Source organism: Paenibacillus sp. FSL E2-0178 (genome assembly GCF_038593005.1).
Taxonomy (GTDB): Bacteria; Bacillota; Bacilli; order Paenibacillales; family Paenibacillaceae; genus Paenibacillus_AQ; species Paenibacillus_AQ phytohabitans.
In genome coordinates this window covers 2998526-3056196 of sequence record NZ_CP151953.1, presented here as the reverse complement: position 1 = coordinate 3056196, position 57671 = coordinate 2998526, and the positions used below count along the sequence as shown (strand labels likewise).

The 57671-nt window shown below is 51.1% G+C and carries 48 protein-coding genes and 1 tRNA gene (1 of these 49 cut by a window edge); 36 read left to right on the top strand and 13 right to left on the bottom strand.

Annotation, left to right across the window (positions count from 1 at the left end):
• The first annotated feature begins 59 nt into the window (after window positions 1-59).
• The 4 genes from MHI42_RS13250 to MHI42_RS13235 all read left to right on the top strand — a co-directional run bounded on the left by MHI42_RS13250 (window position 60) and on the right by MHI42_RS13235 (window position 4146).
• Window positions 60-1598: an ABC transporter ATP-binding protein gene (locus tag MHI42_RS13250; RefSeq protein WP_171717613.1), complete on the top strand. Its 1539-nt coding sequence runs from the start codon at window positions 60-62 to the stop codon at window positions 1596-1598.
• Window positions 1591-2667, top strand: coding sequence for an ABC transporter permease (locus MHI42_RS13245; RefSeq protein WP_039301514.1), 1077 nt, complete (start codon window positions 1591-1593; stop codon window positions 2665-2667). Before MHI42_RS13250 ends, MHI42_RS13245 begins: the two co-directional genes overlap by 8 nt.
• Complete coding sequence (locus MHI42_RS13240) at window positions 2668-3618, top strand: ABC transporter permease (protein WP_171717612.1); 951 nt, start codon at window positions 2668-2670, stop codon at window positions 3616-3618.
• A gap of 174 nt (window positions 3619-3792) precedes the next feature.
• Window positions 3793-4146, top strand: a complete 354-nt coding sequence (locus MHI42_RS13235; protein ID WP_342424089.1) for a hypothetical protein — start codon at window positions 3793-3795, stop codon at window positions 4144-4146.
• A gap of 22 nt (window positions 4147-4168) precedes the next feature.
• On the opposite strand, the gene MHI42_RS13230 is transcribed toward MHI42_RS13235, so the two are convergent.
• Complete coding sequence (locus MHI42_RS13230) at window positions 4169-4615, bottom strand: GNAT family N-acetyltransferase (RefSeq protein ID WP_039301506.1); 447 nt, start codon at window positions 4613-4615, stop codon at window positions 4169-4171.
• 621 nt (window positions 4616-5236) lie between these two features.
• Here MHI42_RS13230 and ilvB point away from each other — a divergent pair.
• From ilvB to MHI42_RS13205, 5 genes are all read left to right on the top strand, one after another.
• Window positions 5237-6988, top strand: coding sequence for a biosynthetic-type acetolactate synthase large subunit (gene ilvB, locus MHI42_RS13225; RefSeq protein ID WP_342424088.1), 1752 nt, complete (start codon window positions 5237-5239; stop codon window positions 6986-6988).
• A gap of 5 nt (window positions 6989-6993) precedes the next feature.
• Window positions 6994-7473: an acetolactate synthase small subunit gene (gene ilvN / locus MHI42_RS13220; RefSeq protein WP_039301592.1), complete on the top strand. Its 480-nt coding sequence runs from the start codon at window positions 6994-6996 to the stop codon at window positions 7471-7473.
• A 182-nt stretch (window positions 7474-7655) separates the two neighbouring features.
• Window positions 7656-8648, top strand: a complete 993-nt coding sequence (gene ilvC, locus MHI42_RS13215) for a ketol-acid reductoisomerase (RefSeq protein ID WP_039301500.1) — start codon at window positions 7656-7658, stop codon at window positions 8646-8648.
• 105 nt (window positions 8649-8753) lie between these two features.
• On the top strand, window positions 8754-10295 hold the full coding sequence (locus MHI42_RS13210) for a 2-isopropylmalate synthase (RefSeq protein WP_039301498.1): 1542 nt from the start codon (window positions 8754-8756) through the stop codon (window positions 10293-10295).
• A gap of 483 nt (window positions 10296-10778) precedes the next feature.
• The gene (locus MHI42_RS13205) at window positions 10779-17864 is read left to right on the top strand and encodes a SpaA isopeptide-forming pilin-related protein (RefSeq protein ID WP_342424087.1); all 7086 of its coding nucleotides are present in this window, start codon (window positions 10779-10781) and stop codon (window positions 17862-17864) included.
• A 108-nt stretch (window positions 17865-17972) separates the two neighbouring features.
• Here MHI42_RS13205 and MHI42_RS13200 read toward each other — a convergent pair whose 3' ends face one another.
• Window positions 17973-19118, bottom strand: coding sequence for a response regulator (locus tag MHI42_RS13200; protein ID WP_342424086.1), 1146 nt, complete (start codon window positions 19116-19118; stop codon window positions 17973-17975).
• A gap of 273 nt (window positions 19119-19391) precedes the next feature.
• On the opposite strand from MHI42_RS13200, the gene MHI42_RS13195 reads away from it, so the two are divergent.
• The 4 genes from MHI42_RS13195 to MHI42_RS13180 all read left to right on the top strand — a co-directional run bounded on the left by MHI42_RS13195 (window position 19392) and on the right by MHI42_RS13180 (window position 22129).
• On the top strand, window positions 19392-19934 hold the full coding sequence (locus tag MHI42_RS13195; protein ID WP_042134488.1) for an RNA polymerase sigma factor: 543 nt from the start codon (window positions 19392-19394) through the stop codon (window positions 19932-19934).
• A complete protein-coding gene (locus MHI42_RS13190; protein ID WP_042134489.1) occupies window positions 19931-20395 on the top strand; it encodes a zf-HC2 domain-containing protein in 465 nt (154 codons plus the stop codon). The genes MHI42_RS13195 and MHI42_RS13190 overlap by 4 nt, the downstream gene beginning before the upstream one ends.
• A 128-nt stretch (window positions 20396-20523) precedes the next feature.
• Window positions 20524-21021 carry a hypothetical protein gene (locus tag MHI42_RS13185; RefSeq protein WP_039301491.1) on the top strand — a complete coding sequence of 166 codons (498 nt, stop codon included), beginning with the start codon at window positions 20524-20526 and terminating at the stop codon, window positions 21019-21021.
• Window positions 21022-21040: 19 nt separating this feature from the next.
• Window positions 21041-22129: a DUF4097 family beta strand repeat-containing protein gene (locus MHI42_RS13180; protein WP_342424085.1), complete on the top strand. Its 1089-nt coding sequence runs from the start codon at window positions 21041-21043 to the stop codon at window positions 22127-22129.
• Between the two features lie 104 nt (window positions 22130-22233).
• Here the strand turns inward: MHI42_RS13180 and MHI42_RS13175 are convergent, their stop codons facing one another.
• On the bottom strand, window positions 22234-23214 hold the full coding sequence (locus tag MHI42_RS13175) for an aldo/keto reductase (RefSeq protein WP_076248689.1): 981 nt from the start codon (window positions 23212-23214) through the stop codon (window positions 22234-22236).
• Window positions 23215-23469: 255 nt separating this feature from the next.
• On the opposite strand from MHI42_RS13175, the gene leuB reads away from it, so the two are divergent.
• The 5 genes from leuB (at window position 23470) to MHI42_RS13150 (ending at window position 29091) form a co-directional block, all read left to right on the top strand.
• Window positions 23470-24552, top strand: coding sequence for a 3-isopropylmalate dehydrogenase (gene leuB / locus MHI42_RS13170; protein ID WP_039301483.1), 1083 nt, complete (start codon window positions 23470-23472; stop codon window positions 24550-24552).
• 237 nt (window positions 24553-24789) lie between these two features.
• Window positions 24790-25329: a peroxiredoxin gene (locus MHI42_RS13165; RefSeq protein WP_039301479.1), complete on the top strand. Its 540-nt coding sequence runs from the start codon at window positions 24790-24792 to the stop codon at window positions 25327-25329.
• A 228-nt stretch (window positions 25330-25557) separates the two neighbouring features.
• Window positions 25558-25965: a hypothetical protein gene (locus tag MHI42_RS13160; protein WP_039301477.1), complete on the top strand. Its 408-nt coding sequence runs from the start codon at window positions 25558-25560 to the stop codon at window positions 25963-25965.
• A 332-nt stretch (window positions 25966-26297) separates the two neighbouring features.
• Window positions 26298-27401, top strand: a complete 1104-nt coding sequence (locus MHI42_RS13155) for an ATP-binding protein (RefSeq protein WP_042134493.1) — start codon at window positions 26298-26300, stop codon at window positions 27399-27401.
• A 145-nt stretch (window positions 27402-27546) separates the two neighbouring features.
• Window positions 27547-29091, top strand: a complete 1545-nt coding sequence (locus tag MHI42_RS13150) for a leucyl aminopeptidase (protein WP_342424084.1) — start codon at window positions 27547-27549, stop codon at window positions 29089-29091.
• A 112-nt stretch (window positions 29092-29203) separates the two neighbouring features.
• Here the strand turns inward: MHI42_RS13150 and MHI42_RS13145 are convergent, their stop codons facing one another.
• The 4 genes from MHI42_RS13145 to MHI42_RS13130 all read right to left on the bottom strand — a co-directional run bounded on the left by MHI42_RS13145 (window position 29204) and on the right by MHI42_RS13130 (window position 31921).
• Window positions 29204-29335, bottom strand: coding sequence for a hypothetical protein (locus tag MHI42_RS13145; RefSeq protein ID WP_256704057.1), 132 nt, complete (start codon window positions 29333-29335; stop codon window positions 29204-29206).
• Window positions 29336-29443: 108 nt separating this feature from the next.
• Entirely contained in the window at window positions 29444-29626 is a 183-nt protein-coding gene (locus MHI42_RS13140; protein ID WP_039301473.1) for a FeoB-associated Cys-rich membrane protein, read from the bottom strand.
• A gap of 43 nt (window positions 29627-29669) precedes the next feature.
• Entirely contained in the window at window positions 29670-31682 is a 2013-nt protein-coding gene (feoB, locus tag MHI42_RS13135) for a ferrous iron transport protein B (protein WP_171717403.1), read from the bottom strand.
• A complete protein-coding gene (locus MHI42_RS13130) occupies window positions 31679-31921 on the bottom strand; it encodes a FeoA family protein (protein ID WP_042134498.1) in 243 nt (80 codons plus the stop codon). The genes feoB and MHI42_RS13130 overlap by 4 nt, the downstream gene beginning before the upstream one ends.
• Window positions 31922-32141: 220 nt before the next feature.
• Here MHI42_RS13130 and MHI42_RS13125 point away from each other — a divergent pair, with 220 nt between their 5' ends.
• From MHI42_RS13125 to MHI42_RS13115, 3 genes are all read left to right on the top strand, one after another.
• On the top strand, window positions 32142-33131 hold the full coding sequence (locus MHI42_RS13125) for an aldolase catalytic domain-containing protein (protein ID WP_216626570.1): 990 nt from the start codon (window positions 32142-32144) through the stop codon (window positions 33129-33131).
• A gap of 189 nt (window positions 33132-33320) precedes the next feature.
• Window positions 33321-35444 carry an EAL domain-containing protein gene (locus MHI42_RS13120; RefSeq protein WP_342424083.1) on the top strand — a complete coding sequence of 708 codons (2124 nt, stop codon included), beginning with the start codon at window positions 33321-33323 and terminating at the stop codon, window positions 35442-35444.
• A gap of 77 nt (window positions 35445-35521) precedes the next feature.
• Window positions 35522-35595 (top strand) — tRNA-Gly (locus tag MHI42_RS13115).
• Between the two features lie 196 nt (window positions 35596-35791).
• Here the strand turns inward: MHI42_RS13115 and MHI42_RS13110 are convergent.
• A complete protein-coding gene (locus MHI42_RS13110; RefSeq protein ID WP_342424082.1) occupies window positions 35792-37147 on the bottom strand; it encodes a dipeptidase in 1356 nt (451 codons plus the stop codon).
• A gap of 158 nt (window positions 37148-37305) precedes the next feature.
• Window positions 37306-37986, bottom strand: a complete 681-nt coding sequence (locus MHI42_RS13105) for an SDR family NAD(P)-dependent oxidoreductase (protein WP_171717400.1) — start codon at window positions 37984-37986, stop codon at window positions 37306-37308.
• Window positions 37987-38100: 114 nt separating this feature from the next.
• Here MHI42_RS13105 and MHI42_RS13100 point away from each other — a divergent pair, with 114 nt between their 5' ends.
• The 4 genes from MHI42_RS13100 to MHI42_RS13085 all read left to right on the top strand — a co-directional run bounded on the left by MHI42_RS13100 (window position 38101) and on the right by MHI42_RS13085 (window position 40633).
• Window positions 38101-38580 (top strand): helix-turn-helix domain-containing protein, encoded by a 480-nt coding sequence (locus tag MHI42_RS13100; protein ID WP_216626569.1) that lies wholly within the window; start codon window positions 38101-38103, stop codon window positions 38578-38580.
• Between the two features lie 44 nt (window positions 38581-38624).
• The gene (locus tag MHI42_RS13095) at window positions 38625-39575 is read left to right on the top strand and encodes an RNA methyltransferase (protein WP_342424737.1); all 951 of its coding nucleotides are present in this window, start codon (window positions 38625-38627) and stop codon (window positions 39573-39575) included.
• Between the two features lie 84 nt (window positions 39576-39659).
• Window positions 39660-40277, top strand: coding sequence for an NUDIX hydrolase (locus MHI42_RS13090; protein ID WP_342424081.1), 618 nt, complete (start codon window positions 39660-39662; stop codon window positions 40275-40277).
• Window positions 40278-40477: 200 nt separating this feature from the next.
• Window positions 40478-40633 carry a hypothetical protein gene (locus MHI42_RS13085; RefSeq protein WP_156122990.1) on the top strand — a complete coding sequence of 52 codons (156 nt, stop codon included), beginning with the start codon at window positions 40478-40480 and terminating at the stop codon, window positions 40631-40633.
• Window positions 40634-40731: 98 nt separating this feature from the next.
• Here MHI42_RS13085 and MHI42_RS13080 read toward each other — a convergent pair whose 3' ends face one another.
• Window positions 40732-41214, bottom strand: coding sequence for an ASCH domain-containing protein (locus MHI42_RS13080; RefSeq protein ID WP_342424080.1), 483 nt, complete (start codon window positions 41212-41214; stop codon window positions 40732-40734).
• Between the two features lie 61 nt (window positions 41215-41275).
• Entirely contained in the window at window positions 41276-43207 is a 1932-nt protein-coding gene (abc-f, locus tag MHI42_RS13075; RefSeq protein ID WP_342424079.1) for an ABC-F type ribosomal protection protein, read from the bottom strand.
• 427 nt (window positions 43208-43634) lie between these two features.
• Here abc-f and MHI42_RS13070 point away from each other — a divergent pair, with 427 nt between their 5' ends.
• Window positions 43635-44012, top strand: coding sequence for a PH domain-containing protein (locus tag MHI42_RS13070; RefSeq protein ID WP_039301572.1), 378 nt, complete (start codon window positions 43635-43637; stop codon window positions 44010-44012).
• A 46-nt stretch (window positions 44013-44058) separates the two neighbouring features.
• Here MHI42_RS13070 and MHI42_RS13065 read toward each other — a convergent pair whose 3' ends face one another.
• Entirely contained in the window at window positions 44059-44598 is a 540-nt protein-coding gene (locus MHI42_RS13065) for a chromate transporter (protein ID WP_342424078.1), read from the bottom strand.
• Window positions 44598-45176: a chromate transporter gene (locus tag MHI42_RS13060; RefSeq protein WP_039301445.1), complete on the bottom strand. Its 579-nt coding sequence runs from the start codon at window positions 45174-45176 to the stop codon at window positions 44598-44600. Before MHI42_RS13060 ends, MHI42_RS13065 begins: the two co-directional genes overlap by 1 nt.
• Before the next feature lie 281 nt (window positions 45177-45457).
• Between MHI42_RS13060 and ggt the strand changes: the two genes are divergently transcribed.
• The 10 genes from ggt to uraH all read left to right on the top strand — a co-directional run.
• Window positions 45458-47002 (top strand): gamma-glutamyltransferase, encoded by a 1545-nt coding sequence (gene ggt / locus MHI42_RS13055; RefSeq protein WP_342424736.1) that lies wholly within the window; start codon window positions 45458-45460, stop codon window positions 47000-47002.
• Between the two features lie 66 nt (window positions 47003-47068).
• Entirely contained in the window at window positions 47069-48409 is a 1341-nt protein-coding gene (locus tag MHI42_RS13050; RefSeq protein WP_342424077.1) for an amidase family protein, read from the top strand.
• Between the two features lie 695 nt (window positions 48410-49104).
• A complete protein-coding gene (locus MHI42_RS13045) occupies window positions 49105-50679 on the top strand; it encodes a PucR family transcriptional regulator (protein ID WP_171717394.1) in 1575 nt (524 codons plus the stop codon).
• A 43-nt stretch (window positions 50680-50722) separates the two neighbouring features.
• A complete protein-coding gene (locus MHI42_RS13040) occupies window positions 50723-51343 on the top strand; it encodes an NTP transferase domain-containing protein (protein WP_342424076.1) in 621 nt (206 codons plus the stop codon).
• 218 nt (window positions 51344-51561) lie between these two features.
• On the top strand, window positions 51562-52737 hold the full coding sequence (locus tag MHI42_RS13035) for a BMP family ABC transporter substrate-binding protein (protein ID WP_171717392.1): 1176 nt from the start codon (window positions 51562-51564) through the stop codon (window positions 52735-52737).
• Between the two features lie 107 nt (window positions 52738-52844).
• On the top strand, window positions 52845-54377 hold the full coding sequence (locus MHI42_RS13030) for an ABC transporter ATP-binding protein (RefSeq protein WP_042134514.1): 1533 nt from the start codon (window positions 52845-52847) through the stop codon (window positions 54375-54377).
• On the top strand, window positions 54374-55489 hold the full coding sequence (locus MHI42_RS13025) for an ABC transporter permease (RefSeq protein WP_152679797.1): 1116 nt from the start codon (window positions 54374-54376) through the stop codon (window positions 55487-55489). Before MHI42_RS13030 ends, MHI42_RS13025 begins: the two co-directional genes overlap by 4 nt.
• Window positions 55490-55519: 30 nt before the next feature.
• On the top strand, window positions 55520-56449 hold the full coding sequence (locus tag MHI42_RS13020; RefSeq protein WP_039301426.1) for an ABC transporter permease: 930 nt from the start codon (window positions 55520-55522) through the stop codon (window positions 56447-56449).
• 229 nt (window positions 56450-56678) lie between these two features.
• Window positions 56679-57227 (top strand): 2-oxo-4-hydroxy-4-carboxy-5-ureidoimidazoline decarboxylase, encoded by a 549-nt coding sequence (uraD, locus tag MHI42_RS13015; protein ID WP_342424075.1) that lies wholly within the window; start codon window positions 56679-56681, stop codon window positions 57225-57227.
• Window positions 57228-57468: 241 nt separating this feature from the next.
• Window positions 57469-57671, top strand: partial view of a hydroxyisourate hydrolase gene (gene uraH, locus MHI42_RS13010; RefSeq protein WP_342424074.1) — the 5' portion only. The gene runs 175 nt beyond the window's last position; only the first 203 of its 378 coding nucleotides appear in the window; its start codon is at window positions 57469-57471; its stop codon lies off the right edge, out of view.

Below are 57671 nucleotides of genomic sequence, written 5' to 3'. Positions count from 1 at the left end.
AGGGCGGTACAGCCGTGTCTATAAGGCAGTATTATATATTCTGTGATGAGGGTGATACCATGAGTGCTGCGGCTCCTGTCGTAGAGTTGAAGCAAATCACAAAACGCTTTCCCGGTATTGTCGCGAATGACGCTATCAGTCTGACGCTGGAAAAAGGCGAGATACATGCACTGCTTGGTGAGAATGGGGCAGGCAAATCAACCTTGATGAATATCGTATTCGGACTGTACCAGCCCGATGAAGGCAGCATCGAAATCGACGGGAAACCGGTTATTATCGATAACCCCAATAAGGCTATTGAGCTTGGCATTGGTATGGTTCACCAACATTTCAAGCTAGTAGAGCCTTTTACGGTAACCGAGAACATTGTTCTTGGCATGGAACCGAAAAAAGGTCTTAAAATCGACTATAAATCCGCTGCGGAGCAGGTTCGTAAGCTATCGGAGCAGTACGGTCTTCAAGTCAATCCAAATGCCAAAATTCATGACATTTCGGTAGGCATGCAGCAACGGGTAGAAATTATGAAAACCCTGTACCGCGGAGCGGATATACTTATATTCGACGAGCCTACCGCTGTACTTACGCCCCAGGAAATTACTGAACTGATGGCGATTATGAAGCGGCTCGTTGCCGAAGGCAAGTCCATCATACTTATTACCCATAAGCTGAAAGAAATTATGCAGATTTCCGACCGCGTAACCATTATCCGGCGGGGCAAGGTAATTGATACCGTTAAGACCTCCGGAACGAATCCGAACGAGCTGGCCGAAAAAATGGTCGGACGCGGTGTTACCTTTAAAGTAGACAAGCAGCCTGCACATATTGGTGAAGGCATCCTGAAGCTGTCTGATGTCAGAAGTAAAAGCAAGGATGGGGTCCCTGTGCTGAACGGCCTCAGCTTTGAAGTGAAAGCGGGCGAGATTCTGGGGATTGCAGGAGTCGACGGCAACGGACAAAGCGAGCTTATTCAGGCGATTACCGGTTTGCGCAAGATCGATTCCGGTTCAATTACCGTTTCGGGCAAGGAAATTGCCAACCTCTCTCCGCGTAAAGTGTCTGAAATGAATGTCTCCCATATCCCGGAAGACCGGCACAAGCATGGGCTGGTACTTGATTTCACTGTAAGTGAGAATATGGTGCTGGAAACGTATTATAAGAGCCCGTACAATCAGAACGGATTCTTAAATAAGGATGTTATCAACCAGCATGCAGAGGATCTGGTGAAGCAATTCGATGTGCGTACGCCTTCAATTGAGAACAAAGCCCGGTCATTATCCGGCGGTAATCAACAGAAAGCGATTATTGCGCGGGAAATAGACAAAAATCCGACGCTCCTGATTGCAGCACAGCCTACACGCGGCCTTGATGTCGGAGCGATTGAATTTGTTCAGAAGCAGCTGATTGCCCAGCGTGACCAGGGCAAAGCCGTATTGCTGATCTCTTTTGAACTGGACGAAATTATGAATGTATCTGACAGAATTGCCGTTATCTACGAAGGGCAGATTGTTGGAGAAGTATTCCCGCAGGATACGAATGACCAGGAACTGGGTCTGATGATGGCGGGCAGCTTGAAGCGGGGAGGCCACGCGGATGTCTAGAATCAAAAAAATATTCGCTACAGACACCTACATTATTCCGCTTATTGCGATTCTGTTGGGTTTCCTGGTCGGCGCTATCGTTATGCTGATTGGCGGATACGATCCGGTTGCAGCCTACTCGGCGTTATTCAAACGCGTATTCGGCAGTCCATACGATTTCGGTGAAGCTGTGCGCGAGATGACTCCGCTAATGTTCACAGGTCTCGCGGTAGCCTTTGCTTTCCGTTCGGGGATGTTTAACATTGGCGCCGATGGCCAGGTAATGATCGGTATGACGGCTGCTTCAGTAGTCGGCATCAAGCTTGGCGGCGTATTGCCTGCATTCCTGCTTGTACCACTTGCGGTGATTGCAGCGGGTGTATGCGGCGGACTTTGGGCGGGGATTGCCGGTTACCTGAAGGCCAAACGCGGAATCAACGAAGTTATTACTACGATCATGTTGAACTGGATTGCGCTCTTCCTGTCGAACTATATTGTCCGGACCTTCCTGCTCTTACAAGGACAGAACCGTTCGGAAGATAATCCGGCATCGCTGTCGATGACCTTCCTGTTCTCCACATTCGACAATGCCCGTCTGCATTGGGGAACGGTTATTGCCCTTGCAGCAGCTACATTCTTCTATGTCTATTTGTGGAAAACCAAGCAAGGTTACGAAATGCGTGCGGTAGGTTTGAACCCGCATGCTGCAGAATATGCAGGTATGAATGTAGGACGCAATGTGATCAAAGCGATGTTCATCAGTGGTGTGTTCGCCGGATTGGCGGGAGCTGGTGAGGTACTGGGTGTCTTCCATTATCAATCGGTATTCGCGGCATCACCTGGTTATGGATTCGACGGTATCGCTGTGGCTCTGCTCGGGCTGACTCATCCGCTCGGCGTCATTCTCGCTGCTATTCTATACGGTACGCTTACGTACGGTTCTGCAGGGATGAGCTTTGGTGCAGATGTACCTCCGGAGCTGATCCGTATTGTCATCGGTTCAATTATTTTCTTCATTGCTGCGCAAGGCATTGTACGCTGGGTGCTCAAACCGTTTTACTTCAAGCGCAAGAAAGAGAAGGTGTTATAGATGGAAGTCTTAGGCCAACTGCTCAATACAACGCTTGTTTTTTCCACGGCGCTTATATTTGCCGCCCTTGGCGGCATCTTCTCTGAACGATCCGGTGTCGTCAACATCGGACTTGAAGGCTTGATGATGTTTGGTGCATTTGCTGCAGCAGTGGGCGGGTACTACGCTCAGGAAGCAGGAATGGGTGAATGGGCGCCATGGGTTGGTGTGCTTAGTGCCATGGCTGTGGGTGTGATTGGTTCACTGATTCATGCGGTGGCTTCGATAACCTTCAAGGCCGACCAGACGATAAGTGGTACGGTCATCAACTTCCTTGCCGCAGGCAGTACATTGTACATGGTTAAGCTAATCTTCGACGGATCCGGTGAAACTCCGCTGATCGACGGTTTTAGCAAAGTATCCATTCCCGGACTTTCCAAGATACCAGTGATCGGAGAAGGGATATTTAATTCCTATCCAACGACCTACTTAGCGATTATATTAGTAGTTGTTATTTATTTCGTCCTGTTCAAAACTCCGTTTGGACTCCGTCTGCGTGCAGTCGGTGAACATCCGAGTGCAGCTGACACACTGGGTGTAAATGTAAACAAGATGAGATATATTGGCGTAATGCTGAGCGGCCTGCTGGCTGGTATCGGCGGAGCTACAATTACTTTGACGACTACCGGTACGTTTGCTCACAATACCATTTCCGGACAAGGCTTCATTGCCATTGCGGCGATGATCTTCGGGAAATGGAATCCGCTGGGTGCTTTCGGAGCAGCCGTATTCTTCGGTCTGTCCCAGGCCATCCGTAACTATGTGCAATTGTTTGAATGGTCCAAGAGCATTCCGCAGGAATTCATTTTCATGATTCCTTATGTACTAACCATCATCGTACTGGTCAGTGCAGTCGGACGTTCTTCGGCACCTAAGGCTTTGGGGGAACCATACGATCCGGGCAAACGCTAGGTCGGTATCTCCTGTTTAATTCTTTTTCGTTGCAGAGCGCATTTCCGGTTATCCGGAAATGCGTTTTTTTATTAGCGGTGATGCTGCTCCTTCATGATTCGGACAGGACAGATGTACAGGCAAATACCAGCCGAGGCGAATAGACTGCTTAAGAAACTCATTAGGAGGGATATTATGGCACAGCCGGTTACGAAAAAACAAGTCATGAAGCTGGTGGGTAAAAATATCGTTGCAGTAAAAAAAGACGGCTCCAAGCTGATGGGCAAGTTAATCCGTGTTTCGGGCAACCGTCTTGTTCTACAGCGTATCAGTGGTAAAAAAGTACAAACCAAAGCATTGATTCCACTTGTATTGTTTGATTTGCTGGCTATAGGTACGGCTCCATATGGCTATGGCGGTGGAGGCTATGGCTATGGCGGTGCCCCTTATGGAGGCGGTTATGGCTATGGCCCAGGGCCTGTTCCCGGTCCTTACGGCGGTTATGGTCCTGGTCCCGGTTATGGTGTTCCACCTATTGGATTCTTTTAAGCTGTAGAGCTGCCTGAGTTCATCAGATAAACTGTTTTTCAAGCTCATAACAGTAGTTTTGCGGTTGATAACGGGCTACGCTGTAGCCCAGTTTTTCATAAAAGGCAAGACCGGCTGTATTCCCGGTATCCACAGAGACCTTTGCCCGCCGGCATGCACGTGATAATGCAAACCGCTCCGCTCTATCCATCAGCATATTCCCGTAACGCCTACGCCTTGCATTAGGCGCAATGGCGAGCATATCGATATATAACAAATCTCCATGCAGCATAAAGTGTACGAACCCCAGCGGATCACTCTCATAGTCAGGACAAGCCACGAGAGTAACGCCTTGCCCCAGGCGGCGGGGCAGATCTTTTCTGACCTGATTGATAATCGTCTGTGGAAGATGGGATAGCGGGACAAGCTGCTTTTCAATCAAGTCAAAAATGACGGTGTCATCCTGCTTGGGTCTGCGGTAACGAATCATATAATGCCCCCTTTCCACGCATTGTCGTACATCATATGCCCTGCTTGGTGTGGGCGTTCCGGTAAGGGTAGAACAACATTTTGTGAAGAATTTAATATATATCCGCAAGATGGGTATTGACTTACCGTGTGAGGAAATCATATAATGTGTCTAAACATTTTAACGAACATACATGTATCGGCGATGAAGAGGACGAAGTTTTAAGGGCTCTTTTGTTCAGAGAGTGAGAGGAATTGCTGCAACCTCCACCAAAATCCCTTATATACGAGCTCACCTCGGAGCTGTTTCCCTGAAAGGTCCATCAGCAAGAGCGGTGGAATTATTAGGGGGAATCGTTTGGTCCGCGTTAGGGACTTCAGGTTACAGAGATTTGGGCCCTGCCTACATCGATGGATTTTTGTATCCTGATAAGGCATTTCATCGTGAGATGTAATGCAAACATGGGTGGTACCACGGAAGCTAAACCTTTCGTCCCTCACGCGCTTATTCTGCGCGTGGGAGGCGAGAGGTTTTTTTGTTGAATAGGGAGGATTTACAGCCTGTTCGTCAATATTAAATGTTGTATAAAAGACGTCCTGTCATTTGAATAATGAATGTGAACAATCGAAGGGAGGAATACTGATGAGCGCGCAATTACCGGAAGAAGTGCGGTCTATAGAGCAGTTACGTGAGAAATGGAAAAATCCTGAGGTGATTACAGGTTCCGAAGTCCTGCTGCGCAGTCTAGTACTGGAAGGTGTGGATACTGTATTCGGATATCCGGGCGGGGCTGTACTCTATATCTATGATGCTCTTTATGGATTCGATGATTTCAAACATATTCTGACACGCCATGAGCAGGGAGCGATTCATGCAGCTGACGGATATGCCAGAGCGAGCGGCAAAGCAGGCGTATGTATCGCCACTTCAGGCCCGGGGGCAACTAATCTGGTAACAGGAATTGCTACTGCATTCATGGACTCTGTTCCGCTGGTGGTAATCACCGGGAACGTATTCTCCAGCCTGATTGGCACAGATGCTTTTCAGGAAGCGGATATTACCGGTATAACGATGCCGATTACGAAGCACAGCTATCTGGTACGGGATGTTGAAGACCTGCCGCGAATTATTCATGAGGCCTTCCATATCGCGAATACGGGACGCAAGGGTCCGGTACTGATTGATATTCCGAAGGATGTATCTGCTGCTAAGACATTGTTCACGCCGGTTCAGCAGCAAGGCGTTAACCTTCGCGGCTACAACCCGCGCACTGTGCCAAACAAGCTTCAGCTTGATAAGCTGGTGAAGGCCATTGCTGCTGCAGAGCGTCCGATCATTATTGCAGGCGGCGGGGTCATTTACTCCGGAGCGCATGAAGCGATGTATGAATTCGTGAAGCTTACAGAAATTCCTATTACTACAACACTGCTGGGTCTGGGCTGTTATCCGAGTGCGGAGGATCTGTGGATGGGAATGCCGGGCATGCATGGTACCTATACAGCGAACAATGCGATTCAACAATGCGATCTGCTGATTAATATCGGTGCCCGGTTTGATGACCGTGTAACCGGTAAGCTGGATGGTTTCGCTCCCAAAGCCAAGATTGTTCATATCGACATCGATCCGGCGGAGATCGGCAAGAATGTATCGCCTGATATTCCAATCGTTGGCGATGTCAAAACCGTGCTGGAAATGCTGATTCCTGATGTTAAGCGGGCCGCGAATGCGGATGCCTGGAGAACGCAAATCGCCCAGTGGAAGCTGGATCAGCCGCTGCGTTATAAAGATTCAGAGTCAGAGCTGAAACCGCAATGGGTAATTCAAATGATTAATGACACCACTAAAGGCGAGGCAATTGTTACTACTGACGTAGGACAGCACCAGATGTGGGCTGCACAATATTACAAATTCAATCACCCGCGCGCATGGATTACTTCGGGTGGTCTTGGTACAATGGGCTTCGGCTTCCCTGCGGCAATCGGAGCGCAAATGGCACATCCGGAGCGGCTGGTAGTCTCCATTAATGGTGACGGCGGCATGCAGATGTGTTCACAGGAACTTGCGATTTGTGCTATTAATAAGATTCCGGTCAAAATCGTTGTAATCAACAATCAGGTACTGGGAATGGTCCGGCAATGGCAGAATCTCATCTATGAGAAGCGTTACAGCTATACCGATCTTGCCGGCAGTCCGGATTTTGTGAAATTGGCTGAAGCTTACGGAGTTAAGGGTCTGCGGGCTACGAATAAAGAGGAAGCCGGAGCTGCGTGGAAAGAAGCCCTGGAAACACCTGGACCCGTCCTGGTAGAATTCGTTGTCCCTAAAGACGAGAATGTCTACCCGATGGTAACCCAAGGGTCAACCATTGATCAAATGCTGATGGGGGATGAATAGCGGTGATGAGACATACGATTTCCGTGCTTGTAAATGACCAGCCAGGTGTGCTGCAGCGGGTATCCGGACTATTCGGCCGCCGGGGGTTCAATATTGAGAGTATAACTGTAGGCCAGTCTGAAGAGATTGGGCTGTCAAGGATGGTTATCGTTACTCTTGGAGACCAGCATACGCTTGAGCAGATTGAGAAGCAGCTCTACAAGCTGATCGATGTCATCAAGGTTATTGATCTTGGCTCCAAGCCCATGGTTGCCCGTGAGCTGGCGTTGATTAAGGTCAAGGCTGATCCGGCTGAACGGCCTGAGATTATGGGTGTTGTCGAAACCTTCCGGGCCTCGGTAGTGGATATCGGAACAACAAGCTTACTAGTACAGGTAGTTGGAGAGACCCAGAAAATTGATGCTATGATTGAGCTGCTGAAGCCTTATGGCATTAAGGAACTGTCACGAACAGGGGTAACGGCGATGATCCGCGGTAATGCGTGATCGTCACAATTTACAGCTTTAACGAATTACTGCTTGCTTGCATTAATTTATTAAGATATGGTTAGGCTTTCCCGCGAAAGAGCGGGGGCTTGAGGAGCACGCCAATGCATAGTTAAGGAAGCACCGCGCTCTTGAAGCACCCGCTCTTTACGATGGGTCCAAATTAAAGGAGGATATTGACAATGGCAGTTACAACGTACTATGAACAGGATGCAGAACTTAGCGTATTAAAAGGAAAGACAATTGCAGTAATCGGGTACGGAAGCCAAGGGCATGCTCAGGCACAGAACTTGCGTGACAGTGGACTTCAGGTTGTCATCGGCCTGCGTGAAGGCAAATCTTTTGAAACTGCCAAGAATGACGGTTTTGAAGTATTGTCTGTAGCAGAAGCAGTATCCCGTGCAGATGTAGTGCAGATTCTCATGCCGGACGAAACACAGGCATCCGTATATAAGAATGAAATTGAACCGAACCTGAAGAACGGCGCGGCTCTGATGTTCTCCCACGGCTTTAACGTACATTTTGGTCAAATCGTTGCTCCTAAGGATGCAGACGTGCTGCTGGTAGCACCTAAGTCCCCGGGCCACATGGTTCGCCGTACTTATGTTGAAGGCTTCGGAGTTCCCGGCCTGATCGCCATCGAACAGGACGCAACCGGTAATGCCAAGGCGATCGGACTAGCATATGCCAAAGGTATCGGCTGTACCCGTGCAGGAGTTATCGAAACTTCCTTCCGCGAAGAAACAGAAACAGATTTGTTCGGTGAACAAGCTGTACTCTGCGGCGGTGTATCTGCACTGATCAAAGCCGGATTCGAAACACTGACAGAAGCCGGTTATGCTCCTGAGATGGCTTACTTCGAGTGTCTGCATGAAATGAAATTGATCGTGGACCTGGTGTATGAAGGCGGACTTGCCACTATGCGCGATTCCATCAGTAACACAGCTGAATACGGTGATTATGTAACCGGACCACGCATCATCACGGATGAAACCAAAAAAGCAATGAAAGAAGTGCTGTCCGATATTCAACAAGGTAAATTCGCCCGCGACTTTATCCTTGAGAACCAATCCGGCCGTGCCTTCCTGACAGCTACCCGCCGCAACGAAGCCGCTCATCCGGTAGAAGTGGTAGGAAGCCAGCTGCGTGAAATGATGCACTGGATTAAGAAATAGGACATATACTTAAGACTACATGAACCATAGGTGATTCTCAGATGCGGCCGTAATTTTGCGAGCCGCATTTGGGGATTTATGGACAATTTGCAGGAGGTGCTCAGCATGCGGAAAATATATGTGTTCGACACGACGCTGCGTGACGGAGAGCAGTCACCGGGTGTGAACCTCAACACGCGCGAGAAGGTGGAAATCGCCTATCAGCTGGAGAAGCTGGGAATTGACCGGATGGAAGCCGGATTCCCTGCGGCATCGCCCGGAGATCTGGCTGCGGTTAACGCAGTGGCCAGAGCCGTGAAGAACGTCACTTTGATTGGCCTCTCCCGTTCCAGAGAGAGTGATATCGATGCGGTTAAGGAAGCGCTGCAGGGAGCACAGGATCCTTGTATTCATATTTTCCTTGCTACATCACCGATTCACCGCCAGCACAAGCTCCGTATGGATAAAGCACAGGTACTGGAAACTGCGCAGTCGGCTATCCGTTATGCCAAGAAATATTTCCCTAAGCTGGAGTTCTCTTTGGAGGATGCCGGCCGGACAGAACGTGACTTCATGGCTGAAATGGTGTCGATGGCGATCCGTGAAGGAGCCAATGTGGTGAACATCCCTGATACTGTGGGCTATTTGAATCCTTCGGAATACGGAGCGATTTTCAAATTCCTGAAGGATACGGTGCCGGATATCGAACGGGTACAGCTCAGTGCACATTGTCATAATGATCTGGGGATGGCTACCGCCAATACGCTTGCTGCCATTCAGAATGGTGCGGATCAGATCGAAGGCACCATTAACGGCATTGGCGAACGGGCAGGAAATACAGCTATTGAAGAGGTAGCGCTGGCGCTGGAGACCCGCAGCGAATTTTTTGACGCCAAAACTTCACTGGTCCTGTCGGAAATATCCCGTACCAGCCGCTTGGTCAGCAAGCTGACCGGGATGGTAGTGCCCGGGAATAAAGCCATCGTCGGGGCCAACGCCTTCGCGCATGAATCCGGTATTCATCAGGATGGCATGCTGAAGGAGAAAACCACCTACGAGATCATGACGCCTGAAACGATCGGACTCAAAGAGAGCAAGCTGGTGCTCGGCAAGCACTCCGGACGCCATGCCTTCCGCGACAAGCTCAGTGATCTGGGCTATGACGTCCCGGAGGAAGAGCTGAATGCCGCTTTTGCCAAGTTCAAGGATCTGGCGGACAAGAAGAAGGAAGTTTCGGATGAGGATATTCTGGCTCTTCTGGAAGAGAAGCTGATCGATACACCGGAGACCTTCAGTCTGCAGACAATATATGTGACTTATGGTAATGAAGCTACGCCAACGGCCAAAGTTATTATTAACGGGCAGGAGCCGCAGCCGATTGTGGCAGTTGCCGAGGGTAATGGTTCCGTAGACGCGATCTATAACGCCATTGATCAGGCTACTGGTGAGGAAGTCACCTTGGGCGACTATTCGATTAAGGCAGTCAGCAGAGGTAAAGACGCACAGGGTGAGGTTCATGTTGTGCTGTCCCAAGGCGAGATCGCAGCGCAGGGCCGCGGACTCAGTACCGATATCCTGGAAGCGAGTGCCAGAGCCTATCTGGATGCACTGAACAAGCTTATTGAGAAGCGTAAGACGCTGCTCCCGGCCGACCAAGCCAGCCTGTAAACGGTATATATAGAAGCTTTCCACTAAAGTAAAACCTGAGTTTAGGCCATTGGGCCAGCAGAACATTCTGCTGGCCCAATGGCTTTTTTGTTTTTCTTAGCGGGATTTGTGAGTTTATCAGCGGTTTGTCAGTGATTTATCAGTGACTTTAGTTACAATTTATCTTGTCATAATCACGCCTTTTGGCACTTTCTTTGTCAATACTAAGCGGTTTTTAGGAAATTGGAGTGAGAAATGGGGAAATTACTTAGCTGTTCAGAAATTGTTCATGTCACTGCTCTAATGTCTTATCTGATCATTCCGCGACTGAAGTAAGAACAAATTATACATATGAAAGAGGGAGAGGTCTTGAGATTAATGAAAAAGAAAAAATGGGCACTGGGGCTCGGAATAATACTGTTTGTAACATCATTCGCTAATGCAATGGGTTTCTTCACCAATGTAAATGCGGATGCAAATGATACTCAAATCACTGAAAACATTGTGAAAAGCGTGACATTATCAGTGTACGAAAGTGATGGCACACAGGTAACAGATACCGTATATAAGATCGATTCTACCATTAGGCTTGATTTAACCTATGAGCTTCCGGAGGATGAAGATAACAATCCGATCTATAAGGGGAATGCTACGTATACCTATAAGCTCCCTGATCAATTTCAAATTGACAAAGAAATGAAAGGGGCGCTGGTCTTCAGCGAGTCCCCGACTGGTGATGTTGGAACTTATACAGTAAAAACTGACAACACAGTTATTTTTAATTTCAACAACATTAGTGATTATTACTCACAAATTAAAGGTACCTTCTGGGTTCAACTCAAGCTCAGTCAAACTAAAACCACCGGCAGCACGGTACAGGTGCTTCCTTTCCCGATAGCCGGGAATGCTAATAACGAAATAACCATTCACATTAAACCTGCTAAGGGGGATATTATCACCAAATCAGGGATACCTCTGCCGCAAAAATATAATGCGAATAAGATTGAGTGGACGGTAGATATCAACACGCTTTTAAATAAACTCAGCGATGCAGCAATTACAGATCCGATGCTGGATGGCCAGGAGTTGGATCTCTCTTCGATCGCTGTGTATCCACTCGCGGTAAATATTAACGGAGATTTGACCCAGGGCAGCCAGCCGGTCAGCACGGGGCTTTACAGCACGGAAGGCAGTGACAGCACTCAATTAAATCTTAAATTTAATAATCCTATCAGCGAAGCTTACCGGGTGAAATTTACGGCGAAGCTTCCGGTTACGGAGCAGACTACCTATACTAACAAAGCCAAACTCACTGATAATGGTGCCAGCCAAGGCGAAGCAACCGGATCAGCCCAAATTCAACTGGGCCAGACCCTGGAGAAGATAGGCGGTTCATATAATTTGGCTGATGAGACCATTAACTGGGAAATCAGATATAATTACAATGAGAAAGCAATTACGGCAGATAAAGCTGTTCTGAAGGACTATTTTAATAAAACCCAAGATTTAATGGATGGTTCAATTGTTATTTACAAAATGAAGATCAGCTCGGACGGAACCGCTACGAATGACGGAACTTTAGTAAGGGATACGGATTATACTATAACCCCTTTAACTGACAGAGCTGATAATCAGAAAGGTTTCCAAATCAAATTTAATAATGATATACAATCCGCGTACCGGATTGTATACAAAACGAAAGCGGCCAGCCGTGTATACGATAAACAGACCATTACTAATGAGGTTAACTATAACGGGATAAAGAAAACGGCTGACGTTAATACCGCGCAGCAAATTTTGACTAAACAGAATGGTTATGATGTAGATTACGCGAATAAAACCGTAAAATGGACAATTAAAATCAATGAAGACAAGAAAACAATGACCGATCTGGTATTGACGGATACGTTTAATCTCGGTGGGCTGAAGCTAATGGGGGAGCCGGCTATTTCTCCTTCACTTACTAAGGGGACTGATTATGAACTAATCCCGGTTGGGACTAATACCTTCAGTAAAGATGACGGCTTTAAAATAAAATTCATAAAAGAAATCAATCAGGCTTATACCGTTACGTACACTACCAATTTTGATTTTTACAGCTTAACAAGCGGTACAGTTTTTGAAAATACTGCATCCATGGTCTGGGATGAGAATACATCAGGCGCACCGTATACCTCTAAAGGCAAATTCGATCCTGATACCAAAGTTAAGAATAACGGCATGAAGACAGGCAGCTACGATCTATTAAATAAAGAAATTACCTGGGAAGTTGGAGCGAACTATAACAAGAGAAGTCTGCCTGCAGGCACAATGTTAATTGACACGCTTCCGGCAAGCCAGCAAATGGTAGGGGCGGACCCTACTACTGACGTTAGCTCTGTTAAGTTATATGAGCTGAATTATAATAACACAGGGACTGCAGTAAAAGGAGACCCTATAACTACCGGCTACACTGCAAGTTTAACCGACGGCGGAAGAAAGCTTAAGGTTGAATTCTCAGGAGCAGTTAACTATGCCTTCTATGTTGTTTTCAAAACAAAGTTTGTTGGGGACGACATCAGTCTGGATAAAGTCATTAATACTGCCACGTTGTATAGAGCACCGAATAATGCGGCATCTAATGCTTTAACAGGGGACGCATCTGTTAAAAATGGCGGTCAATATATAGTGAAATCCGGAGCTGTGGATAGTTCTGATAATACGCTCGTAAACTGGCAATTGATCATTAATGCGAATCAGTCCAAGGTGAGCGGTGTACAGATTCTGGATACTCCAAGTACAAATCAGGTGCTGCTGCCGGATAGCTTCAAGCTCTTTACAACTACAATCAAGCCAAATGGCGATGTGACCCCAACTTCTACCACGCTGGAAAAGGGGAAAGACTATACACTCGATATCATTACAGACTCCAGTGGTAATGACAGCTTTAAGCTGGTGTTTATAAACCCTATTGCTGAACCTTATGTGCTCAATTATCAATCTGCTATTACTGCGGTAGGAACAGTAAACGTAACTAATTCCGTAGCTTTCAGCGGAACGGGTTATACGCAGGTAAATAAATCGACCTCAACCAACGACAGCGTTTGGATTAGTGAGAGCGGGGGCACGGGCAGCGGGATTAGAGGCGCGCTCAAGCTGACCAAAATGAATACGGACAGTACAAAAACTCTGTCCGGAGCCCAGTTCTCCTTGCAGCGTAAAGTAGGTGCGGATTTGGTTACTGTTCCAGGGACATTCTCAAGCAATGCGAATGGTGTAATTGAATTCCCGAATTTGATGCTTGGTAAATATGTCCTGAAGGAAACCAAGGCACCAACAGGTTATATACTCGATACTACAGCGCGTCTGGTTACCATCAATTCAACAACAGCCGTTCCATTGACTGTAACGAATGATCCTTACGGCTCGCTTAAGCTGATCAAAGTGGATAAAGATGATGCGACCAAGAAGCTTACAGGTGCAAAGTTTGAGTTGTTTAATTCCAGCAAAGTTTCATTGAATAAATTTGCCACTACCAATACTAACGGCGAAGCTATATTCGCTAATTTGAAATTCGGAGATTATTTCATTAAAGAAGTAACAGCTCCGTATGGATATGATCTGGATAGTACGATGTTGAGTGTAAAAATTGACTCCGAAGTACAGAAGGTGCTGGAGCCTATCAAGAATACAGCAACTATAGGATCACTTAAGATCATCAAGGTAGATGCCGTCTCCGGAAAGAAGCTGGAAGGAGCCAAGTTTGAGCTGAACAATACCAGCGGTGTTCAGGTTGCAGCAGCAACTACGAATGCCAGTGGTGAGATCATTTTCCCGAATTTGAAGGTTGCAACATATAAACTGGAGGAAGTCAAAGCTCCGGCCGGGTATGATCTGGATGGGACAATACGTGATATTTCAATTACCTCAAAGGATCAGCAGACGCTGCAGGTAACAAATACAACAACCTTGGGGTCACTCAAGTTTATAAAGGTGGATGCAGCTGATGCCACTAAGAAGCTTGAGGGAGCAAAGTTTGGACTTTATAATATCAGCAATGTTCTGGTTAAAGAGGCTACTTCTAATAGTAATGGTGAAGTCATATTTACTAATCTGAATCTTGGAACTTACACTCTGAAGGAAACCGTACCACCAACCGGGTATGAACTGGATGGGACGGTGCGTGATGTCAAGATTGATTCCAAGACACAGCTTGTTCTGAATGCAATACCCAATAAAGCATCTATGGGCTCACTCAAGTTCGTTAAGGTAGATGCGGCTGACGGGACAAAGAAGCTCTCAGGAGCAAAGTTCGATTTGTATAACGCAAGCAACAATGCTTTTGTTGCCTCAGCTATTACCGAAGAAAATGGTGAAGTTGTATTCGGTGACTTAAAGTTCGGAAATTACAAGCTGGTGGAAGTTATTGCTCCAACCGGATATGATTTAGATGGAACAGTGCGTACTATCAAGATTGATTCAAAGGATCAGCTGGTGCTGGACCCAATTAAGAACACCAAAACCTTGGGCTCACTCAAGATAAGTAAGGTAGATTATAATAATGTGAATAAGAAGCTTGCCGGAGCAGAGTTCAGACTCACGAATACCAGCACAAATGTGGCGGTAACGCGTGTTACGAATAACGATGGTGAAATTGAATTCACAGATCTGAATCTTGGGGACTATACCCTGGTGGAAACCAAGGCCCCCTACGGATATGATTTGGATGCAAGGGTACGCAATGTCAAGATTACTTCGAAGGATCAGCTTGTTCTGACCCCGATTGCGAATATAGAAACCATCGGCTCAATTAAGTTCGTTAAGGTCGATGCAACTGACGGGACGAAGAAGCTTGAAGGAGCTGTATTCAAGCTCACGAATTCCAGCAAGGTTGTGGTAGGAACAAAGACTACCAATGCCAGCGGTGAAATTGTATTCGATAATTTGAAGGTCGGAGTCTATACCCTGGAGGAGACGACGGCTCCAGCCGGATATGACTTGGATGGAACACCACAGAATATTACGATTGATTCTAATGTACAGAAGGTACTGGACCCGATTAAGAACCAGGAGACCCTGGGTTCGCTCAAGCTAGTTAAGGTAGACGGCGCTGATGACACGAAAAAGCTTGCCGGAGCAGAGTTCAAGCTCACGAATTCCAGCAAGATTGTGGTAGCAACGAAGACTACCAATGCGAACGGTGAAATTGTGTTCGATGATTTGAAGCTGGGTACGTACACGCTGGAAGAAACAAAGGCTCCGGCCGGCTATGAATTGGATTCAACGCCGAAGGATGTCACAATCAGCGGGAAGGCCCAGCAGGTGCTGGCTCCGATTAAGAACGTGGAAACCCTGGGTTCGCTCAAGCTCATCAAGGTAGACGCTGCTGACGCGACGAAAAAGCTTGCCGGAGCAGAGTTCAAGCTCACGAATTCCAGCAAGAATGTTGTAGCAACGAAAACTACCAATGCGAACGGTGAAATTGTATTCGATGATTTGAAGCTGGGTACGTACACGCTGGAGGAAACAAAGGCACCAGCCGGGTATGAATTAGATTCAACGCCGAAGGATGTCACAATCACTGTGAAAGCCCAGCAGGTACTGGCTCCAATTACAAACCAGGAAACCCTGGGTTCGCTCAAGCTAGTCAAGGTAGACGGCGCTGACGCGACGAAAAAGCTTGCCGGAGCAGAGTTCAAGCTCACGAATTCCAGCAAGAATGTTGTAGCAACGAAAACTACCAATGCGAACGGTGAAATTGTGTTCGATGATTTGAAGCTGGGTACGTACACACTGGAAGAAACAAAGGCACCAGCCGGGTATGAATTAGATTCAACGCCGAAGGATGTCACAATCACTGTGAAAGCCCAGCAGGTACTGGCTCCAATTACAAACCAGGAAACCCTGGGTTCGCTCAAGCTAGTCAAGGTAGACGGCGCTGACGCGACGAAAAAGCTTGCCGGAGCAGAGTTCAAGCTCACGAATTCCAGCAAGAATGTTGTAGCAACGAAAACTACCAATGCGAACGGTGAAATTGTGTTCGATGATTTGAAGCTGGGTACGTACACGCTGGATGAAACAAAGGCACCAGCCGGGTATGAATTAGATTCAACGCCGAAGGATGTCACAATCACTGTGAAAGCCCAGCAGGTACTGGCTCCAATTACAAACCAGGAAACCTTAGGTTCGCTCAAGCTAGTCAAGGTAGACGCTGCTGACGCGACGAAAAAGCTTTCCGGAGCAGAGTTCAAGCTCACGAATTCCAGCAAGATTGTGGTTGCAACGAAGACAACCAACGCTAACGGTGAAATTGTGTTCGATGATTTGAAGCTGGGTACGTACACGCTGGAAGAAACAAAGGCTCCGGCCGGCTATGAATTGGATTCAACGCCGAAGGATGTCACAATCAGCGGGAAGGCACAGCAAGTGCTGGCTCCGATTAAGAACGTGGAAACCCTGGGTTCACTCAAACTCATCAAGGTAGACGCTGCTGACGCGACGAAAAAGCTTGCCGGAGCAGAGTTCAAGCTCACGAATTCCAGCAAGAATGTTGTAGCAACGAAAACTACCAATGCGAACGGTGAAATTGTATTCGATGATTTGAAGCTGGGTACGTACACACTGGAAGAAACAAAGGCTCCAGCGGGATATGACCTAGATCCAACGGAGCGCACTATTACGATTAGTTCGAAGGTACAGCAGGTATTAGCACCAATCACAAACCAAGAGACCTTGGGTTCAATCAAGCTCGTTAAGATCGCCGAAGGTAACGCAGCGAGAAAGCTTGCCGGAGCAGAGTTCAAGCTTTATGATTCCAGCAAGAGCGTAGTGGCAACGGGGATTACCAACGTGAATGGTGAGATTGAATTTAAGGATTTGAAGCTTGGTGTATACACACTGCAGGAAACCGTGGCTCCAACCGGCTATTATTTGGATTCAACGGAGCGCAGCATCATCATTGATTCGAAGGTACAAAAGGTGCTGGCCCCAATTACGAATAAAGACATACCGGCACCGACAGGAGCTCCCGGAACGAACCCGGTAGTTACTCCAACACCTACTCCGGTTAGTACGGTAACGCCAGGTGTAACTAGTACACCAGGTCCTTCCGCAACAGGAGTACCTGGCGTGACGTTTACACCGGGACCTACACCAATAGCGACCTTAAGTCCTACTGCACCTGCAGTAAGCAGCGCACCGACACCACAGGCTACGTCAGCAACGACTGTTGAGGATATTCCAATCGATGGGGAAATTCCGCTGGGCGGCATTCCAAGCATTAGTGTGGAACCGTCACATGGTACAGTAGTCATTACACCAGACGGCAAATGGACTTATACTCCTGATCCGGGATATACAGGCAAGGATAAGTTCACCATTACTGTAACGGATGAAGACGGCAATGATCAGGATATCATTATTGAGGTGGGTGTTGACGAGGTGCCGACAGGTACGGTAACTGATACAACCTCCGGTGAAGATGGCCTGCCTGGAGATCTCCCTAAGACAGGGGAAGAAAGTCCGCTTCCATTGTATCTGATGGGTGGGGGACTGATCGTTCTGGGGATTATCCTGGCACGGAGATTCAAGACACGCAATAAACCGGAGTAATAAGTGACAGCATAAACAAGATTACATTGGTATACAGACAACCCGCCCGAAGCAAATGCTACGGGCGGGTTGTCTTGTTCTTATATTCAGCAGAAGAATAAGATTGATTCACAGACTTCTGAAATTATGCTGTTTCCATTCCTCGTACCAGCGGGTTATATTTGCCGGCAGGCCGATTCCCAGTTCCCCGTTCCAAAGAGCTGTCATCGTGTTATATTGCTCCTCGACCCCTGAGCGTTCACCGATGATATCATACGTTTTCATAAGTCCGAAATATCCCTGTTCGAAATAAGGCTGAAGATGGACAATACGCTGATATATCGTAACAGCCTCCGGGAGTTTGCTGGTCTCTATATAGAACGCTGCCAGACTCAGCGCATGATGCAGCCAGATCGTCCGGAGCCGCTGACGTTCACTCTCAGCCCACAAATAATCGTAGTCGGCCAAATAATCACCAGTGTAGAAATCCAGCAGACGCTGATGCTCTTGAATATTGCCAGCGCTGACCGGCTCCAGAGTAAGAAGGCCTTTCTCCCATTCGTAGCTGTCAATTAAAGCGCCCCCGGTCTCCAGGGTGTACCCTTCTCCGCCGCTGACATTATTGATGGGGAGATCGATTTCTCCCTGCTTCAAGCACTGTCTTACCTGATAAATGGTAGTGTACAGGTGGGTTGAGGCTTTTTTGAGATTGAAATCAGGCCACAGGAGATCGATCAGGCTGTCCTTGCTGACAAACCGGTTACGGTTATGAAAAAGATAAGCAAACAGCTCCTGGGCTTTCGAGGTACGCCAGCGAATATTGCTTAGCGGCTGTCCGCCGCGCTCGAAACGCAGGGACTGGAGGCTGCGGATCATGATTTGATGATCTGTAATTTTATTGTCGGGCTCCAGCTCGATCCGTTCCTCCAGCCGCTGAATAGTCTTCACCAGCCTGCTTCTGCTTACCGGCTTCAATACATAATCAAGTGCGTTTAGCTCAAAAGCATCTACAGCGTAGTTATTGTATGCAGTCACAAATATGATTTTGGCACGGGGGCAAAGATTCTGCAGGATTTCACCAGCTTGAACTCCATTCATCTCGGGCATATCAATATCCAGGAAAATAACTTCCGGGTCCAGCTCCGGTGCTGCTTTTACCGCTTCATAAGGGTCTGTAAAGGCGGCAAGGATCTGTACTGACGTTAATTCTTCAAGCATGAGCTGAAGTTTTATAAGTGCAAGACGTTCATCATCCACTAGCATAGCTCGAATCATTTCTGTCCACCGCTTTCCTTATCTTTATCGCTGAAACGGATAACATCCTCTTAAGGAGGAGGAGCCGTTTCTATTTGTATGCTGCCTAGCCATGATGATAAATGAATTCGACAAGAAAAAGGAATTCCCTTTCTGTAGAGGATAAGCCCCATGTAGGATATAGTAAAGTAAAATAGGCTTCAAAAATTATTTTTTTAATAATTTCGCATGTCCTGCAGGGGGATCAGCCTGCCCGGCGTCTAACGTTATGTAACTGAAGGAGGGGAGAATTACTTGGAAGAGACGGAGTGGATTACTGCTGTGCTCAGCGGAGAGCATCAGGCCTTCGGGCACCTGGTGACACGTTATCAGGGCATGGTATACAGTGTGTGCATCAAAATCACAGGAGAAGCCGAGTCGGCCAAGGATATGGCCCAGGAAGTCTTCATCAAGGCCTATAAGGCTCTTCCCTCCTTCAGAGGACAGTCTTCATTCTCCACATGGCTGTACCGGATTGCTTACCGGACCTGTCTGGACTGGAAACGGGCCAATGACCGGGAATGGCGGCACCGGAGCACTGCGGACTACACGGAGAATGATTGGGTGACTTCGCAAACGCCTGAGCAGGCGGCACTCCGCAAGGAAGCCTCCCAGGAGCTCGGTGAGAATTTGAACAGTCTGACAGAGCCGTACCGGTCGGTTGTGCAGCTGTACTATTTTCAGCGACACTCGTATCAGGAGATTGCCGATCAGAAAGGGATTTCGGTCAAAACGGTTGAATCGCAGCTGTATCGGGCCAGACAGATGATGCGCAAAAGCGGGGAGGAATGGCGATGAATTGTGCAACAGTAAAAGAATGGATGCCGCATTATATCGATGGCCAGCTGCCGCCTGAGGCGCAGCAGACAATCCGCCTGCATGCCGAGTCCTGTCCCGACTGCGCGCAATGGCTGGAAGAGGCACGCGGTCTCGCGGCGCTGTGGAATGAGATGGAAGCCGGGCTGGACGGCCTTGGCCAGGAAGCAATGCAGCCTATGGACTTCCCTGATCTTACAGCGGATGTGATGGCTAAGATTGACCGTATGGAGAATGGCCGCAGGGAACGGGTGATTAAAGCAACGATGTCCAGACGGCGTACCGCCCCGGGAACCTCCTGGATGCATTATGGCGTTGCCGTGGGGCTGACTTTTCTCCTGCTGCAGTTCGGTGTGTTTGAACACCTTGCCTACGGCATTACCGAAATTAATGGGCAAATGTCCACTTCAGTCAGCGCCTGGTTCGGCCCTCAAGGCAAATAATCCAACAATCAGCAGGGGCTATTCCGGCAAATTCATACTAATTAAAACCTGCGTACGATAGAAGCAGCTTTGCTGCAAGAAGATTTCGAAGAAGCGGATGTTCCGCAAAACTTTTAGGAGGTTATTATATGATTAAGAAAAGACGCTGGCTCACTTTTCTCCTGGCGATGGTTCCGGGACTGGGCCATATGTATTTAGGCTTCAAAAAGCTGGGTCTTGAGTATATGCTTGGAGCATCGCTGTGTATTATGTTCATTCCGTCGATGCCCACCGTATTTCCGTTCGCGCTGGCAGCACTCTGGTTCTATCAATTATTCGATGCGCTGCAAAAAGCGGCCTGGATGAAGCTCTCTGCGGCTGAGCATGAGCGGATGATGTTCCATCCGGACAGCTTCGGGGCACCTTGGACTATGGGAATGCCGGCACCTCCGGTATATCCGCATGATGATGTTAATCCGGTATGGGTAGGCATAGGCTGTGTCATAGCGGGTATTATGCTAATGCTCATTACGGTATTTCCAACCCTCTGGAGAATACTCAATGACATGAACATCGGGGCGATCGTGCTGTCTCTTGCCTTGATCGGATATGGACTGAGAATGCTGAAGAACAATTCTAAAGTATAGTGAAATGGGGAAATGAATTATGGGGAGATGGAAAATCGGCAGCTTTACCGCCGCAATAGGCTGCATTGTGATTGGGGTCATTGTAGTACTTGCCCAGTACGATGTAATCACTTACGAGGCGCTGGGCTATATCTGGCCGGCACTGCTTATTCTGTTCGGGCTGGAGATGCTGCTTAGGCTCTTCATTAAATCGGATGTCAAGAGCCGTGTGAGCGGCTGGGCGATTGTACTGATTATCGTGCTTGTCGCGGCAAGCGGGGCACAGACGGTGCTGGCCGGCGGTTCGCTGAGCAGTATCTTGGGCAATACAACGCTTGTCCCGGTAAGCGGGAAGGTAGAAGTGAATCAGGAAATTAAGAATGTACGGATCGAATTGCCTGACGGCAAGGTTAAGATTGAAGGCGTGCAAGGAAACACCCTGGAATATGAAGGAAAGCTGGAGCTGCCGGGCAATACGGACAGTGAAGCAGCAAGCGCACTAGAGCGTAAATGGAAAGTAACGACCGAAGGCGACACGCTTGTCATGGAGCTGGAAGGAGATTCCGGCTGGCTCGCGAACATCCAGTTCGGAATTAATGTCAAAGCACCTTACCTGAATGTTAGCATTCCGCAGAATTTAGCCGCTCAGGTAGAGACCAGCGACGGATCCATCGAAGCTTCCGGTCTGACGGCAGGCATGGATGTGGACACTAGCAACGGGACAATGGATATCCATGATATTACCGGAGGCGTAGAGGCTCACACCAGCAATGGTACAGTAACCGTGCAGAATATACAGGGTAAAGTGGAGCTGGTCAGCTCGAACGGGGCGATTACACTGGGCAATATCGACGGCTCCGTATCTGCGAAGAGCAGCAACGGCAAGATTACGGTCAATTCTGCGGTGACAGGCGACTGGGAGCTGAAATCCAGCAATGGCAAGATTGTGGTGGGCCTGCCGGCTGTTACGGATGCGACAATCCATGCGGATACGAGCAATGGTTCGCTTAAAGGGAATGTTACCTGGGATGGCGATGATAACAATGGAACAGCTGTGCTTGGCAGCGGAACCCATGAAGTTACATTGTCCACCAGCAATGGTTCTGTAACAGTGGACACAGCACTATAAATCGCACAAAGAGCTGTTTACCGGAATAATTGCCGGTGAACAGCTCTTTTTATGACCTGCTATAGAAACGAAATACGAGTCAGATCCGGGTTCTTAAACCCTGCTTACCAGGCATAAGCCTTCGGAGCAGCACCGCCGGGTCCCGGGAAAATCTCGTCCAGACGTTTCAGCACGGACTCGTCCAGGGTGATCTCCAGGCTGCGCAGCGCGCTTTCGAATTGTTCCAGCGTACGCGGTCCTATGATCGGAGCCGTCACCGCAGGATTGGCCAGCAGCCAGGCCAGTGCGATATTATCCTGCGGTTCGCCCAGCTCCAGACTCAGCTCCGCAAAGGCTTCCAGCTGGCTCTTATGCTGCTCTACACGTTCTGAATTGCCCCCGCTGCGGCTGCCTTCGATCTTCTTCAAGGCATTGCGGCCGAGGAGTCCCCCGTCAAGCGGGCTCCACGGGATAATTCCAAGACCGAGATGCTGGGCAGCAGGCAGGACCTCCAGCTCCGGCAAGCGGCAGGTGAGGCTGTATTTATGCTGCTCCGATACCAGGCCCAGGAACCCGCGGGCCTTCGCTTCCTGCTGGGCTACGGCAATATCCCAGCCGGCAAAGTTACTGGAGCCGACATAACCGATCTTGCCCTGGCTGACAGCAAGCTCAAAGGCGCCCCACAGCTCGTCCCACGACACGTTGCGGTCGATATGGTGCATCTGGTAGAGTTCGACATGATCGGTCTGCAGACGCTGCAGAGAGGCTTCCAGGTGCCTGCGGATAATATAAGAAGAAAGGCCGGCCTCATCGTTTGGACCATCCAGCTTGTCACTCATTGCGCCATAAACCTTAGTGGCGAGCACAACCTTTTCACGGCGTCCGCCGCCCTGCTTGAACCAACGCCCGATAATGGTCTCGGTCAGGCCGGAATTCTCACCCCAACCATATACGTTAGCGGTATCAAAAAAGTTGACTCCGGCGTCCAGCGCAGCATCCATGATGCGGAAGGCTTCCTTCTCGTCGGTAATCGGCCCGAAATTCATCGTTCCCAGACAGAGGCGGCTAACCTTCATACCGGACTTGCCAAGCTTAGTATATTGCACCTTAGTATCACTCCCTCATTAAGATGGCCTAACGGTTTAATACAACATTTGCCTACTAATTGTAAACAACTTAAGAATCAAGAGCAAACTGCGGTGCGGTTTTTATCAGTGCAAGATACGGTAACCGTACTCCTATAGGCTTCGCCTATCAGTTCAATAGAATCTATATCTTTGTCCTTTGTCTGTTGTTATGATACAACAATATACAGAAGAACTATGTCTGCGAGCAGCAGGACTACCTAAGGAGTGACAGGAATGAGCGAGGTTAAGAAAATCGCCGTAATTGCCGGGGACGGTATCGGACCTGAAGTTGTGGCAGAAGCGGAAAAAGTATTGAAAAGAACGGAAGAAGTGTTTGGCTTTGCTTTTGAAACGGAGCATGCCCTCTTCGGCGGAATTGCCATTGACGAGCGGGGAACACCGCTGCCCGAGGATACGCTGGAAATCTGCCGCAGTGCAGATGCCGTACTCCTGGGAGCCGTTGGCGGACCGAAGTGGGACAACAATCCGAAGGAGCTGCGTCCGGAAACAGGACTGCTGGGCATCCGCAAAGCACTGGGTCTGTTCTCCAATCTGCGTCCTGCAGTTGTCTTCGACTGCCTGAAGGATGCTTCAACGCTGAAACCGGAAGTACTGGAAGGCACGGACCTGATGGTGGTGCGTGAGCTGACAGGCGGTATTTATTTCGGTGAGAAGCTGCGCCGTCAGGGTGAACACGGGGAAGAGGCTGTGGATACCTGCGTATACAACGTAACGGAAGTAGAGCGCATTGTACGCCAGGCGTTCGAGATTGCCGGCAAACGCCGCAATAAGCTGGCCAGTGTCGATAAAGCCAATGTGCTGGAGACCTCGCGCCTCTGGCGTGAGGTAGTGAACAGACTGGCGCCGGAATATCCGCAGGTAGAGCTGGAGCATGTGCTGGTGGATAACTGTGCAATGCAGCTGCTGCGCCGTCCTTCGAGCTTCGATGTCATCGTTACTGAGAATATGTTCGGAGATATCCTGAGTGATGAAGCAGCGATGCTGACCGGTTCCATCGGGATGCTGGCTTCCGCGTCACTGGGAGAAGGCAGCTACGGCCTCTACGAGCCGGTACATGGCTCTGCGCCTGATATTGCCGGCCAGGGGCTCGCGAATCCGATTGCAACGATTCTGTCGCTTGCGCTGATGTTCCGCATGACCTTCGGCTACGAAGAGGCAGCGGCTGCCATAGAAGCAGCTGTCGCAGAGGTACTCGATGCCGGCCACCGGACCAGCGATATCGCTGTAGACAAGAGCAAGGCAATCAGCACCACAGAGATGGGCGATCTGATTGTTGCCGCTATCCGCAAAGCCTAGTTCTACCACATATGCCCTCCTTTGACGCAGAAAGAAGAAAAACTTCACAAAATGTTGCTTATTTATAATAATTATAAAAAAGTAATCAATGTAATATTGACTTTGATTTTGTACGATGATAACATTTGTTCTGTAGCAGCAACAATGTAACCATCCATCAAAATCAAGAAAAGCATATTGCACCGGCTAACGGCACCGTAGTTGTTTTTCTTACATAATCAAAGGAGGATTTAAGCAATGGCAGAACGTTTGGTAGGTAAACCAGCCCCTGATTTCTTCATGGAGACAGTAACGGGCGACGGTAAGGATTTCGGTAAGGTTAGCTTGTCCGACTATCGCGGCAAATGGCTTGTATTCTTCTTTTATCCGCTTGATTTCACATTTGTATGTCCGACCGAAATTACAGCACTGAGTGATGCTGCGGCTGATTTCGCAGAACTCGATACAGAAATTCTTGGTGTGAGCATCGACTCCATCCACAGCCACAAAGCCTGGTTGACAACCCCTAAGGATATGAATGGCCTTGGTCCGGTTAACTTCCCGCTGGCGTCTGATATCACGAAGAAGGTTGCCAGCGATTACGGCGTCCTGATCGAAGAAGAAGGTATCGCACTCCGCGGATTGTTCATTATCGATCCTGACGGCGAACTGAAATATCAAGTGGTTAACCACAATGATGTAGGCCGCAGTGTAGAAGAAACTCTGCGTGTACTGCAGGCCCTGCAATCCGGCGGGCTGTGCGCTATGAACTGGAAACCGGGCGACAAGAATCTGTAAGCTGCCGGTCCTCATCAGCTGCGATCTTTGATATACGAAGAGAACCTCCTTGCGGGAGTATTTCCCGTCAAGGGGGTTTTTTGCACCAAACGGCTCTTCCTTAGCGGACAAGCCGTTTGAAAATGGGCGTAAAGGTTAATATATAGCTTCAAGGAGAGGAATCTCTCCTGCCATTGTGTAATATAATAATAGGAATTCAACGGAAAAAATCAAGGAGGGTGAACAAAAATGAGCTTTTGCTGTGGAGCGAGTATGGTTGGAACTAAGGGGACCCTAAAGCATTATCGCACGCAAGTCCATAATGTTCCCCTGCTTTTTTGTCCGGTATGCCACCGGGTAGAGGTACATTATAAAGTCGAAAATGAATATGAAATCCTGGCAGAATATGCCCATGGCGACGGAGTTACGGATGTTGATTTCCAGGATTATGTAATGGAAGATGAGGAAGCGATCTTCGAGAATGTGATAAATATGGAGAGCGAGGATCCGCTCGCTATTGTGCGCAGCCAAATCGACATGTCGCTTGACCTGCTGGCCGTAGCCAAACAAATTGGCGATACCAAATGGGAACGTGAACTGAAGAAGCGTCTGGCGGTTATGAGTCAGCGGCGCCACCGGCTGCAGCAGAAAGCCTGAATACCAAGCTTAATGCTTCCACGCAATGTCATAAAAGAGGAGAGTCTTCGCGAAATGCGGAGGCTCTTTTCATTGTATTTGCAGGAAACGAAACATTCTAACGATATTTAATGTGTCTTAAGAATCATTTTAAGAATATTTTTATCATTCGACAGTTTCTCCGATTGCGTTGTCTTCTTCTCTTGGATATGATTGGAATATAGTTGAAACGGTTGGATAATATAATACGATTTCCGAATGTTCTGGCGGCTTCGTCATATACTCATATACATAGTAATTTGATGTCGCTTAAGCGTCTTCGTCAATTGCAGTAAAAGGGGGAACTTCGTATCGTGATAAGCCAATATCAGGAAAGCTTGCTTTTACCGGCAAGAACGTTTCAATCCGGACCGATGGATACTACATATGAGGATGTTCTGGAGCATATCGACAGCGGGATTCTGCTTTTTGATGAAGAGGGAGTTCTGACGTTTGTAAACAAGCAGATGTACGGCATATTGGAGCTGGGCCGTCATTCTCTGCTTGGCTGCACCCTGACTCATTTGATAAGCCATATTCAACTAAGCCGTTTTAAGAAGAAGCTCGTTTTGCGTAGCTACCGTGAAATGGTGGTCAAAGGTAAGCCAAGCTATGAATTTGTAGATGAATATGGCCGGTACTGGCGCGCCTCTCTCTGCAGCGGTGAGCAGATGAAGGGCTGCTACCTGTTCACGCTCAAAGAGATCTCAGACTTCAAGCTGATTGAACAGACAGCATACCAGAACGACAGTCTGGCGATGCTCGGCAGATTATCGGCTTCAATTGCTCATGAGATCCGCAACCCGCTGACTGCGATCCGGGGTTTTATACAATTGCTGCATCCCCATCTTCACCTGCTCGGCAAGGAGGAGTATGCGAAGATTATATTGGCTGAGATTGATCGTGCCAATGACATTATTCATGAATTTCTGACTTCCTCCAAGCCTTCGGTGCCACAGGTCAGTATGATTCCTGTCTCGGCGCTCCTTAAGGAAGTCGTTCTGCTTACGGAGAGTGAAGCTCTGATGAAGGGCTGCCAGATTAATCTGCAGGTGCTTCAGGAAGATCTGTTCATCTCCGGAGACACGAAACAAATGAAGCAGGTCGTCTTAAACATGATTCGGAATGCTATGGAAGCGATCTCGGAGAGAGCGGATGATTCCATGGGCAGAATAGAGGTCGGAGCGCGCAAAGAAGGAACAGAGGTGCGGATTTTTATCTCTGACAATGGCAAAGGCATGGATATCTGCACACTGGATAGGCTGTTCAATCCTTTCTTTACCACGAAGGAGAATGGTACGGGATTAGGACTCTCGGTCAGTGACCGTATCATCAAGAATCATGGAGGCTGCATCTCTGTCAGCAGCCGGCTGAATGAGGGAACCCGGTTCGTGATTTCGCTTCCGCTCATTCATTAATCGAACAATAGACTCGGTATTTCCAGGCTTCCGGGTTATAATCAATATATTAAGGGCTGATTCCTGCAGTGCACGGTCATGTGCGGGAGATCAGCCCTGTCTGTTTTATTTGGAATAATACAGTGAGTCAGTGGAGGGATGCAGCATGAATATTGAATGGAGCAGCGGTTCAGAGGCAGCTTCGCTGCAAGGCGATGCCTTATGTTTCATAGTCTCGGAGGCACAGGCGCAGGGAGAAGGACTTTCGGCCGAATGGGCGGAGAGGATCAGCCTGTTGTCCAGGGCAGGGCTGTTTAGCGGCAAGCTGGGGCAAATTTATCTGCTGCCGGTGACTGGCCGTCCGGAGCTGCCGGTTGTCATTCTGGCCGGAAGCGGCAATGGCAGCGCAGCAGTCCATGACTTGCGGCTGATGATGGCGCAGGCCGCTAGGGCGGCTCACAGACTGAAGGCAGATACTCTGATTGTGCAGATCCCGGATCAGCTGAACCAGCTTCCTGAGGCCCTGAAGGCAGAGACAGCAGGCCAGGCCCTCGCAGAAGGCCTGGTCCTTGGGGCCTACCGCCGCAGACAATACAAGCTGGAGCAGCCGGGCTACGCCGGCTTAACCGCCGTAAGGCTGCATATGGAGCGTCAGACCGAAGAGTCAGAGGATGAGCGCTGGAAGTCAGGCTTGTTGCGGGGGCAGGCTTTTGGGGAAGCAACGAATCTGGCCCGGGACTTAACCAATCTCCCGGGTAATCTGCTGACCCCTTCAGAGCTTGCTGCAGCAGCCATCGAAGTAGCCGAACGCCATGGCTTTCCAGCTGAGGTGCTGGATGAACGTGAGATTGAGCTTAAAGGAATGGGCGGATTACAGGCCGTAGGCAAAGGCAGTGTGAATCCGCCGCGTATGATAGCCATTCGCTATCAGGGAACCAATCAGTGGGAGAATGTGGTGGGGATTGTCGGCAAGGGCATCACCTTCGACACTGGAGGCATTTCGCTCAAAAGAGCTCCTGGCATGGAGGATATGATCAGTGACATGGGCGGTGCAGCCGCAGTACTCGGAGTCATGGAGGCTTTGGGGCGTTTGCGCCCCCGGATCAATGTCGTCATGCTTATTCCGTCGGCGGAGAATATGCCGGCAGGCAATGCTTTTAAACCGGGTGATATTATAACCTCCCTCAGCGGAAGAACGATTGAAGTGCTGAATACCGATGCGGAAGGCAGAGTGGTTCTGGGAGATGCAATCACGTACGCGCGGGAGTGGGGGGCGGAACGGATTATTGATGTCGCCACGCTAACCGGGGCCGTCTTGTCCATTCTGGGCGATGTGGCTACGGGCGCTGTAACGAATGATGAAGAGTTCCTGGCGGAGCTTCTGGAGGCCTCCAGGCTGTCAGGCGAGCAGATATGGGCCCTGCCCGTCTATCCGGAGTTCCGCGAGATGCTAAAAAGCGAGGTCGCCGATATCCGCAATGCTGCCGGAAGATACGGCGGAGCTACTACAGCCGGATTATTCATCGGCGAATTTGCCGAAGGTCTGCCCTGGATTCATCTGGACATTGCCGGAACGGCATTTTTGTCGAAAGAGCGGGGAGTGAACCCGAAGGGGGCAACGGGGGTGATGGTGCGAACGCTGCTGGAATATCTGCTCCGCTTAGCTCCTGGCTCTGGATTCGAGGCAGATACTGCGCAGTCCTCATCATAAAACTGTTATGACCCGTATGAAGCTAAACAGCCGCAGTCTCCGGATTCCCGGGACTGCGGCTGTTTAAGATAGGGCTATTTTTGGAAGAAGCGAGTTTAGGTTGAGTTACATCCTATTTTCTGGCTTTCATCTGTGCAGTAAAGGACTGGACCCCATTCATGATCTTGTCCCGCGTATTCTTATTCTTCAGCAAGTAGGCTGCTCCCAATGCTACCGTAGTAAACAATGTCTTTTTGGTGTTCATGGTAATTCCTCCTTGGTATGGTCTGGCTGTAATTGCTTATAACTAACATACCCGCATGCCAAGGATTCTAAACGAATTGTATTCATTTCTCTAGGGACGCAGACGGATCTAGTGTTTGGGATCGGCTGTAGTTCCGCAGCAGGACAAAGGTGAATCCAGCGATGCGGCCGAACAGGTTTTGCTTTTGTCACAGCCGGCACAGGCGCCTTCTTTGCCCTTTTGAACATGACGGTACAGCATCCAGCCGGAGTACCCGAAGATAAGCGCTACAATCAGAATATTGACTATCATTGCTGCTCTCGCTTCCTCTCAGTAAATCTTGGACTTGCTGCCTCTACGACCATCCCAACAGCCGGCCGCCCTGGAAAATAACCAGTGACACGGCATACGCCAGTACCAGTGAATATCCCATGGAGAAGAAAGTCCATTTCCAGGATGCCGTCTCTTTCTTGATTACTCCGACCGTAGCCAGGCAAGGAATATAGAGCAGGATGAAGGCCATGAAGCTGATCGAACTAAGCGGTGTGAAGACTGAAGCAATTTGTCCTTCCAGCCCTGCGCTATCCGGCGCATGGTAGATGATATTCATGGTGGAGACCACAACCTCTTTGGCGAGGAAGCCGGGAACCAGTGTGGAACCGGCCTGCCAGGTGCCGAAGCCGAGTGGCTGCAGCAGCGGTGCGATCAGCCCGCCGAATTTGGCCAGGAACGAGTTGTCCATCTCTACATTGAATCCGGCAGGACCCGCGTATGACATCAGCCAGATAATGACCGAACCGGCAAGAATGATGGTTCCTGCTTTACGCAGGAAGCCTTTGCCCTTCTCCCAGGTGCTGCGGCCCAGTGTCTTGAACTGCGGCATCCGGTAAGGCGGCAGCTCGATGATGAAGATGGAGGATTCATTCTTGAACAGATGTTTGGAGAATAATTTACAGAGAATCAGGGCGAAGACTACTCCCATCACATACATCGCCAGCACCGCCGTTGCTTGCCGGGCCGGGAAGAAGACCGCTGCAAACAGCAAGTACACCGGCAGCCGGGCTGAACAGGACATCAGCGGCATCAGCAGCGTTGTCAGCATCCGGTCCTTGGGCTGTTCGATACTGCGCGCAGCCATAATCGCCGGCACGTTACAGCCGAAGCCGATAATGAAAGGGATGAAGGCTTTACCGTTCAGGCCCATCCGTTCCATCGTGCTGTCCATCAGCAGGCAGACGCGTGCCATGTAACCGGAATCCTCCAGGAAGGAGATCATCAGGAACAGAATGAAAATCTGTGGAACGAAGACAAGCACGCCGCCGACACCGCCGATAATACCATCGACAATCAAAGCATGAGTAAAGCCAGATGCACCGATCGCCTGCAGCAATGAGTTGGCTCCGTCACTGAGAGGACCCCCAATGAAGCCGTCCAGAAGATCCGATAAAGGTCCGCCTACCCAGTCAAAGGTCGTTTTGAACATAGCGTACATAAAGACGATAAACAGAGGCAATCCCAGAAAACGGTGAGTCAGGATAGAATCCAGCCGCTCCGTCAGATTATGCGGCTTCTGCTTCGTCGCATCGATGGCTGCCGCGCATACACTGCGGATGTAGTCCATGCGGATGGAGCGGATCCACTGCGGAAGGGTAAGCGCCAGCTTCTGCTTTTGCAACTGGGTCTGACAGGCATCGCAGAGGAGCATCAGCTCGGAAGTATCCATACGTTTCTTGAGCAGCTCCAGTACTACCGGATTCTGCTCCATCAGCTGCAGGGAAACCCAGCGCAGGTTAGGCAGCCCGGAGATCTGCTGCAGTTGATTTGAAATAGAAGCTATCGTCGCTTCAACGAGTTCACCATAATTCAGATGGAAGCTCACAGGCGGAATATTAGCCGGCTTCTCCAGAACGCTGAGCACCTGGCTGCTGCCTTTGCCTGTTCTGGCAATCAGCGGTAACACGGTTATCCCAAGCTGTGCCTGCAGTACTTCAGGGTTGACCTGAATTCCGCGGGCATTGGCAACATCGATCATGTTCAATCCGAGTACAATCGGCTTGCCGTATTCGAGCAGCTGCAGGGTAAGCAGCAGATTTCGTTCCAATTGTGATGCATCGACAATATTGATGAGTGCTTCGGGTGATTCTTCGATCAGATATTGGGCGGCTACGCCCTCATCGCGGGAGAGCGGATGAAGTGAATAGATTCCGGGTAAGTCGATCAGCTTGCCGGCTCCGTTCTTCAGGCTGCCGACCTTCTTCTCAACAGTAACGCCTGCCCAGTTCCCGACATATTCATACGAAGATGTGAGTGTATTGAAAAGCGAGGTCTTTCCGGTGTTTGGGTTCCCTACAAGGGCGATGGAGCTCATGAAACTTTCACCTCAATCATCGAAGCTTCCTTCCGGCGGATAGCGAATAATTGACCGTTGCATTCCAGCGTAATGGGGCCCATAAAAGGACCTTTACCCTTCAGGCGGATCATTACACCTTCGGATACTCCCAGATCGGCAAGACGGCGGCGCAAGATGGGGTTCATGCCTTCAATTCTATAAATAGAGCCGGTAGTGCCCGGTTGTAAACGCAGCAAGGAGCAGGATGCAGAAGCCATTGTAATCCCTCCGAGAGAGATTGATAATCAATCTCAATTATTTCTTGTACTGTAGCATTTTGTTAGAAACTTTGCCGTGACTAATATCATTGTTTTGATCTCCTGAAATCTATATGGAAATTACTGAAATTTTCTTTACAATTTATTCTTCATTAAAGTATGATTGAACGATAATGTAAGCATAGTAAGTTTGAGGCCTTGTTTATTATGAGGATATAATATGAAGCTAAGCCCGAAGGGAGAACAGATTGTGAAGACTAATCAGAGCAAAATTGTCGATTGTACCATCCGTGACGGGGGATTGGTGAATAACTGGGATTTCAGTATTGAATTTGTTCAGAAATTATACGCTGGTTTGAATGAAGCCGGTGTTGATTATATGGAAATCGGATATAAAAACTCACCGAAGCTGCTGAAAGGGTCGGAGGGTGCCGGTCCATGGCGTTTTCTGAATGATGATTTCCTGCGCAAGGTTATCCCGCAAAAAGGCCACACCAAGCTGTCGGCACTGGTCGATATCGGCCGTGTAGACGTGAATGATATCCTGCCCCGCAGTGAGAGTATGCTGGATCTGATTCGTGTAGCCTGCTACAGCAAAGATGTGGACAAGGCGCTTGAGCTGGTGCAGACCTTCCACGATCTGGGGTATGAGACTACAATTAATATTATGGCTCTATCCAATGTCATGGAGAATGAACTGCTGGAAGCGTTCGAACAGATCCGCGAAAGCGTTGTTGATGTTGTATATATCGTAGATTCCTACGGCAGTCTGGATCACAATGACATCCATTACCTGGTAGAGAAGTTCAGAACACATTTGCCGGATAAACGCCTGGGTGTACATACGCATAACAATCTGCAGCTGGCCTTCTCCAATACACTGATTGCAGCGGAAAAAGGTGTCGAACTGCTGGACGCTTCCTGCTACGGCATGGGCCGTGCTGCCGGCAATTGTCCTACAGAGCTGCTGGTTACCCATTTGAAGAACACCAGATACACCCTCCGTCCTGTTCTGGATATCGTTGAGAACCTGATGATTCCGTTGCGCGAGAAGGAAGAGTGGGGATATATCATCCCATACATGATCACGGGAACTCTGGACGAGCATCCGCGCTCGGCGATGGCGCTGCGTTCTTCAGCCGATAAAGACAAGGCGGTTGACTTCTATGACAAGCTGACTACACCTGAGGTTAATTTCGGGGATAAATAAACGTCCGGAAGAAGAAAGCACTGACCTCTATTTAGAGGAAGGTGCTTTTTTTCTGCCAGAGATGGCTTCTTTATAATATTGTAGGATGAACGATGTAACTTTACGGGAGTATTCAACCGATATTTATACATAGGACATAATACACATCGACTAGTTATTATAGATATCATTTTTAGACGCGAGGGACTTATGAGACAAGAAGAGAGAAAGACCATTCATGCGGCGGTTATAGGGGCTGCGCTGTTCCTTCTGATCCAGATTTTTCGTACACCGCTGGGCCATATAGAGGATAAAGATTTACTGCTGGCATTCTATCTTATTTCGGGCTGCTGCACTGTGGCTTTCGGCTTTGCGATTTTTGCCCAGGGCAGGTTGTTATTCTCCAATAAATTATCCAAAGCAAGACTTTATACATCCGCGCTGTTTTTGGGTGTAAGCATCTTTGATTTCCTGCATGTTCTCAGTTTTGTAGGCATTCCCGGAGTTGCCTCTTATATTAGTTCCGGACAGTCCCTATGGCTGCTGACCTTCTCGCGGCTTGCCAGTGCACTGGGGATCGTACTTATCTTCTGCAGGGCAGATCAGCCGGTGTCGGTTGACAGCAAGCACAAGGTATTCCGGAATTCATTCATGTTAATTCTGCTATCTGTGGCAGCGTTTGGCGCCGGCAACCTGATTATCCCTGGACTGGCGGGTTATCCGTGGGTGGAGACCGTAAGAGATCTGGTGAATATGGCCGTACTGTTCGTTTATCTGCTTGGAGTAGGAATTATTGTATATCCGGGCAAAATTGAGAAGTCGGCTTCGTTGTTGATTATTATCCGCTCCCTTGTATTCTTTGCACTGGGCCAGGTCTTCTTCATGAATCTGTTCAGTGTCGGAGATATGGATTATCTGTTCGGGATGCTCAGCAGCGGAGTTGCTTATTATCTTCTGCTGACTGGTGTCTACAGATTGACGATTGAGGAGCCCTTTGAGGAGAACCAGCAGGCAGAGGCGCGGATTAATTATCTGGCCTTCCACGATGATCTTACAGGTCTTCCGAACAGACGCCGCCTGATGCAGCGTATGGAAGAGATTGTGATTCAGAGTGAGAAGGACAAAAGCCGCGGATTCTCGGGCCTGGTCATCATGAACATCAATCATTTCAAGAATATTAATGACTCTCTCGGACATTATGCAGGAGATTTGCTGCTGCAGCTGGTCGCCCAGCGGATCGGGAGTCAGGTTAGAGTGAATGAGGAGCTCTATAGTATGGGAGCGGATGAGTTTGCTTTTCTGATGACAGAGCGGACCGGTCTTGAGAACTGTCTGGTCCGGGCGAATGAGCTGCTGCGGCTGTTCGAGACACCGGTAAGCCTCGAGTCCGGAGAATACCACATCTCGCTTAGTCTGGGGATGAGCATCTTCCCCGGAGACGGTGATTCGGCAGAGCAGCTAATCCAGAACGCGGATACTGCTGTGCACAATGCCAAGGAGCAAGGGGTGGATATCCGCCGCTATATTCCGGCTATGCAGATGAAGGCGAAGGAACGCCTCAAGCTGGAGAATGATCTGCGCAGAGCCCTGGAGCGTAATGAATTCTATCTTGTCTATCAGCCTCAGGTACTGCTTGAGACTGAAGAGATTGTCGGCATGGAGGCGCTGCTGCGCTGGAATCATCCCAAACGCGGACTCGTCTCTCCAGTTGATTTCATTCCAATCGCAGAAGAGAGCGGGCTGATTGTTCCAATCGGGGAATGGGTGCTCAGAACGGCCTGCCAGCAGAATAAAACATGGCAAAATGCCGGTTATCGGCCCATTTGTGTCTCTATTAATCTATCGATGCGTCAGTTCCTGCAGCCGAATCTGGCTGGTAAGATTGGGGCAATTCTGCAGGAGATCGGTCTCGATCCCAGCTATGTTGATCTGGAGATTACAGAGAGCATGACACTGGATAAGGAGACTGCCTTTGACCAGTTGAACCGCCTGAAGAGACTTGGCGTATGCATCAGTATTGATGACTTCGGCACAGGCTACAGCTCATTGCATTATCTCAAGAACATGCCGATTGACCGGCTCAAGATTGACCGCTCCTTTGTCTCGGAAGTGATGGAGGACAGCAACAATGCGGCGATTGTCTCCACGATAACGTCCATGGCTCACCACCTGAAGCTTAAGGTAACTGCGGAAGGCGTTGAGAACAAGGAACAGCTGCAATTCCTGCGCCAGCAGCATTGCCATGAAGCCCAGGGGTTTCTGTTCAGCAAGCCGGTCAAGGCAGAGGAGTTCGAACTGTCTTTTCTGAAGCCGCTGCTGGAAATGCCATCGTAATGTGATCTTGGAGATCCTGCTAGGGTTGCAATTTATTCGTAGTAATGCTACAATGTTTCTTGTACTCAATTTGAGTTGCGGGTGTAGTTCAATGGTAGAACTTCAGCCTTCCAAGCTGATAGCGTGGGTTCGATTCCCATCACCCGCTCCATATTTTAATTCCAAATCCTTGTCCGCAAGGGTTTTTTTGTTGCTTATTTTCGTTATACAACCGGCGAGAATAGGACTATAGGGCAGTCATACGTATTAAGTATTATGATCCGCAAAAAGCCAGGCTCCCGATTCTCCGGGAGCCTGGCTTTGCTGTTGCAGCTATTGTGGATCAGCTTGGGAAATGCTGTGCCGGATTATACAGTCTTCAGGAACTCTACAATCGTCAGCAGGCCTTTATCGAAATTCTCCAGATTGAAATGTTCATCCGGAGCATGCAGGTTCTCGTCATCGAGGCCAAACCCCATCAGAACCACCGGAGCCTTCAGAATGCGGGAGAAGCTCTCCATGATCGGGATCGAGCCGCCGTCTTTGGTGAAGAGGGCACGGGTACCGTACACTTTGCCGTAAGCATCTGCAGCAGTCTGCAGAATTGGATGAGAAGGATCGATGTTGAAGGCGCGGGCTTTCTCCATCTGCTTCACATGCACTTTCGCGCCGCTCTGGATATTAGCCTGCAGATGCGCTTCTACAGCATCCAGAATATGCTGAGGGTCCTGGTCGCCGACAAGGCGGCAGGTAATCTTAGCATGGGCTTCCTTTGGAATAACAGTCTTGCTGCCTTCGCCCTGGAAGCCGCCGTATACGCCGTTCAATTCAAGCGTCGGACGTGCGCCAACCCGTTCTACGAAGCTATAGCCTTCTTCGCCGTATAATTGCTCCAGGCCAAGGCCTGCTCTGATTTTGTCTTCATCTACGCCCTGCTTGGCGAATTCCTCACGCAGCAGCGGAGAGAGCGTAGGCACGCCTTCATAGAAGCCTTCAACGGACACGCGGCCCTTGTCATCATGAAGCGAGCTGAGCAGCGACACCAGGGCATGCAGCGCATTGGGAACGCCACCGCCGTAAGAGCCGGAGTGAAGATCTGTCAGTGCGGTGTTCACAGTGACTTCAAGTGAGCACAGTCCGCGCAGTCCGGTGCAGATCGCAGGGCGTCCGCGTTCCAGCAGGGAGGTGTCCGAGACAAGTACGGCATCTGCCGCAAGCTTGTTCTGGTTGGCTTCCAGGAATGGAGGCAGGTTCACGCTGCCGATCTCTTCTTCGCCTTCGATGCACAGCTTGATGTTGACAGGAAGTGTGCCTTCCTGCTTGAGAATGGCTTCGATGGCTTTGATGTGCATAAACACCTGGCCTTTGTCATCAGTGGCTCCGCGCGCGTACAGCTTGCCGTCACGGATCTCCGGTTCAAACGGAGGGGTAGTCCACAGATTCAGCGGATCAACCGGCTGCACATCGTAATGTCCGTACACCAGAATCGTCGGCTTGCCCGGGGCATGAAGATAGTCTGCATATATAACAGGATGGCCTGCAGTGGGGTGCAGCTCAATATTGTCCAGTCCGGCACGCTTCAGGGTCTCTACCAGCCAGCCTGCGGCGGCGTTCACATCTTCCTTGTGGGTAGAGATAGCCGAGATGCTGGGAATTGCCAGCCATTGCTTGAGTTCGGTTAGCTGAGCCTCACGCTCAGTCTGAAAATAAGTTTCGTAAGACATAGTAATTATGTACCTCCTTGGAATCGCTGCATAATGCCGCCAAGACCCGTATCATGCCAGGGCAAGATAACAGGTCCGGACGGGCTTAGGTTCGGCAGTGTAATGCATCCATTATACTGGAGATATCATTAGGGATCAAAAAGGTTTGTTCAAACCGCTTACCAGAGGATGGTGGCCGGTGTAACGCCTTGGGGGAAGGTATCCTCGGCCTCGGTTCCGGCAGCGTACAGATTGTACCATGCATCGGCAATCAGATCCGGATCGGCCGCAGTTCCCGGCCTGATAAATGCGCCGATAGCCAGATGGGCCACATAAATACCTTGCGGCGCCAGATCCGAGTGCAGGTTCATCGCATAGTTGCGCAGCCCGCTGAGAGCTATACCCATATTGCCCATCATCGGAATCGGGTACAGGGAGGACAGCCCGGTTGTGAATAAAATAGCGCCGGTTTTCTTCTCCAGCATCTCAGGCAGCACCTGCTCCACACTGCGGATCGCGCCGATGACTTGTGACTGGAACGCGTCAAGGGCAATTTGTTCCGTAACCTGCGTTGCCGGAGTCGGCGGATAGCTGCCGCTGGTTGGACTGAACTCCAGGACATCAATGAAGCCGTAGTTGTCTTTGATGTCCTGGAAGGCAGCGGTCAGCTGCTCTTTATTGTAGAGATCCGCCGGAAAGGCAGCGGCTTCAATGCCCAGTGCTGCGAGTTCCTCTACTAAATTATTTAATTTGTCCGCGTTGCGGGCGATCAAAGCGGCACGGAAGCCATGTGCACCAAACTTCTTGGCGATAGATAATCCCAGGCCCGGTCCTGCGCCTACGATAGCGATAGTTTTCATGATTCATCAGTTCCTTTCAGGTTGTTGATTACTAACAGTAACCATGATAGACTTAGTTAGCTTAAGCGGCAAGAAGGCACTATTAGCTGCTTAGGTTACATGGAGGTAACTGCCTTGAACAATCAATCGAATGAACGGCTACAGGTACAGCAGCTTACTATGCTGGAGGATTGCACGGTTACCCGGCAGATCCTGGACCGTGTCGGCGATAAATGGAGTATGCTGATTATTGTGAACCTTGGTGTGCAGTCTTTGCGTTTCAAGGAACTGCAGCGCCGTTCCAGCGGCATCTCGCAGCGTATGCTGACCCAGACACTCCGCCATCTGGAACGTGATGGGCTGGTCTGGCGCAAAGCCACACCTACTGTCCCTTTGACTGTAGAGTACGGTCTTACAGCGCTGGGTGAATCTCTTCTTGGCCCGCTGACTTTACTGGTAGAATGGGTGAATGGAAACCGTGGCGAAATCGCCAAGGCAAGGATCAGCTACGATAGCGGGCATGGAGCTGCGGAGCCGGCGGATAGCCCGGAAAAGTTGAGTATAGAATCAGAAACAGAAGCGCCGCCAGCGGCGGAAGCGATAGGAGCGGAATAACAGTGTCAGCGAATGTACCAGCAAGTCTTGAATATGAAGCACAAATGCCCCAGGGCGGAAACAGGTCTTATATCTATACGTACGCCCATTCTGAGGACGAGACATCCCTATGCGGCATGGAGCTGCGCTGCCTGTTTGGACGGGAGATCCCGCCGGCTATATTCTCAAGCGGGACCCGGGTGGACGTCAGCCGCAGCCCTTTTATCAAAGAGCGGATTGATGTGATGTATGAAGGGGACACGCTCCCGGAAATCTACCGGCAGACGGAGCAGGTGGAGCTGGAGGGGAAGACCTTTAAGGTTATTTTTGTGAAGACGAATGATCTGGCACCTGAGCATAAAATTGAATACGATGAGCGCAGAGTGATTGAACGGGAAATCGGGCTGCGGATTGAAGGCGAGGCGGATGTGAATCATCCGGAGCTGGTGTATGGAATTGTAACGCTGGGCGGACGCTGGTACTTCGGCGCTTATCATAAGAATAAGGCAACCTGGTTCCGGCAGATGAAAAAGCCGCGCAGCTACTCCATAGCACTCAGCACGCGGGTGGCACGGGCGGCGGTCAATATGGCGGTTCCCCGCATAGCCGGAGTGAAGATGATAGATCCCTGCTGCGGGATTGGTACAGTAATGGTTGAGGCACTGTCTATGGGGATTGATATTGTAGGACGTGATATTAACCCGCTTATTGCTGCCGGAGCGCGGACGAATATCGCCCATTTCGGCTTCGAGAGTGAAGTCACGCTTGGGGATATTGCCGACATTACGGAGCATTACGACGTCGCTATTGTGGATATGCCTTATAATCTGTATTCGCGGATAACTCCCGAGGAGCAGTTCGCCATTCTCACGAATACCCGCCGGATTGCTGACCGGGTTGTAATTGTGGCGATTGAAGCGATGGATGAGATGATTCACTCCGCCGGCTTCACGATCATCGACCGCTGTATAGCGAAGAAGGGTGCGTTCTCCCGTCATCTGATGCTGTGTGAGTAGCGCTAATATTAATATAATGAATAGAGCTGCTGGAGTTCTGTAAAAGTATGTTCTATCCCATATCTGATTAAAGGCGGTGTACTTATGGAACAGAAATGGTTAACCTGGGCCAAAGAAATACAGGGGATTGCCCAGACTGGTCTGACTTATGCCAAGGATGTATATGATATCGAACGTTACCAGGCGCTGCGGGAGCTGAGCGTAGATATTCTGGCTAACTATACGTATGAGAGCAAGGAACGTATCCGGCTCTCCTTCGCGGGAGAGGGCGGATACAGCACACCGAAAGTGGATATCCGCGGAGTGATTTTTCAGGATAACCGGATTCTGCTGGTACACGAGAAGCTGGACGGGAAATGGGCATTGCCCGGGGGCTGGGCGGACATCGGCTTGTCTCCGAGTGAGGTAGTTGTTAAAGAGATAGCCGAGGAATCCGGTTATCAGGCGGAAGCCTTGCGTCTGCTCGCTGTGCTGGACAAGAAGTTTCACCAGCATCCCCCGGAGCCTTATCATGTCTACAAAATGTTCATCCTGTGCCGGATTACCGGCGGGTCAGCAGAAGCGGGTGTGGAGACAAGCGGGGTAGGCTTTTTTGCCGAGGATGCCTTGCCTGAACTGTCGGAGGAGCGCAATACGGCGGAGCAGCTGCACACACTGTTCCAATATTTACATAATCCTGAAAAGGCAGTAATATTGGACTAAAGTACTGCATATAATAGATGACCAGGAGTATATAAGTTTTAAAGTAGACAAAAATTGGTTAATATTATTTATGTAAGCCTTTGCATTAATCAACCGCTGAGCCTTTATATCTAAAAATTTATCAGAAACACAACTTTTTGGGCCAGGCGGTCTACATTTTTTCCTCTGCTGTGTCGATAACAATTTTAGGAGGGGATCGCATGGAACAAGAAGAGTTAAGACTTCCGCTGACGCAGGAAGGTGTAACACGTCCTGCAGAAGGTAATATTGCCACCGGCCTGGTATGGGGCGTCCTAATCAGTATTCCATTATGGATCTCGGTTATCGGCTGGATTACGGGCATCTGGAAATTTTAAGATTCATCGCTGAAGCTCTAACCTTATACTAACTTGCAACTATACAATGAAGGCTGCCTCTTCGGTTACGAAGAAGCAGCCTTTTTAAGTGCTAGGATTTACAGTTCTTTATTGATATGCACCAGTCGAAAGGTCTCGCAGATGACCCGCATACCCGGGTCGAATGGCTTACCTTCACCCTCAAGCTCTCTGGTGAAGAACACTTCATGGTTATAGCGCCACGATTCGAGGCTGCGGTCATCCTCCCCTTCAGAATACGCGAACTCAGCCGTTACATCCGCAAACGGAACAATCTCAACCTTCGTAGTCTCGATGATTCCGCTCGGCTGCCCCGTACTGTCCAGCAGCACGGATAGTCCGCCCACAAAGGGCAGAGGCGTACCGCGTGCTTCATTTAACTCATAATTTTGTGCCGTTCCGGTCTTGATTCCAGCCAGGACCAGCTCAAGCAGTTCATCGGCCAGCCGGGGGTTGTCGCCAAAAGCCCAGGCGCTGTCGAAATTCTCCGCTGCCTCAGGATGGTCTTGCAGATAAGACTCCCAGTATTGTGCTATCGCCGGGGTTAATGTCACCTTGCTCACCTCTATTATGGGATTAGAAATCAGTCTAAAGAATAAACGTAAATGAATTAACATAAATGATCTAAGAGTTATCCGCTTCGCTTAACCAGCTGCTGTACAAGTCATCCAGCTTCTGCTGCGCGGCATTCCGTGCCGTCATAAGCTCAGCCAGCTTCCCGGAATCGCTGGCAAACCGCGGGTTCAGCATCTCGCCGTCGATAACACTTAGCTGAGCCTCAACAGCAGCAATGTCCTGCTCCCAGGAGGCCGCTGGACGGGGCTTGCGGGAAGGAGCGGCGGATGCGGCACCACCGGCTGGGCGGGGCTTAATGACGGCAGCAGCCGTACTCCCTGCTGCAGCTTGCCGTTCGGCCGCCGCGGCTTTCTCAGCCTGCTTCTCCTTGTAATATTCATAATTCCCGGAGAAGGATGAGAATTGTCCGCTATTAATATTCCATAGCTTTCCGAAGCAGCGGTTAATGAAATAACGGTCATGCGATACAGCCAGCACGGTCCCGGGGAACTCCTCCAGCGCCTCTTCCAGCGCTTCGCGGGAATCGATATCGAGATGGTTGGTCGGCTCATCCAGAATGAGCAGATTCGGACGGCGGTGCATCAGCACCGCGAAGCGCAGCCGTGTCCATTCTCCGCCGGAGAGATTGGTGATGTTCTTAAACACATCACTGCCGTAGAAGAGAAACCGGGCCAGCTGCCCGCGGGCCTCTCCTTCTTCAAGCCCTGCTTCCTCGCGGAAATAACGGAGCACGGATTGGCCGTTCTCCTCCGGTACAGCTTCCTGGGCCAGGTAGCCGACAACGGCTCTGGAAGCCAGTGTACAGCTACCGCTGTCCGGGGCTTCCTGCCCGAGAATAATCCGCAGCAGCGTGCTTTTGCCTGCGCCGTTGCCGCCGATCAGTGCCGTAGTCTCTCCATATCTGAGAATGTCACTGGCTGCCGAGAAGAGCTTGCGCTCTCCGAAGGCTTTGCTAATCTGGTCAAGGATTACGACCTGATTGCCGGTCCGGTCATCCTGCCCCAGCTGCAGATCCATGGACTTGCGCTCCAGAACCGGACGTTTGACCTTGACCATCCGGTCCAGCGCCTTCTGCATGGAAGCTGCACGGCGGGGGAACGAAACGTTCTGCGGATTCAGCTTTCCCCATTCAATCAGCCGCTTGATGCTCTCCTGCATCTGCTTAATCTTCTTCTGCTGCTCCTGATAATCGGCGAACTGCTGCAGGAGTCTGGCCTCCTTCTCGACCTGATAGCCGCTGTAATTCGTATGGAAGGTGAAGGCTTCCCCGTCTTCGATCTCAATGACCTTCTTAACGACGGCATCGAGGAAATAGCGGTCATGGGAAATGGCCAGCACAGTGCCGTCATAGCTCTGCAGGAACTGCTCCAGCCATTCGATAGCATCCATATCGAGGTGGTTGGTCGGCTCATCGAGCAGCAGAATATCTGGACGGCGCAGCAGCAGCTCGGCGAGGCCGACCTTGGTTTTCTCCCCGCCGGAGAGGGAAGAGAACCGGCGGTCATATTGGCCGCTTCCAATGCCAAGGCCGGTGGCAATACGGCTGATGGAGGATTCAATTTCATATCCGCCAGCGGCTTCGAATTTCTCCTGCAGGTTGCCGTATTCCTTAAGCAGCCGGTTCCAGGCCTGTTCATCGTCACTTGCACCGGAAGCGGACATTGTCTGCTCCAGCTCCCGCAGGCGGCGCTGCCACTGCAAGGGCTCCACGAAGCTGCGCTGCAGAACCGCATATACGGTTTCATCGTCACTCGCCTCCTGGATCTGCGCGAGCAGTCCGATGACGCTGTTCCGGCGGATGGAGATCTGTCCCTGATCGGGACGTTCTTCCCCGCTCAGCAGATGGAAGAGGGTGGTCTTGCCGCAGCCGTTGCGGCCGATTAGGCCGATTTTTTCGCCTTGGCGGATATCGAAGGTGATGTTCTCCAGGACGAGCTGGGCACCGTGGTATTTTTGGACATTTTGGCATGAGATGATCATAGATATTCTCCTTTTATAGGAACGCCTGACTACTACAAAACAACATAAAAAGGCCGCAGGGAAATTTCCCCGCGGCCTGAGTATTCTCCGGTTTATGAGATCCGTTGAAGTGTAGGCGAGAAAGGCATTTCACAATGTTGTAGTGTTATTAAGTTCGTGTAAATGGACAGACTTCTCCCGTCCAGGGCATTTACATGAACGATGCCAGCCATAATATTAATCAGCCGGCTGCTAACACTATTGGTCCGATTGTGATCCATTCTCCTACACCTCCTTCTTCTAAATTTAAAGTCATTTTAACCAATAAGCCGGGAATAAGCAAGAGGGAAATCCCCTTACTCTGGTATAAATCCATAAATCCGCAAGTAGTATGGACTATGGCGGAGGAGGAATTGCTGCCAATCTATTATAGGAAAAGGGGATTATGATGGCGATTTTTAACGGATTGCTGGGCAATGCTTCCCAGGTCCCGCTGGAAGATGTGAAGCGGGAATATGCGCAGATTCTGGCCCCGCAGGAAACGATCGAACGCGCCTACAAGCTGATCCGGGATATGTTTATTTTTACGGACAAACGTCTGATCCTCGTAGATAAGCAGGGGGTGACCGGCAAGAAAACGGAATATCATTCGATTCCCTACAAGAGCATCACCCATTACTCGGTGGAAACGGCAGGGCATTTCGATCTCGATGCGGAGCTGTGCCTCTATGTGTCCGGTGCGGCGGTGCCGCTGAAGAAAACCTTCAACAAGTCCGTCAATATCTATGAGGTGCAGGCGGTGCTGTCGCAATATATTCTGAAGTGAGCGTGGTCCCGGAGAAGGTTATCAGCCAGGGGAACGTGAGGGCCGGCTAGACCGTGTACTGAAGAACCAGCCCTCCATAGGCAAAAGCAGCGAGAATAACCAGCGCGGGGTGGAGTTTTAAGTGCTTCAGTGCCCAGAAGGCTATTGCGGCAATGATCAGGGTCTGCCAGATGCCGATGGAGTCTGCCGGGCCTTTGGCCATTTTGAAGGTAAGCACAACCATCATAATGGCGATAACCGGCTGGACAAGCAGCGTCATGCCTTTGACGACAGGCGACTGCTTGTATTTCTGCATCACGTTCAGCAGGATGATCAGCGCAGCAGCGGAAGGGACAATCGTCGCCAGCAGTGCAGCGGCCAGTCCGGGCCAGCCGTAGACATCGTAGCCTACATAAGCAGCGATTTTGGTGGCAATCGGTCCGGGCAGCGCATTGCCGAGCGCCAGCATATTGGGGAATTCTTCATCAGTCAGCCAGCCGTAATGCGGCACGATCTCTTCGTACATCAGCGGAATGGAGGAGGGGCCGCCGCCATAGCCGAGCAGATTAGCCATGAAAAACCCGTAGATCAGCTTGAGCCATTCCATTAGGCGGTCCCCCCTTTGTTCTGTTTCGCGAGTATCCGGTAATGGACCGTTCCATAGCCGAGGTATAGCACGATGACTATGGCCGGATGCAGATGCAGCACTTCAAGCAGCACCAGGGCGAGCAGCAGGAAGCCAGCCCCAATCATTACGCCAAGGCCCTTAAAAGCCTTCCGGGCAAACTCATAAGCCATCATTCCCAGCATAACCGCAATCACAGGGGAAACCGCAGCGATCATTCCGGCTACAACCTTGGAACCGCTTAAGTAATTTACGGCGGATAACAACGCGATCATCGCAATTCCGCTGGGAAAAATATGTGCCAGCACAGAGAGGATGGCTCCCCGGACGCCTTTTAGCTTATAGCCGAGGTAAGCGGCCATTTTGGTGGCGATCGGACCCGGCAGCGCATTGGCAATGGCAAGTGTCTCGCCGAACTCCTCATCGCTCAGCCAGCCATAGCGGGTTACGGCATCATGCCGGATCAGCGGGATGACGGACGGTCCGCCGCCATAGCCGAGGATGCCTGTTCTGGACATGGCCATAGCAATCTGGATGTATTCGTTACCAGTGGTTTTCATTAGAGGATAGGCCCCATTTCGTAAGTGGATTCCGCAGCGCGGAATGGTGCTTGGCCGCTTGATCAGCTTATTCTATACAATTCATATGCCCGGTTCTATATTACAGGCTCTAATGGACGTAAAGTTTGTGCATGGCTCACAAAAATAACAGCGTGAATTTACGGTTTCCCGGAACCGATTGACAAAGGTTTCGGGCGTACTGTTAAATGACACTAACTTGAACGACACCGGAATGGGAGATGGTCAGCTTGACGACAGGACCTGTAATCGGCACGAAAACGATGGTGGTCAGTCCCCATTATCTGGCATCCGCCGCCGGAGCGCGGATGCTGGTCAAAGGCGGCAACGCCTATGATGCGGCGGTTGCAGTCAGCGCTGCGCTGGCTGTAGTCTATCCGCATATGACCGGGCTCGGCGGCGACGCCTTCTGGCTGGGCTACAGCGCCGGTGAAGGGCGCGTCCGGGCCTACAACGGCAGCGGGCGATCCGGCTACGCCGTCCGCAGGGACTGTTACGCGGGGGAGATGGCCATCCCGCGGCGGGGCGTGCGCAGCGCCATTACGGTACCCGGAATGGCGGACAGCTGGTCAGCCGTCCAGCGTGAGTATGGACGGCTGACCCTGGCTGAGGTGCTGGAGCCGGCAATCGGCTACTGCACCGATGGATTTCCGCTGTCACCGGATCAGCACGGTGGCAGCGTTCTGGCCGGAGCCGCGCTGTCTCCTGAGGCAGCGGCGATCTATCTTCCCGGCGGCCGGATTCCGGCGGCGGGCGGGAGGTTTGTGCAGCGGCAGCTGGCCGGGACGCTGCGGGCCTTGGCCGCCGGAGGCCGGGATGCTTTTTATAAGGGGAAGATCGCGGAAGAGATAAGTGAGTATATGCAGGCGTCGGGCGGATATCTCACCCGGGATGATTTCGCCGATCACCGGGGGAACTGGGAAGAGCCGCTGACTACGGACTACCACGGGCACAAGGTCTATCAGGTCCCGCCCAACTCGCAGGGCTTCACGGCACTTATGGCACTCAATATACTGGAGCGTTATAACTTTGCCGACATCGGGCACGGCTCGTATGAGTATTATCATCTGCTGGCGGAGGCGCTGAAGCTGAGCTTCCGCGACCGGGACCGGGTGCTGACCGATCCGGCCTTCAGCAGAATTCCGCTGGATCAGCTGCTGGATAAGGGGTATGCAGCGCAGCTGGCGGCATCCATCTCCCCGCAGCAGGCGCTGGCTATCGGCAGTGAGCCGGTAGGCCGGGATACGGCCTATGCTGCGGTAGTGGACGGGGAAGGCAACGCGGTTTCGTTCATCCAGAGCCTGTATTTCGAATTTGGCTCCGGGGTTGTGGCCGGAGATACGGGGATTCTGCTGCAGAACAGAGGCTCATTCTTCTCGCTTGATCCCGGCCATATTAATACGCTGGAGCCGCATAAGCGCACGTTCCATACGCTGATGCCGGCGATGGCCTGCCGGGACGGCAAGCCGGCCTATCTGTATGGCACGCAGGGCGGCGAAGGTCAGCCGCAGACACAGACGCTGCTGCTGACCCGGATGCTTCATTACGGTATGGACCCGCAGACGGCAGTGAATGAACCCCGCTTCGTCTGGGGCAGAACCTGGGGAGAGCCTACCCAGGAACTGAAGATAGAGAACCGGGTAGCCGGACATGTGCAGGCCGAATTGGCGGAGGCAGGTCATCTGGTCCGTGAGGTCGGGAGCTACGATGGGATTATGGGCCATGCCCACGCCATCTCGATTGACGGCAACGGCTACCGCAGCGGCGGTACGGACCCGCGTTGTGACGGTTCAGCCATCGGCTGGTAGCGGATTAACGGTAGCTGTAAGGAAACAGAGGCACCCGGTCCGTCCGGGAAGAAAGGTGGGAACAGCATGGCTCTACATAATCATCACGGTGCGTTCAGAGTTCCGGAGCTTGCGGTTCCCGGCAGCGGACACGGAGCTCTGCATGGCTTAAGCTTCACCGTTAAAGATGTATTCGCGGTAGCCGGACACCGTTCATCCGCCGGGAACCCGGACTGGCTGCGCACCCATGAACCGGCGGCTGCCCATGCTCCGGCTGTGAGCAGGCTGCTGCAAGCCGGAGCTGCGCTGCGCGGGGCGGCCCATACGGATGAGCTGATGTACAGCCTGGGCGGGGAGAATTATCATTATGGCACCCCGGTGAATCCGCACGGGGAGGGCCGGATACCCGGCGGCTCGTCTAGCGGCTCCGCGGTGGCGGTGGCCTCCGGCAGTGTGGATTTTGCCTTAGGCACTGATACCGGAGGCTCTGTCCGTGTCCCTTCTGCCTATTGCGGTGTATACGGCTTTCGTCCAACGCATGGAGCGGTTGATATAGAGGGTGTAATCCCGCTGGCCCCGGGGTTTGATACGGTAGGCTGGATTGCAGGCAGCGCGGAGCTGCTGCTGAAGGCTGGCGAAGTTCTCTTGGGACAGCCCATGAGCGTGACGGATCAGCCGGGTGAGATCCAAAAGGACAAGCAAACGGATGCTCAAAACGGTGAGCCAGCCGATATGAGGAAGGGTATGAGGAACGATAAAGCCAAGCCGCACAACATTAAGCCAAGCGGTACGCAAACCGGCAAACAAACTGGCAAGCAAACCAATGCGCACAGGCTGTCCCGGATATTCATCCCGCCGGAATGCTGGTCATTAGCCGGTCAGGAGTGCGGCGGCTATCTGAAGCTGGGACTGAATAGGCTTCAGACAGGTTCCGCATTGCAGACTGCCGAAATGGAGATTGCCCCGGAAGGCTTGAAGACATGGATGGATGTGTTCCGTGAACTTCAGGGCGCCGAGATATGGGCAACGCATGGCGCGTGGATTGAGCGGGAGCGGCCGGTCTTCGGACCGGATATTGCCGCCCGGTTCACTTGGGCGGCGGGGCTGGCCGGAGCGGACCACAGCGGGGCCCGCTCCTTGCGCAGGGAGTTCACGGAGCGGCTGCGGGGGCTGCTCGGGAATGACGGCTGCCTCGTCATACCGACCGTGCCCGGACCGGCGCCGCTGCGTGGCGGAGATCCCGCGCAGCTGGAGCTGAACCGCAGCGGCGCCATGATGCTCAGCTGCATTGCCGGACTGGCCGGGCTGCCGCAGGTTACGCTGCCGGTGGCGGGACCCGGCGGACTGCCGCTTGGACTGTCCATTATCGGCGGGTATGGGCAGGATCTCGAACTCCTGTCATGGGTGCAGGAGGTATGGGAGCGGTGATACTCTGAGTACTGGGAGAGTAAGAGATTAAGAGAGGAATAAGAAGAATGTGCTGACCATGTGGACGAAACTTGAGCAAACGGGCAGCCGCAGAATGGAACGGACTCAGAAGTCCCTATTTTGCCCAAAAACCTGTTATTCTGCCGGTTGCGGACTCAGGAGCCCTTATACTCTGATTTGGAGCTCAAAATGAGGAGAAAGTGGTTACTTAACGGAATCTGAGTCCCCATAACCTGTGGAAGGCTATAATTCGCCCCAATAAGGGCCCTCCAGTCCGGAACGCTTCACGGCTACCGGTTGATCCCCCTCAGCGGATTTGCCAAACCGGCGCTTATTGCCGCCGGATCGTCCTGAAGGACGCCAGCTGCTGCGCAGAGCAGCTGACTATCCATCTTAACATCGCACTCCATACAGCAAGCCCTGGTTCTCCCGATGAGGAGAAACGGGGCTTTTTCTGTTTTGTACGTCAGATTAAAACCTGTGCCTGAGGATTTATTGAATTGATAATAAGTAATTAGTTAATTTTCCTCCAGCAACTCAAACGTTAAAATTCTGTGACTTATGTGATATTACCTGACATTCATGGTTTATATTTTCACTTTCCTCTTTCCATGAAGGGTCATTTTATCTATAATGTTACATAAAGTAACATAAAGAAGAACTAAAGAAGATGAACCTATAGAAGGAGGGATGGCATGCATCTTACGGTTGAAGAAGCGTTGTCCATTTATCCTTTATCTGAAGCTAAACTCATTGCAGGCTCCAAAGGGAAACACAGGATTGTCAAATCCATCAACGTGATGGATGCCCCGGATATCTCGGATTGGATCAAAGAAGGGGAAATGCTGCTGACTACCGCCTATCTGATCAAAGACAGTCTCGAAGATGCCTCGGCATTGCTGCAGACGCTGAACCGCCGCGGATCGGCGGGTCTTGGCATCAAGCTGGGCCGCTTCTGGGATGCGGTGCCGGAGAAGCTGATTGCCGAAGCGGAAACGCTGAATTTCCCGCTGATTGAGCTGCCGTTCCAGTTCACCTTCTCCGATCAGATGAACGGCTTGTTCCGCGCCGAACTCTCGCGCAGCACAAGTGTGCTGCAGGGCATTATGGAGAAGCAGCGCAAGCTCATGCGCTTCGCCCTGCGTTCCGGGCGCAGCCGTCCGCTGCTCGAATCGGTCTCTGAGGTTATCGGCTATCCGCTGGCGGTGATCAGCGTCCGGGGTGCTACGGTCTTCAATAACTCCGGTTATTCCGACAGCCAGCTGCTGGAGGGCTGGCCCTGGCAGAACCGGAATCAGCGCTTCCGCATGGGCGAATGCTCGGGATATCGGATTCCTCTGATGCAAGGCGAGAAATGCTCGGGTTATCTTCTGTACTGCAGGATTGATCCGTTACTGCTGCCGGTCGAGGAAAGCCTGTTCATCCAGGGTGCTGAACTTATTTCGTATCATATCCATTCCGGGTTTGAGGATTATTTCGAGCATGCCGAGCACCGGGAATTCAGCGGGCTGCTGCGGCGTTGTCTGAACGGCGGGCTGTCGTGTGCGGAGCTGTCCCAGGCGGCGCTTAAGCTGGATGTCCAGCTTCTGCAAGCCCCGTTCCAGCTTCTGCTGACCGACGTAGCCGCTGCTGGGGAAGCAAGGCAGGCGGAGCTGCTGCGGCTGAAGGAGGAATATCTGGAGCATCCGGTGCTGCATGGGCTGCAGGCGGTTCATTTGATAATGGAAGAGGGATTGCTCTCCCTCTATCCGGCAGGCCCACTAGCCCCGGAGCAGTTCCGGGAGCTGATTAATGAATGTTTTCACAATCTGAAGTTTGATAAAGGCTATTATCCGCGGGCTGCCGTCAGCGGGGTGAAGGTGAAGCCGGAAGGGCTGAAGGAAGCTTTTGCCGAGATTAAGGAATGTATGGGGGTGGTCCAGCAGTGGGGGGCACACGGAAATGTGGTGCATTACCGGCAGCTTGAGCTCCATCTGTTGCTGAACCAGATCCCGGCGGAGACGATGGAGAGATACTGCAGCGGCAGTCTGCGCGGTCTGCTCAGCCGTGAACCGGAATACGTCAAGGAAATGCTCCATACGCTGGAGGTCTATCTGGATAATGACGGCCATGTGAATGAAACTGCGAAGAAGCTGTTTATCCACCGCAATACCGCCACTTACCGGATTGAGAAGCTTAGTGAGCTGCTGGATGTCGATTTCAAAAAAATCAATGATCTCATGAGGCTGAAGCTGGTATTCCTGTTCCGCAGAATGCTGGAACGTGAATAGCTGCAGTATACCTCTGCAAATTAACGGAAGGAGTGGAGTGCACTTGAAAGTAGCCGGAATCTATCTGGCGGCAAGCCGGAGCAAGGAAGCAGTTGCCGGGAGTGGTTCTCTGAAGCAGCCGGGTGGAATAACGGTTGGAGCAGCCACGCTAAGTGAGCTGGAGCGGTGCGGTCTTGATCCGCTGATTGTGGTGGTCCGGGCAGATGATCCTCTGAAATGGATGCCTTCCGCCAGTTCCCGGAGCAGCAGGCGTACGGAGACCTGCCTGACGGCTCATTTAGGGCTGTCCTTCTCTCTCCGTTGCGGCCTGAATGCCATTTCATCGCTTCAGCCTGATGCCGTTGTCATCGCTCTGGCGGATCAGCCGTTTATTCCTGCGGCGCTGGTGAACCGGCTGACGGATGCCTTTGAGCAGAATCCCGGACTCGACTATGTGGCAAGCATGAATGAAGGCGTAGTAAGTCCCCCTGTGTTGTTCGCAAAATCTGTGTTTCCGGAGCTTCAGGCACTGGACAGCGATAGGGGGTTATCGGCTATTTTTCAATCTTCCGGCTACAAGGGGATGATGCTACAGAGTGATTCCGAACGGAATTTCACGGATGCGGAGCTGCCGGTCAGTTTTGGGGAGCTTCGCAGGGAATGGAGTGTGCCAAGGGACAACTGACAGCGAAATCGCTATTTTCCAAAATTATGTTAGGAAATATCACATATTTTAAGCATAATTCAAGGTATCCTAGTGCACAAAACACAAAAACGACAGCGATTCTTATAAAATGACACAAAGCTATGTTATATAAATTTACGTAACTGCTGTGTCTCAGTATAGTAGAGATACATTAATGGCTGGAGCCATTATGAGAGATATCCTGGAGGAGGAGAATTATGAAAAGAAGGGGTCAGGGATTTAAATTCAGCCTGGTAACCATGTTCCTGTTAGCGGTGGTTCTGACGGGGTGCGGCAACAACAATACGGCGTCGAATACGAATGGGGCGGCCACTGAGGCGCCTGCGGCAACGAATGCGGCAGCAGCCACTGAGGCAGCAGCAACAACAGAGCCGGCAGCAGAGAAGCCGACGGTTGCTTTTGTCTACATCGGGCCTCCGGGTGACGGCGGATATACGTATCAGCATGATCAAGGCCGTTTGTACATGGAGAAGGAACTGGGCATCAAAGCCGATTTCGTGGAAAATGTACCGGAAAGCGCCGATGCTGAACGCATCATCACTGAACTTGCCCAGAACCATGACATTGTCTTCACCACAAGCTTCGGATATATGGATTTCACCTTGAACGTAGCCGGTAAATTCCCTAACGTGAAGTTCCTTCATGCCTCCGGTTACAAAACAGCCGATAACATGGGGACTTACTTCGGCAAAAACTATCAGGCAAGTTATCTGTCCGGTATCGCGGCAGGCAAAATGACAACGAAGAATCATCTTGGTTATGTTGGAGCCTTCCCGATCAGCGAAGTTATTTATAACCTAAATGCTTTTACCCTGGGAGCACAAAGTGTAAACCCTGATGTCAAAGTGGATGTAGTATGGACCAACACCTGGTATGACCCTGCTACTGAACGTCAGGCGGCAATCAGCCTGCTGGATAAAGGCGCAGATGTTCTGCTGGCTTACCAGGATTCACCGGCTACGCTGCAGGCTGCTGCAGAACGCGGAGCTTTTGCCGGAGGAAATGACTCTGACATGAGCAAATATGCACCGGATAACTATTTGACTAACCCTGTATGGAACTGGGGCCCTTATTACGTAAAAGCCGTTCAATCCGTTATGGATGGAACCTGGAAGAGCGAGCAGTACTCCGGCGATATGGCCGATGGTATGGTTGAGCTTGCACCGTTCGGCAACAAGGTTCCGGATGATGTGAAGCAACTGGTGGAAGATGCCAAAGCCAAAATCATCAGCGGAGAGCTGGATGTATTCACCGGCCCGATCTCGGACAACAAAGGAAATGTAGTGGTTCAAGACGGCCAAAAGCTGACGCTTGAAGAAGTGCTTTCCATGAACTGGCTGGTTAAGGGAGTAGAAGGTACCATCCCGCAATAACAATTGCTTTGAATTGAATACAGCACGGCCTTATGGGTGGGGCGGGTTCCGTATGTCGGAATCTTCCCCACCCGTACTACAACTATAAAGGAAAGGAGCTTCCCACAATGCAGGACCATTCGGTTGAAATGCGCGGGATAGTGAAGAAGTTCGGTTCTGTAACGGCCAGCGATCAAGTCGATTTTTCGGCAAATGCGGGTGAGATTCACGCGCTGCTTGGTGAGAACGGAGCAGGAAAAAGCACAGTCATGAGTATGCTGTCAGGTGTGTACAGGGCGGATGCGGGGGAGATCCTCATTCACGGCAAACCAGCCAAAATCCGTTCTCCTAAAGATGCGGCACTCCTCGGGGTAGGCATGGTATTTCAGAACTTCAGACTGGTGCAAAGTCTCACGGCAGCGGAGAACATCGTGCTTGGCGAAAAGTCGTCTTTCTGGCGTGGCAGCAAGTGGATCAAGCATAAACATGAAGAGATTGAGGCGCTCGGAGAACGGTTTGGCCTCAAATTTCCGGTTGACCGGCCGATCTGGCAATTGTCTGTCGGTGAACAGCAGCGTGTTGAAATCGTCAAAACCCTGTACCGCGGTGCAGATATTATTATTCTCGATGAGCCGACCTCGGTGCTGACACCGGGAGAGGCGGAGCAGCTGTTTGAAACCCTCAAGGTGATGAAGCAGACGGGGAAGACGGTAATCATGACGACCCATAAAATGAAGGAAGTCATGGCTTCCTCCGACCGGATCTCGGTGATGCGCAAAGGGAAAATGATTGCAACTCTGGAGACGGCCAAGACGGATGAGCTGGAGCTGGCCCGGCTGATGGTGGGCAGAGAAGTCACGATCAGCCGTCAGGAGCGCGAGGCTACTGCAGGTGAACCCCTGCTGGTTGTTAAGGACCTGGATGTTGCTGCCGATCACGGGCGCAAAGCGCTGGATGCTCTGTCGCTCACCGTACGTGAAGGCGAGATCGTAGGGGTGGCCGGTGTCGCCGGCAACGGGCAGAAGGAGCTGGCCGAGGTGCTGACCGGGCTTAGAACGTGGAAGACGGGCGAGATTATTTTTGACGGCAGTCCTGTAAAAACAGCCTCGGTGAGAGGGGCCATCGATTCGGGAATCTCGCATGTGCCGGAGAACCGGATGAAGAGCGGTCTGGCCGGACGTCTGGGCTCCGTCGACAATCTGCTGTTCAAGTCCTACCGCAGTAATGAGCATTCGAAATTCGGCTTCCTGAAGGCTGCGAAGAACCGTTCCTGGTCGCAGGAGCTGGTCCGCCGCTTCAACGTGAAGACACCGGAGCTGGATACCCCGGTGCAGCAGATGTCGGGCGGAAACCAGCAGAAGCTTCTGTTCGCCCGCGAGGTCAGCCACCAGCCGAAGCTGATGGTTGCCGTTCATCCGACCCAGGGGCTGGATGTCGGCGCTACAGCCGGTGTCCACGAGCTGCTGATGGAGCTGCGGAGCTCCGGCAGCGGCGTGCTGCTGATCTCCGAGGATCTGGATGAGCTGCTGCAATTGTCTGACCGCATTCTGGTCATATACAACGGTTCAATTATAGGTGAAAGCGATCATGAGCATGCGGACCGGGAACAAATCGGACTGATGATGGCCGGAATCCGGAACATGGAGGGGAGCGCCGTATGAGTCCGAATACTGGAAGCAATACTGCAGTGCTGGAGCCCTCACCGGGGAAAAGCGGGAAATGGTACTCCCTCAGGCTGGAATACGATTCAAGCCGTACCCGTTCACCGTGGTGGACGCCTGTTCTGTCAGTTATTCTGGCGCTGCTGCTCTGTGCGGTGTTCATTGCCGCCAATGGCATGAGCCCGCTGGTGGTATACGAAAAAATGTTCCGCGGAGCCTTCGGAACCTCCTACGGCTTCACAGAAACCATGGTAAAAGCCATTCCGCTATTGCTATGCGGACTTGGTATCGCGGTGGCTTACCGGATTTCCGTCTGGAATATCGGGGCGGAAGGCCAGCTGACTGTAGGTGCTATGGCGGCTACAGCGGTAACGATTTATTTCCCTGATCTGTCTTCGTTCTGGTCGATCACGCTAATGCTTGTCTTCGGTACGGCGGCCGGGGCATTGTGGGGTCTGATGACCGCCGTTCCGCGGACGCATTTCGGTGTCAACGAGCTGATTACGTCGCTGATGCTGAACTATGTGGCTCTGCTGGCTCTGGACTATGTGGTCTTCGGACCGTGGAAAGACCCGAAGGGCTTCAACTTCCCGGGTTCACCTATGTTCACCGCTGCACAATCGCTGCCGGTTCTGGGAAGCACGCGGCTGCATATCGGGCTGATCTTCGGGCTGGTGGCCGTCCTTATCTATTATCTGATGATCAAATTCACCCGCTGGGGTTATGAGCTGCGCCTGATTGGTGCCAACCCAACAGCTGCCCGCTACGCGGGGATTCATATCAAGAAGCATATCATTATCGTCATGCTGATCAGCGGCGGCCTGGCCGGTATTGCCGGCATGGCTGAGGTCTCGGGGGTTACACATAAGCTGATGCAGGGGATATCACCCGGTTATGGCTATACGGCAATCATCGTGGCTTGGCTTGCCAAGCTGAACCCGCTTGGTCTGATTGTCACCTCCATTTTGTTCGGCGGACTGATCGTCGGCGGCTATAGTGTACAGACCATCGGACTGCCTTCGTCCATATCGGAAATGCTGCAGGGTGCGATCCTGTTCTTCCTGATTGCCGGCGACATGATTCACCGTTTCCGCATCCGCCGGAGCGCATAACAGCATTCGCTTAGAGAAGGGAGTTTACCCATGGATTTCACTACACAGTTATTAATAGCCGCCATATCCGCCGGAACACCGCTGCTGCTGGCTACACTGGGAGGCATTCTGACCGAACGGGCCGGAATCATTCAGCTCGGTGCGGAAGGGCTGATGCTGATGGGGGCGGTGACGACCTGTATCGTCTACATCCGGAGCGGGAATCTGATCCTTGCCCTGCTCGCAGCTGTGGCCATTACTGCGCTTCTGGGTATGGTACATTCCTTCCTTACAGTTACCCTCCGGGCGAACCAGACAATGTCAGGTCTTGCCATGACGCTGTTCGGGAGCGGACTCAGCGCCTATCTCGGCAAGTCCATCAGCGGTATTCCGCTTCCGGGCACTTCACCCAAGCTGGATCTGGGGGCGTTGAAGTCGGTTCCGGTGATCGGGGATATTTTTGGCCGGATGGATTATCTGACCTGGTTCAGCCTGCTGCTTGTGCTGGTGCTGCATCTGCTGATCCACCATACCTCATGGGGCCTGCATCTGCGGGCAGTCGGAGACAATCCGGCTACAGCGGACGTCATGGGCATCCGTGTACAGCTGATCCGCTATAGCTACGTTACAGCCGGAGCTGCGCTGATCGGTCTTGCCGGGGCAGACATGGTGCTGGCCTATGCACCGACCTGGAATGAAGGCCTTACGGCCGGCCGGGGCTGGATCGCCGTCGGGCTGGTGATTTTTGCCAGATGGAATCCGCTGCGTGCGCTCTTCTGTGCCTACTTCTTCGGGGCACTCGATTCCCTGGGCTTCCGGATACAGCTGCTGGGCAGTGTGGTACCGTCTTATTTCCTCAAAATGATTCCTTATGTCGTTACGATTCTCGTCTTGATGTATCTGGGATACCGCAACCGCAACAAGCCTTCCGGCACGCCGGAATCGCTGGGAACCCCTTATGTCCGTGAACAGCGGTTCTGAGTTGCTGAATGCTGCATAGAAGGTACAATATAAGATAGTAAGTTTACACGACCAGGAAGTACTATAACTATCACGCGGATTTATGGAGTAACACAGGTATGGTCCATTTCATGCAGTTCGAACATCTTAAATCACTGAGAGATCGGTACTTCAGGTGCTGATGGCAAAGTAGATGGCTTGAATGCGGAAATGGGCTTTTTTTACCCTAAAGAATGTTTGAATTTAAACTATGCAAATTAGATGGATGGAGGATGAGCCATTGAATACACCTGCGGATATTGTGACACTGGAACAGATCAACAGCATGGGACAACCGGAATTTGTAGAGAGCCTTGGAGGTATATTCGAACATTCGCCCTGGGTTGCGGAAGGTGCCTATAGCGAGCGTCCGTTTGAATCCGTGCAGCAGCTGCATGACACTATGGTGGAAACGGCGCGGAAGGCGGAACGTAGCCAGGTACTTGCGCTGCTTAGAGCCCACCCTGATCTGGCAACAAGGCTGCAGGTCACTCCGCTATCGGCGGCAGAGCAGCAGGGGGCCGGTCTGGACCGGCTGACGCCGGAGGAATTCAAGCAGCTTACGGAGCTGAATGCTGCCTATACCGGGAAATTCCAGTTCCCGTTCATTCTGGCTGTGCGCGGCAAAAATAAAGATGACATCATCAACGCCATCCGTGAGCGGGTGGACCGCAGCCTGCAGGAAGAATGGGATCAGGCGCTGCAGGAGATCGGCAAGATTACCCGTTTCCGGCTGGAGGATCTGCTGGCGGAGGCATAGGACATAGTGCAAGAGGCCTCATATCCGATCCGCACTCTACAGCATACTTGCTTCTAACAAATCAGCAGGAGGTGTCGTTCATGACCGGAACCAGCGGCTTAATCCTTAGTATGGAGAGAAGAATGAACAAAAAAATAAGCAAAAGGCACAGCAGTCAGTATGCGGAAAAAAACGCAGAAATGCTTCTGCCGGAATCGGAAATCCGCTGCTTCAATAGATGCAGGCTTGGAGGATACCTGTCATGAGCGGGCGGTTAACGACTCATGTGCTGGACCTGTCGCTAGGGAAGCCTGCAGCGGGCATGTCGCTTCAGCTATGGAGATTCGGTGAGGTAATGCCCGCGCTGATATGTGAGGCTGTCACGAACAGTGACGGCAGATTGGATGCTCCCCTGCTGGCAGGGGAAGAACTGCTGGCCGGAAGCTACGAGCTGGTCTTCATGGC

Coding starts and splice junctions, on each gene's coding strand:
- feoB (WP_171717403.1), bottom strand. CDS start 31,682: ATGAGCTCCATCGCCCTTGTAGGGAACCCAAACACCGGAAAGACCTCG.
- MHI42_RS13210 (WP_039301498.1), top strand. CDS start 8,754: ATGCGGAAAATATATGTGTTCGACACGACGCTGCGTGACGGAGAGCAG.
- MHI42_RS13180 (WP_342424085.1), top strand. CDS start 21,041: ATGGGGAGATGGAAAATCGGCAGCTTTACCGCCGCAATAGGCTGCATT.
- MHI42_RS13120 (WP_342424083.1), top strand. CDS start 33,321: ATGAGACAAGAAGAGAGAAAGACCATTCATGCGGCGGTTATAGGGGCT.
- MHI42_RS13065 (WP_342424078.1), bottom strand. CDS start 44,598: ATGGAATGGCTCAAGCTGATCTACGGGTTTTTCATGGCTAATCTGCTC.
- MHI42_RS13105 (WP_171717400.1), bottom strand. CDS start 37,986: ATGAAAACTATCGCTATCGTAGGCGCAGGACCGGGCCTGGGATTATCT.
- MHI42_RS13250 (WP_171717613.1), top strand. CDS start 60: ATGAGTGCTGCGGCTCCTGTCGTAGAGTTGAAGCAAATCACAAAACGC.
- MHI42_RS13070 (WP_039301572.1), top strand. CDS start 43,635: ATGGCGATTTTTAACGGATTGCTGGGCAATGCTTCCCAGGTCCCGCTG.
- abc-f (WP_342424079.1), bottom strand. CDS start 43,207: ATGATCATCTCATGCCAAAATGTCCAAAAATACCACGGTGCCCAGCTC.
- MHI42_RS13090 (WP_342424081.1), top strand. CDS start 39,660: ATGGAACAGAAATGGTTAACCTGGGCCAAAGAAATACAGGGGATTGCC.
- MHI42_RS13240 (WP_171717612.1), top strand. CDS start 2,668: ATGGAAGTCTTAGGCCAACTGCTCAATACAACGCTTGTTTTTTCCACG.
- MHI42_RS13190 (WP_042134489.1), top strand. CDS start 19,931: ATGAATTGTGCAACAGTAAAAGAATGGATGCCGCATTATATCGATGGC.
- MHI42_RS13145 (WP_256704057.1), bottom strand. CDS start 29,335: ATGAACACCAAAAAGACATTGTTTACTACGGTAGCATTGGGAGCAGCC.
- ilvC (WP_039301500.1), top strand. CDS start 7,656: ATGGCAGTTACAACGTACTATGAACAGGATGCAGAACTTAGCGTATTA.
- ilvN (WP_039301592.1), top strand. CDS start 6,994: ATGAGACATACGATTTCCGTGCTTGTAAATGACCAGCCAGGTGTGCTG.
- MHI42_RS13030 (WP_042134514.1), top strand. CDS start 52,845: ATGCAGGACCATTCGGTTGAAATGCGCGGGATAGTGAAGAAGTTCGGT.
- leuB (WP_039301483.1), top strand. CDS start 23,470: ATGAGCGAGGTTAAGAAAATCGCCGTAATTGCCGGGGACGGTATCGGA.
- MHI42_RS13095 (WP_342424737.1), top strand. CDS start 38,625: ATGCCCCAGGGCGGAAACAGGTCTTATATCTATACGTACGCCCATTCT.
- MHI42_RS13060 (WP_039301445.1), bottom strand. CDS start 45,176: ATGAAAACCACTGGTAACGAATACATCCAGATTGCTATGGCCATGTCC.
- MHI42_RS13110 (WP_342424082.1), bottom strand. CDS start 37,147: ATGTCTTACGAAACTTATTTTCAGACTGAGCGTGAGGCTCAGCTAACC.
- MHI42_RS13130 (WP_042134498.1), bottom strand. CDS start 31,921: ATGGCTTCTGCATCCTGCTCCTTGCTGCGTTTACAACCGGGCACTACC.
- MHI42_RS13050 (WP_342424077.1), top strand. CDS start 47,069: ATGGCTCTACATAATCATCACGGTGCGTTCAGAGTTCCGGAGCTTGCG.
- MHI42_RS13085 (WP_156122990.1), top strand. CDS start 40,478: ATGGAACAAGAAGAGTTAAGACTTCCGCTGACGCAGGAAGGTGTAACA.
- MHI42_RS13165 (WP_039301479.1), top strand. CDS start 24,790: ATGGCAGAACGTTTGGTAGGTAAACCAGCCCCTGATTTCTTCATGGAG.
- MHI42_RS13150 (WP_342424084.1), top strand. CDS start 27,547: ATGAATATTGAATGGAGCAGCGGTTCAGAGGCAGCTTCGCTGCAAGGC.
- MHI42_RS13035 (WP_171717392.1), top strand. CDS start 51,562: ATGAAAAGAAGGGGTCAGGGATTTAAATTCAGCCTGGTAACCATGTTC.
- MHI42_RS13235 (WP_342424089.1), top strand. CDS start 3,793: ATGGCACAGCCGGTTACGAAAAAACAAGTCATGAAGCTGGTGGGTAAA.
- MHI42_RS13230 (WP_039301506.1), bottom strand. CDS start 4,615: ATGATTCGTTACCGCAGACCCAAGCAGGATGACACCGTCATTTTTGAC.
- MHI42_RS13045 (WP_171717394.1), top strand. CDS start 49,105: ATGCATCTTACGGTTGAAGAAGCGTTGTCCATTTATCCTTTATCTGAA.
- MHI42_RS13140 (WP_039301473.1), bottom strand. CDS start 29,626: ATGATAGTCAATATTCTGATTGTAGCGCTTATCTTCGGGTACTCCGGC.
- ilvB (WP_342424088.1), top strand. CDS start 5,237: ATGAGCGCGCAATTACCGGAAGAAGTGCGGTCTATAGAGCAGTTACGT.
- MHI42_RS13185 (WP_039301491.1), top strand. CDS start 20,524: ATGATTAAGAAAAGACGCTGGCTCACTTTTCTCCTGGCGATGGTTCCG.
- MHI42_RS13245 (WP_039301514.1), top strand. CDS start 1,591: ATGTCTAGAATCAAAAAAATATTCGCTACAGACACCTACATTATTCCG.
- ggt (WP_342424736.1), top strand. CDS start 45,458: ATGGTGGTCAGTCCCCATTATCTGGCATCCGCCGCCGGAGCGCGGATG.
- MHI42_RS13125 (WP_216626570.1), top strand. CDS start 32,142: ATGAAGCTAAGCCCGAAGGGAGAACAGATTGTGAAGACTAATCAGAGC.
- uraD (WP_342424075.1), top strand. CDS start 56,679: ATGCAAATTAGATGGATGGAGGATGAGCCATTGAATACACCTGCGGAT.
- MHI42_RS13200 (WP_342424086.1), bottom strand. CDS start 19,118: ATGATTCGAGCTATGCTAGTGGATGATGAACGTCTTGCACTTATAAAA.
- MHI42_RS13160 (WP_039301477.1), top strand. CDS start 25,558: ATGAGCTTTTGCTGTGGAGCGAGTATGGTTGGAACTAAGGGGACCCTA.
- MHI42_RS13020 (WP_039301426.1), top strand. CDS start 55,520: ATGGATTTCACTACACAGTTATTAATAGCCGCCATATCCGCCGGAACA.
- MHI42_RS13025 (WP_152679797.1), top strand. CDS start 54,374: ATGAGTCCGAATACTGGAAGCAATACTGCAGTGCTGGAGCCCTCACCG.